The 56,497-nt window shown below is 63.5% G+C and carries 53 protein-coding genes and 2 tRNA genes (2 of these 55 only partly in view); 26 read left to right on the top strand and 29 right to left on the bottom strand.

Annotation, left to right across the window (positions count from 1 at the left end; translation table 11 throughout):
• A protein-coding gene (gene ettA / locus FLO80_RS10005; RefSeq protein WP_111367928.1) for an energy-dependent translational throttle protein EttA crosses the window boundary here: on the bottom strand, positions 1 to 899 show its 5' portion. The gene continues 757 nt to the left of window position 1, outside the view; only the first 899 of its 1,656 coding nucleotides appear in the window; it begins with the start codon at positions 897 to 899; the stop codon falls past the left edge of the window.
• Positions 900 to 1,095: 196 nt separating this feature from the next.
• Here ettA and FLO80_RS10010 point away from each other — a divergent pair, with 196 nt between their 5' ends.
• Entirely contained in the window at positions 1,096 to 1,716 is a 621-nt protein-coding gene (locus FLO80_RS10010; RefSeq protein WP_111367930.1) for a nicotinate-nucleotide adenylyltransferase, read from the top strand.
• A 109-nt stretch (positions 1,717 to 1,825) separates the two neighbouring features.
• The gene (gene dacB / locus FLO80_RS10015) at positions 1,826 to 3,334 is read left to right on the top strand and encodes a D-alanyl-D-alanine carboxypeptidase/D-alanyl-D-alanine endopeptidase (RefSeq protein WP_111367932.1); all 1,509 of its coding nucleotides are present in this window, start codon (positions 1,826 to 1,828) and stop codon (positions 3,332 to 3,334) included.
• Positions 3,335 to 3,366: 32 nt separating this feature from the next.
• On the opposite strand, the gene FLO80_RS10020 is transcribed toward dacB, so the two are convergent.
• Positions 3,367 to 3,792 (bottom strand): tellurite resistance TerB family protein, encoded by a 426-nt coding sequence (locus tag FLO80_RS10020; protein ID WP_111368196.1) that lies wholly within the window; start codon positions 3,790 to 3,792, stop codon positions 3,367 to 3,369.
• Positions 3,793 to 3,989: 197 nt separating this feature from the next.
• Between FLO80_RS10020 and FLO80_RS10025 the strand changes: the two genes are divergently transcribed.
• The 3 genes from FLO80_RS10025 to FLO80_RS10035 are packed head-to-tail and all read left to right on the top strand — an operon-like array spanning position 3,990 to position 6,870.
• Positions 3,990 to 5,633, top strand: coding sequence for a lysine--tRNA ligase (locus FLO80_RS10025; RefSeq protein ID WP_111367934.1), 1,644 nt, complete (start codon positions 3,990 to 3,992; stop codon positions 5,631 to 5,633).
• Between the two features lie 33 nt (positions 5,634 to 5,666).
• Positions 5,667 to 6,407: a DUF4336 domain-containing protein gene (locus tag FLO80_RS10030; RefSeq protein WP_111367941.1), complete on the top strand. Its 741-nt coding sequence runs from the start codon at positions 5,667 to 5,669 to the stop codon at positions 6,405 to 6,407.
• 49 nt (positions 6,408 to 6,456) lie between these two features.
• Entirely contained in the window at positions 6,457 to 6,870 is a 414-nt protein-coding gene (locus FLO80_RS10035; RefSeq protein WP_111367943.1) for a DUF4864 domain-containing protein, read from the top strand.
• 28 nt (positions 6,871 to 6,898) lie between these two features.
• Here the strand turns inward: FLO80_RS10035 and FLO80_RS10040 are convergent, their stop codons facing one another.
• The 6 genes from FLO80_RS10040 to FLO80_RS10065 form a co-directional block, all read right to left on the bottom strand.
• Entirely contained in the window at positions 6,899 to 7,393 is a 495-nt protein-coding gene (locus FLO80_RS10040; RefSeq protein WP_111367945.1) for a DUF2244 domain-containing protein, read from the bottom strand.
• A 103-nt stretch (positions 7,394 to 7,496) separates the two neighbouring features.
• A complete protein-coding gene (locus FLO80_RS10045) occupies positions 7,497 to 9,167 on the bottom strand; it encodes a cytochrome c oxidase subunit I (RefSeq protein ID WP_111367947.1) in 1,671 nt (556 codons plus the stop codon).
• A 268-nt stretch (positions 9,168 to 9,435) separates the two neighbouring features.
• A complete protein-coding gene (locus FLO80_RS10050) occupies positions 9,436 to 9,852 on the bottom strand; it encodes a c-type cytochrome (protein ID WP_111367949.1) in 417 nt (138 codons plus the stop codon).
• Between the two features lie 122 nt (positions 9,853 to 9,974).
• A complete protein-coding gene (gene lipB / locus FLO80_RS10055) occupies positions 9,975 to 10,637 on the bottom strand; it encodes a lipoyl(octanoyl) transferase LipB (RefSeq protein ID WP_111368198.1) in 663 nt (220 codons plus the stop codon).
• Positions 10,638 to 10,700: 63 nt separating this feature from the next.
• The gene (locus FLO80_RS10060) at positions 10,701 to 11,351 is read right to left on the bottom strand and encodes a DsbA family oxidoreductase (RefSeq protein WP_111367951.1); all 651 of its coding nucleotides are present in this window, start codon (positions 11,349 to 11,351) and stop codon (positions 10,701 to 10,703) included.
• A complete protein-coding gene (locus FLO80_RS10065) occupies positions 11,348 to 12,139 on the bottom strand; it encodes a LytTR family DNA-binding domain-containing protein (RefSeq protein ID WP_111367953.1) in 792 nt (263 codons plus the stop codon). The genes FLO80_RS10060 and FLO80_RS10065 overlap by 4 nt, the downstream gene beginning before the upstream one ends.
• 102 nt (positions 12,140 to 12,241) lie before the next feature.
• Here FLO80_RS10065 and FLO80_RS10070 point away from each other — a divergent pair, with 102 nt between their 5' ends.
• Positions 12,242 to 12,745 carry a DUF2306 domain-containing protein gene (locus tag FLO80_RS10070; protein WP_111367955.1) on the top strand — a complete coding sequence of 168 codons (504 nt, stop codon included), beginning with the start codon at positions 12,242 to 12,244 and terminating at the stop codon, positions 12,743 to 12,745.
• A gap of 146 nt (positions 12,746 to 12,891) precedes the next feature.
• Positions 12,892 to 12,978 (top strand) — tRNA-Leu (locus FLO80_RS10075).
• Between the two features lie 170 nt (positions 12,979 to 13,148).
• Here the strand turns inward: FLO80_RS10075 and aspS are convergent.
• Positions 13,149 to 14,924 carry an aspartate--tRNA ligase gene (aspS, locus tag FLO80_RS10080; protein ID WP_111367957.1) on the bottom strand — a complete coding sequence of 592 codons (1,776 nt, stop codon included), beginning with the start codon at positions 14,922 to 14,924 and terminating at the stop codon, positions 13,149 to 13,151.
• Between the two features lie 260 nt (positions 14,925 to 15,184).
• On the opposite strand from aspS, the gene FLO80_RS10085 reads away from it, so the two are divergent.
• The 3 genes from FLO80_RS10085 (at position 15,185) to carB (ending at position 20,783) form a co-directional block, all read left to right on the top strand.
• Entirely contained in the window at positions 15,185 to 16,417 is a 1,233-nt protein-coding gene (locus FLO80_RS10085) for an SAM-dependent methyltransferase (RefSeq protein WP_111367959.1), read from the top strand.
• A gap of 124 nt (positions 16,418 to 16,541) precedes the next feature.
• Positions 16,542 to 17,273 (top strand): hypothetical protein, encoded by a 732-nt coding sequence (locus FLO80_RS10090; protein WP_111367961.1) that lies wholly within the window; start codon positions 16,542 to 16,544, stop codon positions 17,271 to 17,273.
• A gap of 141 nt (positions 17,274 to 17,414) precedes the next feature.
• Complete coding sequence (gene carB, locus FLO80_RS10095; RefSeq protein ID WP_111367963.1) at positions 17,415 to 20,783, top strand: carbamoyl-phosphate synthase large subunit; 3,369 nt, start codon at positions 17,415 to 17,417, stop codon at positions 20,781 to 20,783.
• Positions 20,784 to 20,896: 113 nt separating this feature from the next.
• Here the strand turns inward: carB and FLO80_RS10100 are convergent, their stop codons facing one another.
• The 3 genes from FLO80_RS10100 to FLO80_RS10110 all read right to left on the bottom strand — a co-directional run bounded on the left by FLO80_RS10100 (position 20,897) and on the right by FLO80_RS10110 (position 25,485).
• On the bottom strand, positions 20,897 to 22,741 hold the full coding sequence (locus FLO80_RS10100) for a hypothetical protein (RefSeq protein ID WP_188078261.1): 1,845 nt from the start codon (positions 22,739 to 22,741) through the stop codon (positions 20,897 to 20,899).
• Between the two features lie 186 nt (positions 22,742 to 22,927).
• On the bottom strand, positions 22,928 to 24,931 hold the full coding sequence (locus FLO80_RS10105) for a bifunctional metallophosphatase/5'-nucleotidase (RefSeq protein ID WP_111368200.1): 2,004 nt from the start codon (positions 24,929 to 24,931) through the stop codon (positions 22,928 to 22,930).
• Positions 24,932 to 25,236: 305 nt separating this feature from the next.
• A complete protein-coding gene (locus tag FLO80_RS10110; RefSeq protein ID WP_111367967.1) occupies positions 25,237 to 25,485 on the bottom strand; it encodes an accessory factor UbiK family protein in 249 nt (82 codons plus the stop codon).
• Between the two features lie 106 nt (positions 25,486 to 25,591).
• On the opposite strand from FLO80_RS10110, the gene lgt reads away from it, so the two are divergent.
• The 5 genes from lgt (at position 25,592) to FLO80_RS10130 (ending at position 29,818) form a co-directional block, all read left to right on the top strand.
• The gene (gene lgt / locus FLO80_RS10115; RefSeq protein WP_111367969.1) at positions 25,592 to 26,482 is read left to right on the top strand and encodes a prolipoprotein diacylglyceryl transferase; all 891 of its coding nucleotides are present in this window, start codon (positions 25,592 to 25,594) and stop codon (positions 26,480 to 26,482) included.
• Positions 26,479 to 27,540, top strand: a complete 1,062-nt coding sequence (locus tag FLO80_RS10120; protein WP_111367971.1) for a class I SAM-dependent methyltransferase — start codon at positions 26,479 to 26,481, stop codon at positions 27,538 to 27,540. Before lgt ends, FLO80_RS10120 begins: the two co-directional genes overlap by 4 nt.
• Complete coding sequence (gene pgeF / locus FLO80_RS10125; protein WP_111367973.1) at positions 27,537 to 28,292, top strand: peptidoglycan editing factor PgeF; 756 nt, start codon at positions 27,537 to 27,539, stop codon at positions 28,290 to 28,292. Before FLO80_RS10120 ends, pgeF begins: the two co-directional genes overlap by 4 nt.
• Positions 28,293 to 28,547: 255 nt before the next feature.
• Positions 28,548 to 28,691, top strand: a complete 144-nt coding sequence (locus tag FLO80_RS22855; RefSeq protein ID WP_188078262.1) for a hypothetical protein — start codon at positions 28,548 to 28,550, stop codon at positions 28,689 to 28,691.
• Between the two features lie 443 nt (positions 28,692 to 29,134).
• Positions 29,135 to 29,818: a Hint domain-containing protein gene (locus FLO80_RS10130; protein WP_111367975.1), complete on the top strand. Its 684-nt coding sequence runs from the start codon at positions 29,135 to 29,137 to the stop codon at positions 29,816 to 29,818.
• A gap of 96 nt (positions 29,819 to 29,914) precedes the next feature.
• On the opposite strand, the gene FLO80_RS10135 is transcribed toward FLO80_RS10130, so the two are convergent.
• The 16 genes from FLO80_RS10135 to FLO80_RS10210 form a co-directional block, all read right to left on the bottom strand.
• Positions 29,915 to 30,844, bottom strand: coding sequence for an AEC family transporter (locus FLO80_RS10135; protein WP_111367977.1), 930 nt, complete (start codon positions 30,842 to 30,844; stop codon positions 29,915 to 29,917).
• 65 nt (positions 30,845 to 30,909) lie between these two features.
• Positions 30,910 to 31,707: an MBL fold metallo-hydrolase gene (locus FLO80_RS10140; RefSeq protein ID WP_111367980.1), complete on the bottom strand. Its 798-nt coding sequence runs from the start codon at positions 31,705 to 31,707 to the stop codon at positions 30,910 to 30,912.
• Complete coding sequence (locus FLO80_RS10145) at positions 31,707 to 32,513, bottom strand: TatD family hydrolase (RefSeq protein ID WP_111367982.1); 807 nt, start codon at positions 32,511 to 32,513, stop codon at positions 31,707 to 31,709. The genes FLO80_RS10140 and FLO80_RS10145 overlap by 1 nt, the downstream gene beginning before the upstream one ends.
• Before the next feature lie 18 nt (positions 32,514 to 32,531).
• Entirely contained in the window at positions 32,532 to 33,689 is a 1,158-nt protein-coding gene (locus FLO80_RS10150; RefSeq protein ID WP_111367984.1) for a DNA polymerase III subunit delta', read from the bottom strand.
• Complete coding sequence (gene tmk / locus FLO80_RS10155; protein WP_111367986.1) at positions 33,686 to 34,312, bottom strand: dTMP kinase; 627 nt, start codon at positions 34,310 to 34,312, stop codon at positions 33,686 to 33,688. Before tmk ends, FLO80_RS10150 begins: the two co-directional genes overlap by 4 nt.
• A complete protein-coding gene (locus FLO80_RS10160) occupies positions 34,309 to 35,478 on the bottom strand; it encodes a D-alanyl-D-alanine carboxypeptidase family protein (RefSeq protein ID WP_111367988.1) in 1,170 nt (389 codons plus the stop codon). Before FLO80_RS10160 ends, tmk begins: the two co-directional genes overlap by 4 nt.
• Before the next feature lie 12 nt (positions 35,479 to 35,490).
• Positions 35,491 to 36,357 carry an SPOR domain-containing protein gene (locus FLO80_RS10165; protein ID WP_246156645.1) on the bottom strand — a complete coding sequence of 289 codons (867 nt, stop codon included), beginning with the start codon at positions 36,355 to 36,357 and terminating at the stop codon, positions 35,491 to 35,493.
• 172 nt (positions 36,358 to 36,529) lie between these two features.
• Positions 36,530 to 37,447 (bottom strand): helix-turn-helix transcriptional regulator, encoded by a 918-nt coding sequence (locus FLO80_RS10170; protein ID WP_111367990.1) that lies wholly within the window; start codon positions 37,445 to 37,447, stop codon positions 36,530 to 36,532.
• A 90-nt stretch (positions 37,448 to 37,537) separates the two neighbouring features.
• On the bottom strand, positions 37,538 to 37,984 hold the full coding sequence (locus FLO80_RS10175; protein ID WP_111367993.1) for an acyl-CoA thioesterase: 447 nt from the start codon (positions 37,982 to 37,984) through the stop codon (positions 37,538 to 37,540).
• Between the two features lie 2 nt (positions 37,985 to 37,986).
• Positions 37,987 to 39,174 (bottom strand): benzoyl-CoA 2,3-epoxidase subunit BoxA, encoded by a 1,188-nt coding sequence (gene boxA / locus FLO80_RS10180; RefSeq protein WP_111367995.1) that lies wholly within the window; start codon positions 39,172 to 39,174, stop codon positions 37,987 to 37,989.
• The gene (locus FLO80_RS10185; RefSeq protein ID WP_111367997.1) at positions 39,171 to 39,353 is read right to left on the bottom strand and encodes a hypothetical protein; all 183 of its coding nucleotides are present in this window, start codon (positions 39,351 to 39,353) and stop codon (positions 39,171 to 39,173) included. The genes boxA and FLO80_RS10185 overlap by 4 nt, the downstream gene beginning before the upstream one ends.
• 81 nt (positions 39,354 to 39,434) lie before the next feature.
• Positions 39,435 to 40,886, bottom strand: a complete 1,452-nt coding sequence (boxB, locus tag FLO80_RS10190) for a benzoyl-CoA 2,3-epoxidase subunit BoxB (RefSeq protein ID WP_111367999.1) — start codon at positions 40,884 to 40,886, stop codon at positions 39,435 to 39,437.
• Positions 40,887 to 40,976: 90 nt separating this feature from the next.
• On the bottom strand, positions 40,977 to 42,638 hold the full coding sequence (gene boxC / locus FLO80_RS10195; protein WP_111368002.1) for a 2,3-epoxybenzoyl-CoA dihydrolase: 1,662 nt from the start codon (positions 42,636 to 42,638) through the stop codon (positions 40,977 to 40,979).
• Positions 42,639 to 42,755: 117 nt separating this feature from the next.
• On the bottom strand, positions 42,756 to 43,241 hold the full coding sequence (locus FLO80_RS10200) for a DUF309 domain-containing protein (protein WP_146611058.1): 486 nt from the start codon (positions 43,239 to 43,241) through the stop codon (positions 42,756 to 42,758).
• An 8-nt stretch (positions 43,242 to 43,249) separates the two neighbouring features.
• Positions 43,250 to 44,047 carry an alpha/beta fold hydrolase gene (locus FLO80_RS10205; RefSeq protein WP_111368006.1) on the bottom strand — a complete coding sequence of 266 codons (798 nt, stop codon included), beginning with the start codon at positions 44,045 to 44,047 and terminating at the stop codon, positions 43,250 to 43,252.
• Positions 44,047 to 45,588 carry a benzoate-CoA ligase family protein gene (locus FLO80_RS10210; RefSeq protein ID WP_111368009.1) on the bottom strand — a complete coding sequence of 514 codons (1,542 nt, stop codon included), beginning with the start codon at positions 45,586 to 45,588 and terminating at the stop codon, positions 44,047 to 44,049. The genes FLO80_RS10205 and FLO80_RS10210 overlap by 1 nt, the downstream gene beginning before the upstream one ends.
• A 245-nt stretch (positions 45,589 to 45,833) precedes the next feature.
• Here FLO80_RS10210 and FLO80_RS10215 point away from each other — a divergent pair.
• Positions 45,834 to 45,923: transfer RNA gene (locus FLO80_RS10215), tRNA-Ser, on the top strand.
• A gap of 279 nt (positions 45,924 to 46,202) precedes the next feature.
• On the opposite strand, the gene FLO80_RS10220 is transcribed toward FLO80_RS10215, so the two are convergent.
• Positions 46,203 to 47,117 carry a LysR family transcriptional regulator gene (locus FLO80_RS10220; RefSeq protein WP_111368012.1) on the bottom strand — a complete coding sequence of 305 codons (915 nt, stop codon included), beginning with the start codon at positions 47,115 to 47,117 and terminating at the stop codon, positions 46,203 to 46,205.
• 153 nt (positions 47,118 to 47,270) lie between these two features.
• Between FLO80_RS10220 and FLO80_RS10225 the strand changes: the two genes are divergently transcribed.
• The 10 genes from FLO80_RS10225 to FLO80_RS10270 all read left to right on the top strand — a co-directional run.
• Positions 47,271 to 48,035, top strand: coding sequence for an HAD-IIA family hydrolase (locus FLO80_RS10225; protein WP_111368014.1), 765 nt, complete (start codon positions 47,271 to 47,273; stop codon positions 48,033 to 48,035).
• Positions 48,035 to 48,970, top strand: a complete 936-nt coding sequence (locus FLO80_RS10230) for an ABC transporter permease (RefSeq protein WP_111368016.1) — start codon at positions 48,035 to 48,037, stop codon at positions 48,968 to 48,970. The genes FLO80_RS10225 and FLO80_RS10230 overlap by 1 nt, the downstream gene beginning before the upstream one ends.
• A 2-nt stretch (positions 48,971 to 48,972) precedes the next feature.
• On the top strand, positions 48,973 to 49,863 hold the full coding sequence (locus FLO80_RS10235; RefSeq protein WP_111368018.1) for an ABC transporter permease: 891 nt from the start codon (positions 48,973 to 48,975) through the stop codon (positions 49,861 to 49,863).
• Positions 49,864 to 49,946: 83 nt separating this feature from the next.
• Entirely contained in the window at positions 49,947 to 51,500 is a 1,554-nt protein-coding gene (locus FLO80_RS10240) for an ABC transporter substrate-binding protein (RefSeq protein ID WP_111368021.1), read from the top strand.
• Between the two features lie 70 nt (positions 51,501 to 51,570).
• The gene (locus FLO80_RS10245) at positions 51,571 to 52,443 is read left to right on the top strand and encodes a metallophosphoesterase family protein (RefSeq protein WP_111368023.1); all 873 of its coding nucleotides are present in this window, start codon (positions 51,571 to 51,573) and stop codon (positions 52,441 to 52,443) included.
• A gap of 3 nt (positions 52,444 to 52,446) precedes the next feature.
• Positions 52,447 to 54,291 carry an ABC transporter ATP-binding protein gene (locus FLO80_RS10250; protein ID WP_111368029.1) on the top strand — a complete coding sequence of 615 codons (1,845 nt, stop codon included), beginning with the start codon at positions 52,447 to 52,449 and terminating at the stop codon, positions 54,289 to 54,291.
• Positions 54,292 to 54,643: 352 nt separating this feature from the next.
• Positions 54,644 to 54,850, top strand: a complete 207-nt coding sequence (locus FLO80_RS10255) for a cold-shock protein (protein WP_111368031.1) — start codon at positions 54,644 to 54,646, stop codon at positions 54,848 to 54,850.
• Between the two features lie 317 nt (positions 54,851 to 55,167).
• The gene (locus FLO80_RS10260; RefSeq protein ID WP_111368033.1) at positions 55,168 to 55,728 is read left to right on the top strand and encodes a L,D-transpeptidase; all 561 of its coding nucleotides are present in this window, start codon (positions 55,168 to 55,170) and stop codon (positions 55,726 to 55,728) included.
• A 16-nt stretch (positions 55,729 to 55,744) separates the two neighbouring features.
• Positions 55,745 to 56,131 carry a DUF302 domain-containing protein gene (locus tag FLO80_RS10265; RefSeq protein ID WP_111368035.1) on the top strand — a complete coding sequence of 129 codons (387 nt, stop codon included), beginning with the start codon at positions 55,745 to 55,747 and terminating at the stop codon, positions 56,129 to 56,131.
• A gap of 232 nt (positions 56,132 to 56,363) precedes the next feature.
• Positions 56,364 to 56,497, top strand: partial view of a hypothetical protein gene (locus tag FLO80_RS10270; protein WP_111368037.1) — the 5' portion only. Its footprint extends 100 nt past the window's final position; only the first 134 of its 234 coding nucleotides appear in the window; its start codon is at positions 56,364 to 56,366; its stop codon lies beyond the right edge, outside the window.

The raw sequence follows: 56,497 nt of genomic DNA on the forward strand, positions 1-56,497 counted from the left end.
TCGCGCTCGGACTGGTTGGCCAGATCGTTATAGGCGTTGATCCGCGCCTTCTGCTTGGCCTGCCGTGCCCTTGGCGACTGGCGCATCCATTCCAGTTCGCGTTCGAGCGTCTTCTGCTTCGACTTGTCCTCGCGCGCCTCCTGTTCGAGCCGCTTGGCCTTCTGTTCGAGCCATGCCGAGTAATTGCCCTCGTAAGGGATGCCGCGACCACGGTCCAACTCCAGAATCCAGCCGGTGATGTCATCGAGGAAATAGCGATCGTGGGTGACGATCAGGATCGTGCCCTTGTAGTCGATGAGGTGCTGTTGCAGCCATGCGATGGTCTCGGCATCGAGGTGGTTGGTCGGCTCATCCAGAAGCAGCATGTCGGGCTGCTCCAGCAGAAGCTTGCACAACGCCACGCGGCGCTTTTCGCCGCCCGAAAGGGTGCTCACGTCGGCATCGTCCGGCGGACAGCGCAGCGCCTCCATCGACACGTCGATCTGGGCGTCGAGATCCCACAGGTTCTGGCTGTCGATCTCGTCCTGAAGCTGGGCCATCTCGTCGGCGGTCTCGTCCGAGTAGTTCATCGCCAACTCGTTGAACCGGTCGAGCTTGGCCTTCTTCTCGGCCACGCCCAGCATCACGTTGCCGCGCACATCAAGACCGGGGTCAAGCTCGGGTTCCTGCGGCAGGTAGCCCACCCGCGCACCCTGCGCGGCCCAAGCCTCGCCCGAGAAATCCGTGTCGAGCCCGGCCATGATCTTGAGCAGGGTCGACTTCCCCGCCCCGTTGACACCGACGACACCGATTTTCACCCCGGGCAGAAAGTTGAGATGGATGTTCTCGAAACATTTCTTCCCGCCGGGATAGGTCTTGGAGACGTCCTGCATGTGGTAGACGTATTGATAGGCTGCCATTCTCGTCGTCCTTGCGCCGTTTGGGTCTGTTGCCGGCCTAGATAGTCGGTTGCGCCAACAGGAGCAATGCGGCGATGCCACGGCAATGCGTAAAGGGCCGAGTCCCCGGGGATTTTCCGGCCAGATGAAGGGAAACAATGCCCGCCGATGGCGTTGCGCGTTGACAGGGACAGGGGCCGGGGCCACAAACACGCGGATGAACGAGGGATTGCCATACATGCGCCCCGGGCGGGTTGTGGGGTTGCTGGGCGGATCGTTCGATCCGGCCCATGAGGGCCATGCCCATATCAGCCGCGAGGCGCTCAAGCGGTTTGCGCTCGATGAATTGTGGTGGCTGGTCAGCCCGGGCAACCCGCTCAAGTCGCGCGGGCCGGCGCCGTTGGATCAACGGATGGCACGGGCACGCGCGGTAATGGATCACCCGCGCGTCAGGATCAGCGATTTCGAGGCCCGAGCGGGCACGCGATACACCGCCGAGACCTTGCAGGCACTGATCCGCACCTCTCCGGGGGTGCGGTTCGTCTGGCTCATGGGGGCCGACAATCTGGCGCAGCTCGATCAATGGCAGGACTGGCGCTGGATCATGGAGCATGTGCCGGTCGGCGTGCTGGCGCGACCGGGGCAGAGGATCGCGGCGCGCAATGCCAAGGCAGCCGATATCTATCGCCAGGCGCGGCTGCACGGCTATGCAAGCCGGTTGCTGGCCCGTGGCTCCGCGCCACGCTGGTGTTTCGTGAACGTGCCGATGGTCGATATCTCGTCGAGCGAGATCCGGGCGAGGGGGCTATGGACGACGCGGGGCGGTGTGGGGGCTTGACCCGTGAGGGGCGGCCATGGTCGGATCAAGGCATGTATTGAAGACGGGCAACGGCAATGCCGCGAATTGTGAGTTGTGCGGCGCCCTGACCTGAGGTTAATTCGTGATCATGGTGGCACGGTTTTCCAGACGGGCATTTCTGAGCGGGGCACTGGCCGGGTTGACGGCGGGGTCGGCGCTTGCCGATGCACCGGGGCAATCGCTGCGACCTGTGCTACGGCCCGGCGGGATCGCGGCCACCGCCAAGGTGGCCAGCAAATCCTCGGTGCCCCCTGCGGCGGTCCTGATCGAGGCGGCACAACTCGGCGGTCGCGTGAGCTTTGCCGTGGTCGACACCCGCACGGGCCAGATGCTCGAAGGGCATGACGCCGGACTGTCACACCCCCCCGCAAGCGTGAGCAAGGCCGTGACCGCGCTTTACGCGCTCGACGTCCTGGGGCCAAAGCATCGCTTTCTGACCCGGCTTGTCGCAACCGGACCAATTCACAACGGGGTTCTCAAGGGCGACCTGGTGCTTGCGGGCGGGGGTGATCCGACTCTCGACACCAACGCACTGGCCGATATGGCGGCACAGCTCAAGGCGGCGGGCGTGCGCGAAATCACCGGCGGGTTCCATGTCTGGGGCGGTGCCTTGCCCCTGGTCCGCGCGATCGACCGGACACAACCCGATCATGCCGGATACAATCCGGCGATTTCGGGGCTGAGCCTCAACTACAACCGCGTGTATTTCGAGTGGAAGCGCGGCAGCAATGGCTGGCAAGTGAGCATGGATGCACGCAGCGACCGCTATCGCCCCGAGGTGCGCGTGGCCCGGATGCAGATCGTGAACCGCAGCACGCCGGTCTATACCTACGCCGAAAAGAACGGCATCGATCATTGGACCGTGGCGGACGGCGCGCTGGGCAATGGCGGCGCGCGCTGGCTGCCCGTGCGCCAACCCGAGATGTACGCCGGCGAGGTGCTGCGCGGTTTCGCGCGCAGCCATGGCATCGTGTTGCCCGAACCGCGCAAGCGCGGCAACCTGCCCGGCGGAACGATGGTCGCGCGCCATGTCAGCCCGGAACTGGCGATCATCCTGCGCGACATGCTGAAATATTCCAACAACCTGACCGCCGAAATGGTCGGAATGACGGCAACGGCCAAGCGCAAGGGGCACGTCGGCGGACTCGGCGACAGCGCCGGGGAAATGAGCCGCTGGGCCAAGGAGACGCTGGGCATGACGCGCACGGCACTGGTCGATCATTCCGGCCTCAGCGACAAATCGCAAATGACGGCACAGGATATGGCGCTCGCCCTGGCACGCGCGCATCGCAGCGCGGCACTCAAACCGATGCTCAAACCTTTCGCCATGCGCGACGAAAATGGACGCGTAAACAAGGCCCACCCGATCAAGGTGCAGGCCAAGACGGGCACCTTGTATTTCGTGAGTGGCCTGGCCGGCTATGCCTCGCCCCCGGGGCGCGGGGATCTGGCCTTTGCGATCCTCGCGGCGGATGTCGGGCGGCGTGGCCGCTCCAACTCGGACGCAAGACCGCCCGGCGCACGCGGCTGGAACGCACGGGCCAAGACATTGCAGCAAAAGCTGATCGAACGCTGGGCCACGCTTTACGGCACCTGACAGCACCGGCCGCAAGGCCAAGCCGCATCGGCTCAGGTCGTCATGTGGCGCGCCCGGGCTCCGCGTTCGATGGCCGCGGCATAAAGCCGGTCGATATCGAGCTCATAGCGGATCTCTTCCAGCAGGCGCAACTCCTCGTCACCCAGCGTGCCATCGGCAGCGGCGACATCGCAGGCCAGCGCATAGGCCGTCTCATTGAGCCGCGCAGGCAGGTTGTCGCGAATGAGACCGAACAGCGCGTCAAGCCCGTCTTCCTGCTCGAAAAGGTCAAACACGGTCTGGGCCATGGTGTTCATCCGGTCGATATCGTAATCGGCAAAGATCGGCAGGTGGTTGACCGTCGACTGGATCTTGACCAGTTCGGATGTGCGGATGTTCTCGTCCGAAGCGGACACCGCGATCATCACCGCGACAAGACAGTCCTGCGGCGAAAGCGGGTGGGGAATGTTATCGTTCATCGGGCTGTCCTTGACGGCTAGGTTCGCGCCTGTGGTGATATTGCTCCCGCGCCGCGCTTGCAACAAGCGGTTTCCACCGGCCAGGTGGCCAATCGCCGCCGGCGAGAGCGCAAACTCGCTCTTCCGCTGACCCGCGAAAGACATTAGGAAGCCCCGAGTTTCCGCGCATGGGGCGCGGGGGCATCTGGAGAGAAGACATGTCCGATCTGCGTGACGCCGCGATGAACAGCAAAGCCTGGCCCTTCGAAGAGGCCCGCCGCCTGCTCAAACGCTACGAGGCGGCGCCGCCCGAAAAGGGGCATGTTCTCTTCGAGACCGGCTACGGCCCCTCCGGCCTGCCGCATATCGGCACCTTCGGCGAGGTGCTGCGCACCACGATGATCCGCCGCGCCTTCGAGTCGATCAGCGACATCCCGACACGGCTCATCTGTTTTTCGGATGACCTTGACGGGATGCGCAAGGTGCCGGGCAACGTGCCCAACCGCGAGATGCTGGCCGAGCACCTGCAAAAACCGCTCACATCCGTGCCCGACCCGTTCGGCACGCATGACAGTTTCGGTGACCACAACAACGCCATGCTGCGCCGGTTTCTCGACACGTTCGGGTTTGACTACGAATTCTATTCGGCCACCGAGTTCTACCGCTCGGGGCAGTTCGACACGGTGCTCCTGCGCGCGGCTGAACGCTACGACGCCCTGATGAAAGTCATGCTGAAATCCCTGCGCGAAGAACGCCAGCAGACCTATTCGATCTTCCTGCCCATTCACCCCGAGACGGGCCGCGTGCTCTACGTGCCGATGAAGCATGTCGATGCGGCCAAGGGCGAGATCACCTTCGACGACGAGCAGGGCCGCGAATGGACGCTGCCGGTGACCGGCGGCAACGTGAAGCTGCAATGGAAACCCGATTTCGGCGCCCGCTGGGCGGCGCTGGGCGTGGATTTCGAGATGTATGGCAAGGACCATTCCACCAACACGCCGATCTACGATGCGATCTGCAAGATCCTCGGCGAACGCGCGCCCGAGCATTTCACCTACGAGCTGTTTCTCGATGACAAGGGGCAGAAGATCTCCAAATCCTCCGGCAACGGCATCTCGATCGACGAATGGCTGTCCTATGCCAGCACCGAGAGCCTGTCCTACTTCATGTATCAAAAGCCCAAGACGGCCAAACGGCTCTATTTCGACGTGATCCCGCGGGCGATGGACGAATATCACCAGCAGTTGCGCGCCTATCCCGGGCAGGACTGGACCCAGAAGGTGAACAATCCCGTGCATCACATTCATCATGGCGAGGTGCCTGCCTCCGACATGGTGGTGCCGTTCTCGATGCTCTTGAACCTCGCCAGCGCGTCGAGCGCCGAGGACAAGGGTGTTCTGTGGGGTTTCATCGCGAAATACGCCCCCGATGCCACCCCCGAAACCCATCCCGGCCTCGATGCGGCGGCGGGCTACGCGGTGCGCTATTTCAACGATTTCGTGAAGCCGCAAAAAACCTACCGCGCGCCGGATGACAAGGAACGCGCAGCACTCGCCGCGCTGGTTGCGGCGCTGGGCGATGCCGACGTGGCACTGGACGAGATTGCCCGCAAGAATGCCGCCATGGGCAATGACGCCCCCCTGCCCGAGGTCGATTTCGGGGACGAGGAATTCCTGCAATCCATCGTCTTTGCCGTCGGCAAGAACCACGGGTTCGAACCGCTGCGCGACTGGTTCAAGGCGATCTACGAGGTCTGCCTCGGCGCCAGCCAGGGCCCGCGCTTCGGCGGGTTCATCGCGCTTTACGGCGTGGACGAGACACGGTCGCTGATCGAAAAGGCGCTGGCCGGGGAATTCATTTGACGCGTGATGGGCAGATTGCCCACCTTACGGGGCATGGCCACGGGGTATGAACCGCTCGACACGCTGAAGCCGGTGGCGCCGGATATCTGGATCGTGGATGGCCCTTTGATCCGGTTCTATGGCATGCCGTTCTCGACCCGGGCCACGGTGGTGCGGCTGGCGAGCGGTGACATCTGGGTGCATTCCCCGACGCGGCTGACCGATGGGTTGCGCGATGAGGTCGCGACGCTGGGTCCGGTGGCGCATCTCATCGCACCCAACTGGATTCACTATGCCTATGTCGCGGAATGGCAAGCGGCGTTTCCCGATGCCCTAGCCTGGGCCGCACCGGGCGTCGCGGATCGGGCCGCGAAAAAAGGCATGGCGCTGCACTTTGATCACGATCTCGGGCCGGTGGCCGACCCGCCTTGGGCCGGGCAGATCGAGCAGATGATCGTCGAAGGCAGCCGGGCGCATCGCGAGGTGGTGTTTTTCCACCGGGCGTCGAAAACCCTGATCCTGACCGACCTGATCGAGAATTTCGAGGCGCGCAACCTGCCATGGTGGATGCGGATCGCAGCTCGCGTCGGCGGCATTCTCGACCCGGACGGAAAGATGCCGCGCGACATTCGGGCCAGTTTCATGGCCCAACGCGACAGGCTGCGTGATGCGGTCGAAACCATGATCGACTGGGGCCCCGAACGTGTAATCCTGGCGCATGGGCGATGGTATGACAGGAATGGCGCCGATGAGTTGCGCCGCGCCTTTCGGTTTCTGTGGCCGGACGGCAAATGATCCATTTCCCCTTCCCTTGCGTAAGCAAGGCATAGAGGAGGAATGAAAGATGAAACAGATCGTTCTTGCAATCCTGATCGTCATCGGCATGTCGGCGCACGGCGCCGGGGCCGAAGAGACCCGCATCCCGGCGATCGAAACCGTCATCACCCGGCAGATCGAGGCGTTCCGCGCCGATGACATCGAACGGGCCTTCGACTTTGCCAGCCCGACAATCCAGCGCATTTTCCGCACCCCGCAACTGTTCGGAAGTATGGTCCAACGCGGCTATCCCATGGTGTGGCGGGCCGGCGAGGTCGAATTTCTCGAACTGCGGATGATAGACGGTCAACTCTGGCAAAAGGTGCGCATCCGCGACGCGGGCGGCGACTTGCACCTGCTTGATTACCAGATGATCGAACAGGGCGACGCCTGGAAGATCAACGGCGTTGAACTTCTGAAGGCGCCCGGCATGGCCGTGTAATCAGGCCCGTCTAATCACGCCCGTTTAATCACGCCTGTCCGCCCGCATTGGCCAACGCCTCGTTGATCTCGCCGATCAGGGCTTTGCGTTCCTTTTCCGTCAGGAAGCGGCCGATTTCCACTTCGCGCCCACTCCCGGTGAGCGTGAGATAGGATTCGACCGGCCCGCCGGTCGGATGGATATGGGCGCGGGTCCAGTAGGTGTTGCACTCCCATGTCAGGATCTCGCCCCTGGGCGGCTGATGAACAAGCCGGGTGAGATCGGGCGTGATGGTCAGCGTCTCGCGCATCTCGGCGGTCTTGTAGGTATGCTCCAGCGCCCACCACAGCCCCGCCACCACCAAGAGCATGAACGGCAAAAGGCCCCACAGCACCACGGTCCCCAAAAGCCCGTAAAGCGGCACGGTGGCCAGCAGGAATGCCATCAGGATGATCGCGGCAAAGCCCCGACGCGGCAACGACCGGTGCGGCCACAGAACGACCTCGTGCTGCCCGGCAGGGCCATGGGTCCAGCGATGCGGCATTCCTGATCCTGTTCTGGCGGCCCGCACGGTGCGGGTGAAAAGGGGCGGAATGGAAAAGGGCCCCGGATGATCCCGAGGCCCCGTTCACGTGTGTCACAAGCCGCTAGTGGGCGTGGCTCTTGTCCCAGTCTTCACGCTTGGGAAGCTGCTCGAACGTGTGCTCCGGCGGCGGCGAAGGCAGAGTCCATTCGAGCGTGTCGGCATACTCGTTCCAATAGTTGTTCTCGGTCACCTTGGCCCCACGGAAAAGCGTGTAGAACACGATGCCGAAGAACAGGATGAAGGATGCAAAGCTCAGCAGCGCGCCCCAGCTCGAGAACAGGTTCCAGTAGGCGAACGCCTCGGGATAGTCGATATAGCGGCGCGGCATGCCCTGACGCCCGAGGAAGTGCTGCGGGAAGAAGGTCAGGTTGACCCCGATGAAGAAGGTCCAGAAATGCACCTTGCCCCAGAACTCGGGATACTGGCGCCCGCTCATCTTGCCCAGGTAGAAGTATATCCCGGCAAAGATGGTAAAGGCCGCCCCCATCGACATGGTATAGTGGAAATGCGCCACGACGTAGTAAGTGTCGTGATAGGCGCGATCCACGCCAGCCTGCGCCAGCACGATGCCCGTGACACCCCCGATGGTAAACAGGATCAGGAAGCCCAGCGAGAAAAGCATTGGCGTCTTGAATTCAAGGCTCCCGCCCCACATCGTTGCGATCCACGAGAAGATCTTGATGCCGGTGGGCACCGCGATGACCATCGTGGCCAGCATGAAATAGCTCTGCTGGGTCAGCGACATGCCAACGGTATACATGTGGTGCGCCCAGACCACGAAGCCCAGCGCGCCAATCGCGATCAGCGCCCAGACCATCGGCAGATACCCAAAGATCGGCTTGCGCGAGAAGGTGGCGAAGATGTGGCTGACAAGGCCAAAGCCCGGCAGGACAACGATATACACCTCGGGATGGCCAAAGAACCACAGGATGTGTTGGTAAAGGATCGGGTCGCCACCGCCAGCGGGATCAAAGAAGGTCGTTCCGAAATTGCGGTCGGTCAGAAGCATGGTGATGGCACCGGCCAGAACCGGCAGCGCCAGCAGGATCAGCCACGCGGTGACAAAGATCGACCACGAAAACAGCGGCACCTTGAACAAGGTCATGCCCGGCGCGCGCATGTTGAGGAAGGTGGTGATCATGTTGATCGCACCGAGGATCGAGCTTGCCCCCGAGACGTGGACGGCAAAGATCGCGAGGTCCATCGACATGCCGCCTTCGAGCGTGGAGAGCGGCGGATAAAGCACCCAGCCCACGCCTGAACCAAGTTGCCCGTTGCCCCCCGGCGAAAACATCGAGGCCACACCAAGCGAGACACCCGCGACATACATCCAGAACGACAGGTTGTTCATCCGCGGGAATGCCATGTCGGGCGCACCGATCTGAAGCGGCATGAAATAGTTGCCAAAGCCGCCGAACAGCGCCGGAATCACCACGAAGAACATCATCAACACGCCGTGATAGGTGATCAGCACGTTCCATAGATGCCCGTTCGGGGTGCAGGTCTCCGGCGTCGTGAACAGGTGCAACCCTTCGAGGCACATGTATTGCACGCCCGGGTACATCAGCTCGAGCCGCATGAACACGGTGAAAATGACGGCGATCAGGCCCACGAGGGCCGAGACGATCAGGTAGAGAACCCCGATGTCCTTGTGGTTGGTCGACATGAACCAGCGGGTAAAGAAGCCGCGGTTGTCTTCATGTTCGTGCCCGTGGATGGCTGCGTCTGCCATGCTGCGGTGCCTCCTGTTGAATGTCTCGGACGTGCGAAGCGTGGATTCCGCACCCTGGTATCATTCCGGTTTTAAAATGCGAGGCCGGGCGGGGCAACGGGTCAAATTGATCCAGATCAAATAATTTTGTCGCACCCCTCGTGTTTCGCGACCAAATACCGCGAATCCGGGACGTTTAACAACTATCTGTAATACAACAAAAAACGAGGGGCAAAGGCCCCCCGTTCACTGATTCTGCATTTCGCCCCCGAAACGAGGTCGGGAAATCCTACTCCGAAGCTTCGGAAAGGCTGGCAAGATAGGCCGCCACGTCCTCTTGACCCTTGCGCAGCTTGAAGGTCATTTTCGACTGGTTCGGGAATCCCTGATCATCGAGCCATTTGCGCGGGTCTTCCACATATTCGGCGATCGCTTCTTCGGTCCAGACGAACTCGGCTTCGGCCGCGGCTTCAAGCCCCTTGCCATAGCGGAACTCCTCGACCGTTCCGGCCACGCGCCCGACGATACCAAAGAGGTTCGGGCCGGTCCGGCCACCGCGCACGACGGTTTCGCCGTCATCGGTCTCGATCATGTGGCAGGATTTGCACTTGTTGAATTCCTTTTCACCCTTCGCAGCGTCGCCTTCGGCGAAAGCAGGCGCAGCAAGAGCCAGAAAGGCGGCGGTCGCGGTCAGAAGCGTTTTCATGTTTACCTCGTTTCGTTGCGAAATGGGTGGCTTTCATGCATGGATATAACCATGCGCCAGTGTCTGACAAGCATGGCAAAGCGGGTCATTTGTCGCAGATACAGCTTTCCAAGGCAATGGCCTTAGCCCGGCCCGGTGGCATCGAACACCTGTGGAAACGTGCGTTCAAGCGCGCTGTCGAGATCCTCCATCGTGACCGGCAGGCCAAGATCGACAAGGCTGGTCACACCATGGCCGGTGATGCCGCAGGGCACGATGCCCGAGAAATGCCCGAGATCGGGATCGACATTGATCGAAATGCCATGAAAGCTGACCCATTTGCGCAACCGGATGCCAATGGCGGCGATCTTGTCCTCGCGCGGGGTGCCGTCGGGCAAGGCCGGTTTTTCGGGCCGCGAAACCCAGACACCGACTCGGCCGGGGCGAATCTCGCCGCGGATGTTGAACTGATCGAGCGTCGCGATCACCCATTCCTCGAGCTGGCCCACGAACCGGCGCACATCATGGCCGCGCCTGCCCACGTCGAGCATCACGTAAACCACCCGCTGGCCGGGGCCGTGATAGGTATATTGCCCGCCACGCCGCGCCTCGAACACCGGGAACCGGTCAGGATCGGTCAGATCCTCGCGCCGCGCCGAGGTGCCCGCGGTGTAAAGCGGCGGATGCTCGAGCAGCCAGATACACTCCTCCGCCTCGCCCGATGCGATATCGGCAACCCGCGCCTCCATGAAACGCAGCGCCGTCTCGTAATCGGTCAACCCGTCGGTGATTTTCCATTCGACCATGCGCATGGGATAGCACGGGTTCGCGCAAGGGCAAGAGGCGGCGACAGGTGACGCCGCCCCGTTTCAGCCACGTCGCGCCGCATCGAGACGGGTCAGCAGCCCGGCATAGGTCGCAACACCCTGCGCCCCGGTCACCAGGTGTTCCAGGTCGAACACCATGGCCGGCACGCCGCGAATGCCCTTCTCGGTCCAGAACCTCTGAATCGTGCGCACCTCCGAAGCGAAACGCGCGGTTTCCAGCACGTCGCGCGCCTCGGCCGGGTCAAGCCCGATCTCGCCCGCGATCTCGGTCAGCGTGCCGATGTCCGACACATCCCGCGCATCGGTGAAATGCGCCCGGAACAGCGCCAGCTTCATGTCGGTCTGGCGCCCCTGCGCCGCGGCCCATTCGATCAGTTGATGGGCCCGAAAGGTGTTCACCATGCGGCTTTGATCCGAGAAGTTGAAGGTGAACCCCAGACCGGCCCCCAGCTGCGTGAGCTTGGCGCGCGCCTGGACGCTATCCTCGGCGCTGCTGCCGTATTTCTCGGCCAGATGCTCGCGCAGATTCTGCCCCTCGGGCACCATGTCGGGGTTGAGTTCGAACGGATGCCACAGGATCGTGACCGCAATCCCGGTGTCCTCGATGGCCCGGTTCAACTGTCGATAGCCGATGATGCACCACGGGCAAACCACGTCCGAAACGATGTCGATGCGCAGCGGTTCCCTGGTCATGTGCTCTCCTTCCCGCGTGGCAAAAGGCCCGCATCGCGGATCGCGGGCAGGAATGTGCGGCTGACCGGGATCTCGTGGCCGCCGGTCATGGTCAGGATCGCGCGTTCGCCCTCTCGCCTTGCGGCCTGCACCTGGTCCGTCGCGATCCAGTGCGAGCGATGCACCCGAAGGCCTGCACCCTCACCCGCCTCGCGCATCGCATCGGTCAGACGCATCAACACCAGCGCACGCCCCCGTGTCGTGACCACCTCGACATAGTGATCCTGCACCGAAATTGACACAAGCGCCCCGCGCTTGTCGAGCGGCAACCGGTCAAGCAGCGGCGGTGGCACGGTCATCGGCCCGGGCTGGCCCGTCTCGGCGGACCCGCCCGCCGCCATGGCATAAAGCCCCGTCGCCACCACCAGCGCGACGAACAGGATCTGCACGATCAAAAGCCAGCGCGACGCCATCTCGAGGGGCGAGCGACCGAAAACAACGGCATTGAGCGCCAGCACGATCAACGTGACCAGCGCACCGGTGATCAGGATGGACAGGACAGAGCGCAGCCGCGACGTCTCGATCCATTGCTCGCACAGCCGATCGGCCAACACCCCGGCCGAAAAGGTCAGCGCCACAACCACCGCCCAATACCCCCCCCGCGCCAGCGGGCCGAGGCTGTCACTGGTGCCGAATGGCCCCGAGACGGACAGAATCAACGTCACCGCAACCAGCCCGATCAGCACCCGCCCCCGGGCCAGGTAGGCCCGCGTTTCGCGAAGCGCGAGTTGCGTTGCCCCGGTTTTCACGAACTCCCTCCGTCTTTCGGCATACCGGCAATTGCCCGGCGCCCCTGTCGCGACGATGACCGCCCCGTCACCCCAGATATAGCAAACCGAAAGGACAATGACATGACCCTGACGCCGTTTTTCGAAACCTCGCTCGTGGTGCAATTGCACATCCTCGCCGCGCTCGCGGCGCTGGTTCTCGGGCCGGTGGCGTTGATGCGGCGGCGGCGCGACCGGCTGCACCGCACGTTGGGCTATATCTGGGTGACGATGATGGCGGCAACGGCGCTCAGTTCCTTTTTCATCTACACGATCAGGCTCATCGGCCCGTTCAGCCCGATTCACGCCCTCTCGGTCTCCACGCTGGTTCTGCTTTGGGTCGGCATCGGCCACATTCGCGCGGGGCGGATCACCGATCACCGCCGCACGATGCTGTCGCTCTACGTGTTCGGCATGGGCATCCCCGGCCTCTTCACCCTGCTGCCCGGGCGGATCATGAACGCGATTCTCTTTGCCGCCACCCCGGTGGGCGGCTTCGCAACGGCCCTTGCGATGACCGGCCTGATTGCGCTGGCCTGGGGTCTGCGGCGACCCGATCACATCCGCCTGCTGCTTGGGCGCGCCTGATCACGGATCGCCGGTTGGATCGCCCAGTGAACGCCCCGGTGAACGACACGGTGAATTACCCGGCGGAAAAACCATCGAAGGGCCGTTTTGGCCCTTCACATCCCGTTTCGGTTTCGCTAAGACGCGCGTCACCAAGTCAGGACAGTGCGGTCGTGGCGGAATTGGTAGACGCGCAGCGTTGAGGTCGCTGTGGGGTAACACCCGTGGAAGTTCGAGTCTTCTCGACCGCACCAACATCCCATCCCCGGTATTCATCCAAAGTGCATGAGCAGGTCTGAACCCTGCCCGGGTCAGGGTCGGTTGCGCGCAACGAATGCAAGATCCACAGGCCGCATCGCACCACGCATGCGGCGGCCGGAAGCGGGATGTCGCACAAGGCAACACCCCGCTCCCCGGAACATCCTTATTCGCGTTCGATCACCCGCAGGCTCAGTTCCATCAACTGTTCCGGGCTCGCCTCGCCGGGGGCGTTCATCATCAGGTCTTCGGCGCGCTGGTTCATCGGGAACATGATGACCTCGCGAATGTTGGGCTCATCGGCCAGAAGCATCACCATCCGGTCGATGCCCGCAGCACAGCCGCCATGCGGCGGGGCACCGAATTTGAACGCGTTGACCATCCCGCCAAAGCGTTTCTCGACTTCGTCCTTGCCATATCCAGCCAGTTCAAAGGCGCGATACATGATGTCGAGCTGGTGGTTCCGGATCGCCCCCGACACCAGCTCATACCCGTTGCAGGCAAGGTCATACTGGTATCCCAGCACATCGAGCGGATCGCCCTCCAGCGCCGCCATGCCGCCTTGCGGCATCGAGAACGGGTTGTGCGAGAAATCGATCACGCCGCTCTCGTCGTCCTTTTCATACATCGGGAAATCGACGATCCAGCAAAACGCGAAACGGTTCTTCTCGGTAAGGTTCAATTCCTCGCCGATCACATTGCGCGCGCGTCCCGCCACGGCCTCGAAACTCGCTGGCTTGCCACCAAGGAAGAACGCCGCGTCGCCCTTGCCGAGGCCAAGCTGCTGGCGGATCGCCTCGGTGCGTTCGGGGCCGATATTCTTGGCCAGCGGCCCGGCGGCCTCCATGCCATCCTCGCCGTCCCGCCAGAAGATATACCCCATCCCCGGCAGGCCCTCTTTCTGGGCATAGGCGTTCATCCGGTCACAGAACTTGCGCGACCCGCCACCCGGCGCGGGAATGGCGCGCACTTCGGTGCCGTCCTGCTCCAGCAATTTCGCGAAGATCGCGAAACCCGACCCCCGGAAATGCTCGCTCACTTCCTGCATCTTTACGGGATTGCGAAGGTCGGGCTTGTCGGTGCCATACCATTTCATCGCATCGGCATAGCGAATCCGTGGCCACAGCTTGTCAACCTTGTGACCGCCGCCGAATTCCTCGAACACGCCCTCGATCACCGGCTGGATGGTCGCGAACACGTCCTCCTGCTCGACGAAAGACATCTCCATGTCGAGCTGGTAGAAATCCGTCGGCGAGCGGTCGGCGCGCGGGTCTTCATCGCGAAAGCACGGTGCGATCTGGAAATAGCGGTCAAAGCCCGACACCATGATCAACTGCTTGAACAGCTGCGGCGCCTGCGGCAACGCATAGAACCGCCCCGGATGCAGCCGGCTCGGCACCAGGAAATCGCGCGCGCCCTCGGGGCTGGACGCGGTGATGATCGGCGTCTGGTATTCGCGAAACCCCCCGTCCCACATCCGGCGGCGGATGCTCGCCACCATGTCGCTGCGCAGCTTCATGTGGCTTTGCATCTTCTCGCGCCGCAGATCGAGATAACGATAGCGCAGGCGCGTTTCCTCGGGGTATTCCTGATCGCCGAACACCATCAGCGGCAATTCGCCCGCCGCGCCCAGAACCTCGACATCGCGGACATAGACCTCGATCTCGCCGGTCGGAATCCGCGGGTTGATCAGCGACGCATCGCGCGCCTTCACGGTGCCGTCGATGCGCACGCACCATTCCGAGCGCAGTTTCTCGACCTTGGCAAACGCCGGGCTGTCGGGATCGCACAACACCTGCGTCATGCCGTAATGGTCGCGCAGGTCGACGAACAGAACGCCGCCGTGATCGCGCACGCGATGCACCCACCCCGACAGGCGGACGCTCTCGCCCACGTTTTCCTTTGTCAGTGCGGCGCAGGTATGGCTGCGATAGGCGTGCATGTTTCGTCCCTTCCAAGGCTTGCAGGGGTGGTTGAACCGGTCGCGCCGATACACCTCGCATGACCGGCAAAGTCAAGGCCCCGGGGCCTGAACCCGCCCATCCCTGCGGCAGGGGCTTTGCGAAATCGTCAAAATCCATTAAATTGACGCTCGGGCAGAGAAAATGGGGCCGGATTTCGCGCCCCGATCACAACACAGAGGCAAGGATCACGGGTTTTTCCGCGCGCAGGGTTCAGCACGCAGCAAAATGGGAGAGAAACATGTGGGCCCGAATACTCGATCGTTTTCTGACGCATCTTATTCGTGACGGCGATTTCTCGGTCACGTTGCCCGACGGGCAGACCCGGCATTACGGCAACGGTGAGGGCGCGCGCGTCGCGGTCACGCTGCATGACCCGGCCCTGCCCCGCCGCTTGGTGCTCAACCCCGAAATGGCGGTGGGCGAGGGCTACATGGACGGCACGCTCACCATCGAGGATGACGACCTTTACGGATTTCTCACCCTTGCCATCCGCAACGTGGCGCGCCACGGCCAGCCATGGTTCCGCCGCCCGCTCGAAACCCTGCGCCGCGCCGGGCGTCGCTTGCAGCAATTCAACCCGGTGCCGCGCGCGCGGGCCAATGTCGCGCATCACTATGACCTCTCGGGCGAGCTTTACGACCTCTTCCTCGACGCCGACCGGCAATACTCCTGCGCCTATTTCGCGCGCCCCGACATGACGCTGGACGAAGCGCAGGAGGCCAAGAAACGCCACATCGCCGAGAAACTGCAGATCGAAAAGGGCATGCGCGTGCTCGATATCGGCTGCGGCTGGGGCGGCATGGGGCTGACGCTGGCGCGCGATTACGGCGCCGACGTCACCGGGGTCACGCTCTCGACCGAACAGCACGCGATGGCCAACGCGCGCGCCGAAAAGGCCGGACTTGCCGACCGCGCCCGCTTCCTGCTCAAGGATTACCGCGACGTGACCGGCAAATTCGACCGGATCGTCTCGGTCGGCATGTTCGAACATGTCGGCGTGCCGCATTACGGCACCTATTTCGAGAAAATCGAGGATCTGCTGACCGACACCGGCATCGCGCTCGTCCACACCATCGGCCGCTCCCATCCACCGGCGGCCACCAGCCCCTGGATCGCGAAATACATCTTTCCCGGCGGCTATGTCCCCGCCCTGTCCGAGGTGATGGCCGCGGTCGAACCGCGCCGCCTCGTCGCCACCGATATCGAGGTCTGGCGCCTGCATTATGCCGAAACCCTCAAACACTGGCATGACCGCTTCGTCGCCAATATCGACAAGGCCCGCGCGCTTTACGACGAACGGTTCTGCCGGATGTGGCGCTATTACCTCATCGCCAGCGAACTCACCTTCCGCCACAATGCGCAGGTCGTGTTCCAGGTTCAGCTTTCGCCCGATCAGGCCGCGGTGCCGCTCACCCGCGATTACCTCTACCGCGACCCGTCGAGGGCCGATTACGCCCGCGCGGCGGAATGACCAACCGGGCCGCGCAGCGCCCCAAATAGCCCTATCATCGCCACATTCCTGCCCTCCTGCCCTTGCTAGAAAGTCGCAATCAAGACTGACAGGACAGATCAGGGACAGGACAGTGCCGCCGATTATGGGATCTATCACCTCTTTCATTCCCCGCCTTTCTGCGGGCGTCGCCACCATGCGCGCCCGGATCGGGCAACGCCTGCACAACCGCTCCGCCCACGACCTGCCGCGCCCCGTGCGCCTTTATCGCCCGGACGCCATGGGCATGGCCTATCTCTGGCTCGACGCCGCCGACGGCATGATCACGCTCAAGGTCGGCAATCTCGGCCACCCGGCCGAATCCGCGCATTACGATGCCGCGCACTGGCCGCGCATCCGCGACCATCTCGAGCATCTGCGCGATATGGGCTTTGCCGAGATCCCCGCCAGCGAAATGGCATACCTGCAAATCACCTGTCCCGTCACCGGCGAGAGAAGCGACGCCAACGATCTCGCCCGCCGCGACGCGCTGCTCGACCATGTCGCGGGTTTCCTCGCCGAGACCGGTCAGGGCGGCTGGGCCGATTCGACAACCGGCGAGGGGAGGATGGAAATCGGCTTTCACGTCGTCGATTTCGACATTGCCCACGCCACGCTGACCGATCTGCTTGATGCGGGCACCTTCGGCGACGATCTTTCGATCCTGCGCCATGGCGAACCGGCGTTCGACAACGATCCCGGCGATGTCGAACCGCCGTTCGACAACCACGCCGCCGATCCCGAGGCGGAACTCCATGATTCCGCCGCACAACCGGCCCGCGTCCGGCCCCGGCGCGTCACGCAGGATCGCTTCGGCGACCTCGCCCCGGCGTCCTGATCCCCCTTCAGGGCAACCGCCCTCGCACCGCCGGCGCGCATCGCGCACATCTCCCGTCCGCCGCCGATCCGCCCTTGCACGTGGGGCCGCGTTGTCTATAACCCACGACAATTTGCGCCACATGATGCCCGGGGATGCGACATGCCGAAAAGAACCGATATCAAGTCGATCATGATCATCGGGGCGGGGCCGATCATCATCGGCCAGGCCTGCGAATTCGACTATTCCGGCGCCCAGGCCTGCAAGGCCCTGCGCGAAGAGGGTTACCGCGTCATCCTCGTCAACTCCAACCCCGCCACGATCATGACCGACCCGGGGCTGGCCGACGCCACCTATATCGAACCGATCACCCCCGAAGTCGTCGCCAAGATCATCGAAAAGGAACGCCCCGACGCGCTCCTGCCCACCATGGGCGGTCAGACCGGCCTCAACACCTCGCTCAGGCTCGAGGAAATGGGCGTGCTGGAGAAATTCGGCGTCGAGATGATCGGCGCCAAGCGCGAGGCCATCGAAATGGCCGAGGACCGCAAGCTGTTTCGCGAGGCGATGGACCGGCTCGGCATCGAGAACCCCCGCGCCACCATCGTCACCGCCCCCAAGGATGACACCGGCCGTTTCGACCTCGACGCGGGCGTGCAGATCGCGCTCGACGCGCTCGAAGATATCGGCCTGCCCGCGATCATACGCCCGGCCTATACGCTTGGTGGCACCGGCGGCGGCGTCGCCTATAACCGCGATGATTACATCCATTACTGCCGCTCGGGCATGGACGCCTCGCCCGTCGGGCAGATCCTCGTCGATGAATCGCTCTTGGGCTGGAAAGAATTCGAGATGGAGGTCGTCCGCGACAAGGCCGACAACGCGATCATCGTCTGCTCGATCGAGAACGTCGACCCGATGGGCGTGCATACCGGCGATTCGATCACCGTCGCACCGGCGCTCACGCTCACCGACAAGGAATACCAGATCATGCGCAACGGCTCCATCGCCGTGCTGCGCGAGATCGGGGTCGAGACCGGCGGCTCCAACGTGCAATGGGCGATCAACCCCGAAGACGGCCGCATGGTGGTGATCGAGATGAACCCCCGTGTCTCGCGCTCCTCGGCGCTGGCGTCCAAGGCCACCGGCTTCCCGATTGCCAAGATCGCGGCGAAACTTGCCGTGGGCTACACGCTCGACGAGCTTGACAACGACATCACCAAGGTCACACCGGCCAGTTTCGAGCCGACCATCGACTATGTCGTCACCAAGATTCCCAAATTCGCCTTCGAGAAATTCCCCGGCTCCGAACCCCACCTCACCACCGCGATGAAATCCGTGGGCGAGGCCATGGCCATCGGCCGCACCATCCACGAAAGCCTGCAAAAGGCGCTCGCCTCGATGGAATCCGGCCTCACCGGCTTTGACGAGGTCACGATCCCCGGCGTCGGCGTCGATCACTGGTCGACCGCCCCCGAAAAGGCCGCGGTGATCAAGGCGATCAGCCAGCAAACCCCCGACCGCATGCGCACCATCGCACAGGCCATGCGCCACGGGCTTTCCAATGACGAGATCCACGCCGTCACCATGTTCGACCCGTGGTTCCTCGCCCGCATCCGCGAAATCGTCGAGACCGAGAAAGAGGTGCGCGCCGCCGGGCTGCCGACCGACGAATCCGGCCTGCGCAGGCTCAAGATGATGGGCTTTACCGACGCGCGGCTGGCCAACCTCACCGGGTTCACCGAATCCGACGTGCGCCGCGCCCGCGTGACCCATGGTGTCACCGCCGTGTTCAAACGCATCGACACCTGCGCCGCCGAGTTCGAGGCCCAGACCCCTTACATGTATTCCACCTATGAATCCCCCGTGATGGGCGACGTGGAATGCGAGGCCCGGCCATCCGACCGCAAGAAGGTGGTGATCCTCGGCGGTGGTCCCAACCGCATCGGCCAGGGGATCGAGTTCGATTATTGCTGCTGTCACGCCTGTTTCGCGCTCACCGACGCGGGTTACGAGACGATCATGATCAACTGCAACCCCGAGACGGTCAGCACCGATTACGACACCTCCGACCGGCTCTATTTCGAACCGCTCACCTTCGAGCACGTGATGGAAATCCTGCGCGTCGAACAGGACAACGGCACGCTGCATGGCGTCATCGTGCAGTTCGGCGGCCAGACCCCGCTCAAGCTCGCCAACGCGCTCGACGCCGAGGGCATCCCGATCCTCGGCACCACGCCCGACGCCATCGACCTTGCCGAAGACCGTGAACGGTTCCAGGCCCTCGTGAACCAGCTTGGCCTCAAGCAGCCGAAAAACGGCATCGCCTCGAGTGACGCACAGGCGCTGGCCATCGCCGAGGACATCGGCTTCCCGCTGGTCATCCGCCCCTCCTACGTGCTGGGCGGGCGCGCGATGGAGATCGTGCGCGACATGGACCACCTCACCCGCTACATCTCCGAGGCCGTGGTGGTGTCGGGCGATAGCCCGGTGCTGCTCGACAGCTATCTTTCGGGCGCGGTCGAACTTGATGTCGATGCGCTCTGCGACGGCACATCGGTGCATGTCGCGGGCATCATGCAGCATATCGAAGAGGCCGGCGTGCATTCCGGCGACAGCGCCTGTTCACTGCCGCCCTACTCGCTCTCCCGCGCGATCATCGACGAGATCAAGCAACAGACCAAGGCGCTGGCACTGGCGCTCGATGTCGTGGGCCTGATGAACGTGCAATTCGCGATCAAGCCCAATGACGCGGGCGAAGACGAGATCTACCTGATCGAGGTCAACCCCCGCGCCTCGCGTACCGTGCCCTTCGTGGCCAAGGCCACGGATTCGGCCATCGCCTCCATCGCCGCGCGGCTCATGGCGGGCGAACCGATGGAAAACTTCCCGCTGCGCGCGCCCTATGCCGCCGACGCCAAGCCCGGCACGCTCAAATCCGCCGACCCGATGACGCTGGCCGATCCCGACATGCCGTGGTTCTCGGTGAAAGAGGCGGTGCTGCCCTTCGCCCGCTTCCCCGGCGTCGATACCATCCTCGGCCCCGAAATGCGCTCCACCGGCGAGGTGATGGGTTGGGACCGCTCCTTCCCGCTGGCCTTTCTCAAGGCGCAGATGGGCGCGGGCGTCGATCTGCCCGCCTCGGGCCGCGTGTTCTTTTCGATCAAGGATGCCGACAAGACCGCGCAACTGGTGGAAACCGCGCAAATCCTTGTTTCACAAGGATTTTCCATCACCGCCACCTCCGGCACCGCCGCCTTTCTCGAAAGCCACGGCATCGCCTGCGACATGGTGAAAAAGGTCTATGAAGGCCGCCCCAACGTGGTCGACCAACTCAAGAATGGCGATATCGCCCTTGTCATGAACACCACCGAAGGCGCCGCCGCCGTCGCCGACAGCCGCGAAATCCGCTCGGTCGCGCTCTATGACAAGATCCCCTATTTCACCACCGCCGCCGCCGCCCACGCCGCCGCCCAGGCGATCCGCGCCCGCAGCGAAGACGAACTTTCGGTGCTCTCGCTCCAGGGGTAAGGCGCGGGCGCTTTATCGGTTCATCTCGATGCCAACGCCAGGGCAGCGCCCGACCCGAGGTGGGTCGGGCGCTGCCCGGACTGCAACCAATCAAACCCGGGCACACCCTCGGGTCAGGGCCGCATCGCCGCCATCCCGAACAGCATCGGCATGTATTGCATGAAATCGGGATAGCGCAGCGTGATCCCGTTCACCTCGATCTCGCGCCGCGTCACGTCCGGGCGTCCGACCTCCCATTCATGCGCACCCGCCCCGCCATCCTCGGCAAGGTTGCGCAGCACGATCAGGGCGGATTTCGCCATCCCGATCGCCGTGGCCTCGTCCGACCCGGGCCGCACCTGCGTCAACGTATCGTCAAGATAACCCAACAACCCGGGCATCCCGCTCATGCGCACCCGCAGATCCCCCTCATAGGGCGCAAGGCCAAGCACCTCGGTCGGATAAAACCGATATTGGCCACTCTGCGAGATTCGAAACAGATCGGTCTCATAGGTATTCTCGCCGGTGGCCACGTCCGGCACCGTCGCCGCCACGTAAAGCATCAAGGGCAGGACCAGTTCGACCGGCTCGCGCAGGTCGCGAATCTCCACATCCGTGAACAGGCGTTTCAGGAACCCGTCATTCAGCGCCGAAACCCGCGTCTGCGCCTGCAACACGTTCGGAAACCACGCCGCGATATGCGGCAACGCCTCGTCGGGAATGGTCGCGCCCGGCACGAACCGCCCGCCGCGCAGATCGGTTGCGAAATGCACCTCGCCCGCGTTCCGGTCGAACCCGGCAAGGCCAAAACTCATGCCCCACCTGTCGAACGCCGTCTCGAACGCCTTTTCCGTGGTGCTCTGCCCATCCCGGAACCGCTGCTCATAGGTTTCGACCCACACCGATCGCCCCTCGGTCGCGATCTCAAGCTTGCCAAACCCCACAAGCCCGTCGAGCAGCGGCGACACCGCCACCGGCCGCCCGCGCGGCGGATTGGCCAGGGTCATGGCCGCGGCCATCATGTCCGCCACCGGCAGGTTTCCGCCGCTCAGCCGGATCATCGCCTCCTCGACCTTCATCACGACGTCGGGAATGGCCTCCCTCTGATCGAGACCCGCGAATCGCAGCGCAACCTCCGCTCCACCCCAGTTGCGCGGCGCGACATCGCTCAACGCGGCCCGCACCTCCACGGACTCGGCCCGGAAATAACTCTCATCCGGGCGCCGCACATCCACCGCGCTCAGATCACGCCCCGACAGTTCCAACCCGACGCTGCCATAGCGGTTGCCCAGCAGGCTCTGACCCAGCACCTGCAACTGCGCCCCGCCATTGCGCATCGTCGCGCTCATCAGGACTTCGCGGATCACCGAATAGAGATCAACCGGCTCCTCCCCGTTGGCGGTCAAAAGCGCGCGCACCTCTCCCAACGCCACGTTCTGCGGCCCCATCCCCGTCACCGCCACCGCGTTGGCGGCAATCTCGAACCGGCTTTCCGTGTCCGCGCCATCCGGCTCCTTGATCACGTCAAACCCCAGCCGCCCGAGCGACACCTGCCCGCGATCCCCCTCACCGGGGCGAAAGCGCAGATCATCGGTCACCCATTGCAGGCTGGAATAAGACCGCGACCGGCTCGACCAGACACCATCCAGCGTCATCCCCGCGAATTCCAGCACCCCCATCCCCGGGAAATCGAGCCGCTCGGGAAAGCGCAACTCGGTCACGCGATAGGTCTCGTCGTCCAGCGGGGTCAGATGCAACGACACATCGCCCAACGGAAACAACCCCATCAGCGACGTATCGCCCAGCACCGCGCGAAACCCGTCGCCCTCTTCCGTCACCGTGACATCACGGGTCAGAAGCGGCCCCACGATGGTGATCGGCAACGGCGTCGACAGCGCCGACAACACGTCCGATCGCACCTTGTCCACCGATTGCGCCGCGAGTGCGACGGGCAGGACAACGAAAAAACATGCGGACAAGACAAATGCTCTGACACTCGCGAAGGCCATGGTGAAAACTCCTTTGAAAATCGACAGCCCGGGGGCGGTAATACCGATCCGCCACCCTCCATCATGTCGATTCACCGCCCGCTTGCAAGCCGCACATGCAAAGGGCGCGGACCGTCGCCGCCCGCGCCCCAAAATGCACGTCTGTCCGCAACCCGTTCAGCCGACGCTCAACCGCCCGTCAAGCCGCGCCCCCGCCTCGGCGCTGATACCGCCCCGGTCACGGATAAAGGCGATGATCTCGTTGCGGTAAACCAGCCCGGTATCCTTGTAATCGAGCCCGCGCAGATCCATCCCCTTGATCTCGCCCGCCACGCCCGCGCCGATGGCCTGCCCGTTCCAGGCCTCGGAAAACCCGCCCAGCCGGATATAGGTGTTGATCGCCACGCGGAACTTGCGCTCCAGCATCTCCTCGATGGGCCGCCCCAAGAGGGTAATCTCCTCGGCCCGGGTCTCACCCGCGCTGGCCCCCGGCTCGATACGATACCGCAACCCTTCCGAGAAATGCAGGAACCCGCGCGACACGAACCCAGCAAGGTCAAGCTCGGCTTCTTCCTCGGCCCGCACGATGCGCTTGGCGTTCGATTGCACCATGTCGCGGATCTGCGCGCCGGTCATCTCGGCCACATGCACCTGGTCGGCATAGGGCATCACGTCATACCACTGACCGAACGACAGCGGCCCATCGGCCACCCCCGACAGGATCGCCGTGGCATTGAACAGCGCCAGATCGACCGTACCATTGGGGAACTCGCCCGACCGCGCCACAAGCGCATCATTCATGAAGTTCAGAAGCGCGTTTTCCCTTCCATAGCGGTCGGCCATCACCGTTTCGGTGCTCACCGCGTCACCCGCCGTCACCATGCCGATGCTCTCGGCCAGCTTGCCCTTGAGCGCCTCGCGCAGCGGGTCGATATGCGCCGCCTCGAACGCCGCATCGTAATCGCCCGCCTGCTCCAGCGCGCCGAATGTCGGATCGTCCTCGGCCACCCGCTGATCGCGCGGCTTCACCGGGTGCAGCCCGACATGGGTGAACCACGCCTTGCGCCCCTGATCGGCCCCCACCGACATGGCAATCTCGCCAAGGTATTTGCCGTTGGCCTCGGCCTGCGTCATCAACACGCCCTGGATCACGTTATCGGGGTTCAATCCCTCGCCATTCAGCCGGTCATGCGAATGCCCGCCAATCAGGACCACCGGCTTGTCGGTCAATTCGCCCGCCGCGGCGGCAATGTCGAAATCGCCCTCGCCGATCATGCGCACCGCGCCCGCCTTGCCGCTGCGGCTCTGCCCGGTGCCGTATCCGCAATGCGACAGGATCACCACCACGTCGCTCACCTCGGCCAGCGCGGGCATCACGTTGCGGATCGCCTGCACCGGGCTGGCCACGTTCATGCCCGGATCGTCCGGCTGGCCGACGCGCGTATCGACCTGCGTGGTCAGCCCGACAAACCCGATGCGCAGCCCCTTCACCTCGCCCACGGCGGCGGCCACGTAATCGCGATCCCGCCTGAGATGCGCCGAGCCATGCACATTCGCCGTCAGCACCGGAAACGCTGCATCCTTCTCGATCCCGATGCGCAGCATCTCGGCCCCGCGATCGAACTCGTGATTGCCCAGAACCGCCACATCCACCCCGGCGGCCGAATTGACGCGATACCCGGCATCGGCGACATATTCCTCCGGCGACCAGCCCAGCAATTCGTCGAACACCGACCCGGTGTGATCGTCACCCCCCGACAGCAGCAGCACGATTTCATCCTCGCCCGCCGCCGCGCGCGCCGCGCTCACCCGCTTTACGATCTGCGCCATGCGGTGGGTGTCGCCCTTCTTGCCGTGCATATCGGTGATGTGGTTGTGCATGTCGTTGAAATGCATCAGCCGCAGAACCCGCCGCGTGCCCGGCTCCAGAACCGGGGCAGGCACCGGGTTGCCCGCTTCGGTCACGATACGGGAAATCGGACCGGCCAAGGGATCGCCCTTGAGCACGAACAACCGCTCGAACCGCCCCGCCGGGTTCGGCTCTGCCGGCACCATCAAAAGCTCGCCCGCCCCCGCGCTGGCATTGACACGAAAGCTCAGCATCGAGGTAAAGGCGGCCACGCTGGCCGCACCCGCGGTCAGAAAGCCACGCCGGTTCAGGTTCGTTCGGGAAAAGCGCATCGAAAACCCCATCTGGTTTGTAAGTGATGGGTGCGCGCTAAGGGGCGGATACGACGCTCCGACAAATGATAGGTGAATTTTTCATGAAGGGCGCGCCCGCAAGCCATCACGCCCGCCCGATTTTTCGCAGAAAAATCGTCTTTCGATCCACAAGGCACGGCTGAACCGCGCGCCCCGTTAATCTTAACCTTATCTCAACACTTCGCCGTCACCCGGCAGCCGGATGTCAGCCGGGCAGCAGCCGGGAGTCACCCCCCCACGAAATCGCCGGATCGAAATCCTTGACGCGCGGGGATCGGCCGACCTCACTTGGCCAGCTTTTCCTCCAGCGCGGCAATGCGCGTCTTCAACGCCTCGTTCTCCTCGCGGGCCTTCTGGGCCATCGCGCGGACCGCGTCGAACTCTTCGCGGGTGACGAAATCGCGATCGGCCAACCACCTGTCGACAAAGGATTTCATCGCCGTTTCGGCCTCGTCCTTGGCGCCCTGCGCCACGCCCATCGCGTTGGTCATGAGCTGGCTCATGTCGTCGAGAATCTTGTTGCGGGTCTGCATCGGAACCCCCTTGGGAAAATGTTTTGACGTTGCGTTCCTATATGGGGGCGTCCCCCCCGAACCGCAAGCTTGACTTGCCCCCCGTTCCAGCCCCAAAACGGAGCCCATGAGCGCCCTGATCCCCTTCCCCGACATCTCGCCCGAGATCTTCACGATCACGGCATTCGGCATAGATTTTGCGTTACGCTGGTATGCCCTCGCCTATATATTGGGGATCATCATCGCGTGGCGATTGACCCTGCGCGCCCTGCGCCGCGCCGCGCTCTGGCCCGGCGACACCCCGCCGATGCGCCCCGAACAGCTCGACGACCTGCTCACATGGATCATCCTGGGGGTGATTCTCGGTGGGCGACTGGGCTACGTGATCTTCTACAACCCGGGTTACTTCATTGAAAACCCTGCACAAATCCTGATGGTCTGGCAGGGCGGCATGTCCTTTCACGGCGGTTTCCTGGGCGTCGCCCTCGCCGTCTGGCTCTTCACCCTGCGCCACCACCTCCCCAAGCTCTCCACCGCCGACGCCATCGCCCTCGGCGTGCCTTGGGGTCTGATGCTCGGGCGCATCGCCAACTTCATCAATGCCGAGCTTTGGGGAAGGCCCACCACCCTGCCATGGGGGGTCGCGTTCCCCGGCCATGCAGCACAGGATTGCCCTGATATTACAGGGATTTGTGCCCGCCACCCGTCGCAGCTTTATGAGGCAGCGCTCGAAGGTCTGGTGCTTGGATTGCTGCTCTTGTGGCTGGTCTGGCGGCGCGGTGCGTTCAAATCCCCGGGCCTCATTTCCGGCACGTTCTTCGCCGGATACGGCGCCGCGCGCTTTGTCGTCGAGTTCTTCCGCCAGCCCGATGCGCAGTTCGTCACGTTCGACAATCCCATGGGCCACGTGCTCCAGATCGGCGCGTCCGGCCTCACCATGGGACAGCTTCTTTCCCTGCCCATGCTGGCCCTTGGCCTTGGTTTGATTGCATTTTCCCGACGCTCGCGCGTGACATGAAGGAATTGGAAACCATTTTGCGCGACCGTGTTCTTGCGCAAGGGCCGATCCCTGTCGCGGATTTCATGGCGGAATGCCTGCTCAACCCGCGATTCGGTTACTACACCACGCGCGATCCGCTGGGCGCCGCTGGTGATTTCACCACCGCGCCCGAAATATCCCAGATGTTCGGTGAACTTCTGGGGCTGAGCCTGGCGCAAGCCTGGCTCGATCAGGGCGCGCCCACGCCCTTCACCCTGGCCGAGCTTGGACCGGGGCGCGGAACCCTCATGTCCGATATACTGCGTGCCACCCGCACCATCCCCGGCTTTCACGACGCCGCGCGAATCTGGCTGGTCGAGGCGTCGAGCACCCTGCGCGAAGCCCAGAAAACCACCCTCGCCACCCACGCGATCGAATGGACAGACCGCGCCGAATCCCTGCCCGATCACCCTCTTTTCCTTGTCGCGAACGAATTTTTCGACGCCCTCCCGATCCGCCAATTCATCCGCCAGGGCGACGGCTGGGCCGAGCGGTGCATCGGGCTCGACAACGGCCAGTTCGCCTTTGTCACAGCCCCGCCCACACCCGAATCCACGCTCTCCCATCGACTCCCCGACACGCGCAACGGCGACCTGGTCGAGGTCTCGCCCGACGCCCCCACCATCGCCCGAACCATCGGCGAAAAGATCGAGGTCCATGGCGGCGCCGCCCTCATCATCGACTATGGTGACTGGCGCAGCCTTGGCGACACGCTCCAGGCGCTGCACCGGCACGAAACGTCCAACCCTTTGGAAAAACTGGGGGAATCCGACCTCACCGCGCATGTCGATTTCGAGGTTCTGGCCATGGCCAGCCCGTCTGCGCACACGCGTCTCACGCCCCAGGGGGTCTTTCTCGAACGGCTCGGCATCGCCCAACGCGCCGAGGCACTGGCCGCCCATCTGGACGGGGAAAGCCTGCAATCCCACATCGCCGCGCATCGCCGGTTGACGCACCCCGCGGAAATGGGGACGCTCTTCAAGGTGCTGGGGCTTTATCCGAAATCCGCAACGCCTCCGCCGGGATTGGAACCATGACGCTGGAAGCCATCACATCGCCCCTGCTCCGCCCCGTGCGCCACGGGTTTTTCACCCGCAAGGGCGGCAGTTCCTCGGGCGTGTTCGCCGGGCTCAACTGCGGCCCCGGCTCCTCGGATCAGGCCGAGGCGGTGTCGATGAACCGTGCCCGCGTTGCGCATGAAATCAATGTCTTGCCCGAGAACCTCGTGACGCTGCACCAGGTTCATTCCGCCGATGTGATCACGCTGAGCGAACCACCCAAGACCCGCCCGCAAGCCGACGCGCTTGTCACGTCGACGCCCGGCCTCGCACTTGGCGTTCTGACCGCCGATTGCCAGCCGGTTCTCCTTGCCGATGCCGGGGCGGGGGTTGTCGGCGCGGCCCATGCCGGGTGGAAAGGCGCGCTTTCCGGCCTGTTGGAGGCGACCCTCGACGCCATGGAAGCCCTTGGCGCGACACGCGAAAACATCCATGCGGTGATCGGCCCAACGATCAGCCAGTCGGCCTATGAAGTCGGTCCCGAGTTTCTTGATCGCTTCCTTGCCGACGATCCCGGGAACAGTCGCTTCTTCGCCAACGGCACTGACGATCGTTATCATTTCGACCTGCCCGGTTACGGGCTGCACCGTCTGCGTGCGGCTGGCGTCGGGGATGCCGAATGGACCCGGCATTGCACCTATGCCGACCCCGTCCGCTTCTACAGCTACCGCCGCACGACACATGCGGGCGAGGCCGATTACGGACGCCTCATCTCGGTGATCCGCCTCTGACCGCCCGCCCCTGCCACAGCTTCGCCCCATTCCCGTCGGAAACAATCTCCTCATACTGGCCTGATTGGTCATGAAACCGGTGCATTTCCTGATGTTTCACCGCAATCCACCCGATCCCGCCCTGCGGCCCGAATGGCGTATCTTGGCTTGGCCAAACCCGCAAACTGCCCTTCCGGGGCCAAATCTTTGTCCGAATCCACAGGCAAAAAGAAGCCAACGAAAGCGCCGCAAAACGGCCAAGGCAGGAGATACGGCATGAAAAAGCAACCCAGTTGGATCAAATCGGTCATCGAAACCGCACAGCGTGAAACCACGGCCATGCCCTGGCAACGTGGAACCCGCCGCCAGGCCATGATCGCCAAGCGCCGCAACAGCACGCTCAAGACCCAGACCGCCTGACCCCATCAGGACCGGCAGCAGTCCTTGCCGGTCGCCCACGCTCACATGTAGGAACCGGGCCGCTTTTCAAAGCGGCCCGGTTTGTTTTCACGAATCGGATTGTGGCAAAATCTGCCACGGTAGGGAAACAATCCCGTGGTGTTCTGGAGAATTGATATGGGCTCATTCACCGATGTCCCGCATTCTTTGACAGTCCCGCAAAAACCCGGGCATTCTGAACTCGTAATTTAACAAGTCCTTCTGTCGTTGTCGGTGGGGGCCGACGCGGATGTGACCACCGCCGACAGGTGATACACATGACGACCCCTTCCAAGGCCGGATTTTCACCGGCCAGAGTGACGCATTCTCTCTCAACGGCGCGGGCTCTCTCACCCCGTCCCTCCCCCGCGCCGCGTCCCTCCTGCTCAACTCGACCCGAACAGTCTCAGCGCAACAAATCCCTCATGCGCAGGGTCGAGATCGCCGCATTGTCGCCCGATGGGTCCATCCGCCAATCCCAGCATATCGCCCCGGCTACAGCCGCGTTCGAAGGTGCGTTTTCCGCCTTTGCCCGCGGCACGATGATACAAACCACCGAGGGGCCATGCGCGATCGAGGATCTCAGCCCAGGCGACATGTTGGAGGTGGTGGATGAAAAGCCACAACCCGTAGTCTGGATCGGTTCCATGTCGCTCGTCCCCACCGCGCCGGTCGAGCGCCCCGAACTGACCCGCCTGACACGGATCATGGCCGACACGCTTGGGCTGTCGCGCCCGATGCACGACCTCGTGCTCGGCCCCGGGGCGCGGCTCTTGCGCAACCCTGTTGCGTTGCGCGACCTGACGACACAGACCCGGCTGCTGACACCGGCGCGGGTCTTTGCCGACGGGCTCAGCATTTTCGAGATCACGCCGCCGACGCCGGTCAAGCTCTATCACCTGTGCCTGCCGCGTCACGCGATCATCCTTGCCGGGGGTCTCGAAGTCGAAAGCTACCATCCCGGCAAATCGCTGCTGCGTGACATGGGTAACAACATGCGGGCGCTGTTCCTGTCGCTTTTCCCGCATATTTCCCAGCCTGACGATTTTGGCGCCCTGGCCTGTCCTCGGGCCGATCAGGCACCGCTCGGGCACCTCACGCCCGCCTGAGATGCCCCGCAATCGCCTCGATCAACTGCCCTTCGCCTTCGGCCAGACCGCCGGCAATCGCCGCGCCCGTCCTTGCGCCGGACCAGATCACCCTGTTCAGGGCAGCGCCCCCAGCCACAGCCAGACCGTCAGGATCGACAACGCCGTGCCGACAAGGACGCTCGACGCCGCCACCCTCTGCGCCCGCCCGTAAAGCGAAGCAAAGACATAGATGTTGATCCCCGGCGCCATCGACGCCGTCAGCACCGCCGAGCGGAATCCCTCCTGCCCAAGGTCGAACCATCTGCCCATCACCCAGACCACCGCAGGATGCAGTGCCAGCGCCGACAGGCAGACATAGAGAATGACCTTCATATCGCCTTGCGGGCGGTAGCGTACCAGCACCCCCCCCATCCCGAACAGCGCCACCGGAAGCGCCGCCCGCGTCAAAAGCTCGATCGCATCCATCGCGGCCACAGGCACCGGCACCGCCAACAGGTTGACAATAAAGCCCAGCCCGATCCCGATCACCAGAGCATTGCGGAACATCGCCCGCAGCACCGTTCCCGGCAGCCGGATCAACGATTGCCCGCGCGCCCGCGCGATCTCCATCGCGGTGATCCCAAGCCCGTAACAGAACGGCGAATGCACCGCGACAATGGCATAGTTCGGCCCCAGGGAATCCGCGCCAAAAGCGCGCTCGGTGATCGGCAGGCCCAACATCAACGAATTGGCAAACAGGCCGGCAAAACCGATGGCAACCGAATCCTCCCATTCCCGCCGGAACAGGAACCGCGCGCCCAGAAGACAGAACAGGAAACTTGCCGTCGATCCGGTATAGAAACTTACCAGAAGGCCGGTGTCGAACGTCTCGCCCAGATCGAGCCGGGCAATTGCCTGAAACAACAACGCCGGAAACACGAAATTCTGCGAGAACCGCATCAGCCCGTCGATATCCGCCGCGCTCAGGAACCCCCGCCAAACGGCGGCATAGCCAAATCCGATGACAAGAAAGACCGGCAGGATGACATCCAGAAGCGCCTGCATCGCTCAGCCCCCCGCCCCGCCCGTGACCGGCACGCAAGAGCCGGGCAAGGGCTGCGTCCTCGCTCTCATGCCGGAAAGCTCAGAACCATCCCGTCATAGGCCGGGGTGATATGCCCGGGCGTTTCCGCCTCAAGCGTCGCGTAATCGAGATCAATGTGCATGTTGGTCAGAACCGCACGTTTCGGTGCCGCCCGTTCGATCCAGCCCAGCGATTGCTCAAGATGCGAATGGGTCGGGTGCGGTGTGCGCCGCAACGCGTCGAGAATCCAGCAATCCAGCCCCTCGACCGCCTCCCAGGCGTTCTCGGTCATCTCTGCCACGTCCGGCAGATAGGCCAACCCGCCAATCCGGAAACCCAGCGCGTCGATCGCCCCGTGCCCCACCTTGAACGGGCTGAGCGTCACCGCCCCGCCCGCGCCTTCGATCACCACATCGCCCTTGATCGTGTGCATGTCGAGGATCGGAGGATAGGGGCTGTCCTCGGGCTGCACAAAGGCATAGCCAAAGCGCGAGAACAGATCGTTCTGCGTGTCACCATCGGCCCAGACCGGCAGGCGACGGCGCATGTTGAAGACGATCATCCGCAGATCGTCCAACCCATGCACGTGATCGGCATGGCTATGGGTCCAGATCACGCCGTCAAGCTCCCCCACCCCCGCGTCCAGCAACTGCTGGCGCAGATCGGGCGACGTGTCGATCAGAATGCGGGTGATCGCGTCGCCCTCGACCCGCTCGACCAGCATGGAACAGCGGCGGCGTTGGTTCCTGGGATTGGTCGGGTCGCACTCGCCCCAATGCCCGCCCAGCCGCGGTACTCCGCCCGACGATCCGCATCCCAGGATGGTAAATCGCATTTCGGCCATTACCGGGCGACCTCCTGCTGCACGGCCTTGGCGAACAACCGCTCGAAATTGGCCTCGGTCTGCGCCGCGAAGGCAGCATAATCCATCCCGAACACTTCGGCCCCCACCCGCGCCGTATGGGCGGTATAGGCAGGTTCGTTGCGCTTGCCGCGATGCGGCGGCGGCGCCAGATAGGGTGCGTCGGTCTCGACCAATATGCGCTCGACCGGCGCCGCGGCGAAAATCTCGCGTAATTCACGACTCTTGGGAAAGGCCGTGATGCCGGACATCGACAGGTAAAACCCCAGGTCGAGCGCGGCGCGGGCCAATTCGGCCCCGGACGAAAAACAGTGCATCACACAGGAATAGGCACCGTTGGCATATTCCTCGCGCAGGATGCGCGCCATGTCATCGTCGGCCGCGCGCGCATGGATGATCAGCGGCAGGCCGGTCTCGCGCGCCGCGGCAATGTGGATCCGCAGGCTCTCTTGCTGTACATCCGCGCTTTCGGAGGTGTAGTGATAATCCAGCCCGCTCTCGCCGATCCCCACGAATTTCGGATGCCCCGCCAGCGCGACCAATTCATCGACCGTCACCATCGGTTCTTCGGCCGCACTCATCGGATGCGTACCGGCCGCATAGAAGACCGGCGCATGCGCCTCGGCGATGGCACGGACCGCGGGTTCGTTGCGCAGCCGTGTGCAGATCGTCACCATCCGGTGCACCCCTGCCTGTGCAGCGCGCGCCACGACCTCGTCCAACTCCCCCTCGAAATCCGGGAAATCAAGGTGGCAATGGCTGTCGGTGATGTGCGCTTGCTCGGTCATGGCCTGTCTTTTCGGGGTCTAGCGCCCGGCGGTGTGCTGAATCCTGAAGACCGTATCAAGGATCAATGCAGCAGGGTCAAGATTGACGGCCCGTCCATGCCGCAACCGCGCGCCCAACGCATCGGCCAGATCCGCCCATTCCCGCGCCTTTCGCACATCCGGCGCAAGCCGCCCGAGCAGCTCCGCTTCGCCGCCCGCCGCCTCGGGCATCGGTGGCCGACCCGCCGCACCGGTTTTCGCAACGCGGGCGAGAAAGAGTTCGATCAGCCCGATCAGAAGATCGAGTTTCGTCTCGCCCCCCCGGGCCGCTGCCTCCTCGGCAAGGCGCAGCGCGTGTGCCCGGTTGATGCGCGGCAATTCCACGAACAGGTCGACCAGGGCCGCATAGCTGCCCACCCCTCCAAGATTGGCAAGCCGCACAGCCTCGCCAACCGATCCTGCCGAAAGCGCAACAAGCGCATCGCTCATTTCCGCGTCATCACCCAACACCAGCCCCAACGCCTCTTGCATGTCCTCGCTGCCCAGTGGCGAAAGCCGCAATTCGCGGCATCGCGACCGGATCGTCGGCAAAAGCCGCGAAGGCTGGTGCGAGATCAGGAAAAACATGGTGCGCGCGGGCGGTTCTTCCAGCAGCTTCAAAAGCCCGTTCGCGGCCTGCGTGTTCATCTCGTCGGCGGCATCCACGATCACCACGCGCCGCCCACCCTCGGTTGCGCTCAGTTGTGCGAAACGTGACAGCTCGCGGATCTCGTGTATCCGGATATCCTGGGAAAACCGTCCTTCAAGCCATGCCTTTTCGCGGTCCCGCTCGTTCGCCCCCGCGCCCCCGCGTCGGATGAGTTTGAGCCCCGGCTCCGAACCGGCCATGATCCTGCGCACCACCGGGTGATCGGGGTCTATGTCGATCCGGTCGGGCGCGGGCGCGGGATCGCCGAAAAGACCGGGTCCGTCATCCTCGGGCGTGGCCAGAAGAAACTTGGCCAGCGCCCATGCCAACGTCGCCTTGCCAACACCGCGCGGCCCGATCAACAACCATGCATGGTGCAACCGCCCGGAGCGATAGGCATCAAGAAACCCCGAAACCGCCGCATCCTGCCCGATGATCCGCGCCGCTTCGCGCGGGTGAGGTGCGCCCTCGATCCGGTCCGGCTCGACGAACTGGGCACTCTCCGTCATCGCAGATGCTCCAGAACGACCCGGGCAACATCCCCGGCCACCGTTTCGATGCCCCGACCCGCGTCAAGCACGCGGAAACGGTCGGGGAACTCGCGCGCAAGGTCGAGAAACCCCTGCCGCATCCGCGCCTGCAAATCCGCACCGAAATCTTCAAAGCGTTCCTCGGCGGTATTCCGCGCCTTGGCACGCGCGTGGCCAAGGCCCGGCTCCATGTCGAACAACAGCGTGAGATCGGCCTCGATCCCGATCATCAGCTTGTGCAACGCATCGACCTGCGCGCGCAGATCGCCACGGCTCAAGCCCTGATACATCCGTGTGCTGTCGACGAAGCGGTCGCAGATCACCACCTTGCCCGCGTCCAGTGCGGGCCGGATCGTTCGTTCAAGATGATCACGCCGCGCCGCCGTGAACAGCAGGATCTCGGTTTCCGCCGACCACCTGTCAGGATCACCTTCAAGGACCAGCGCACGAATTTCCTCGGCCCCGGGCGATCCGCCCGGCTCGCGCGTCAATACAACGTCGAAACCCTCCGCGCGCAGCCGGTCGGCCAGGTGACGCGCCTGCGTCGACTTGCCCGACCCGTCAATCCCTTCCAATGTTATAAATCTGCCGGAGTCACTCAAGACGCGCCCTCGGGCCCCTTGGTCAACCGATTGAGCAGAATTCCGGAAACCGTTTTCATACGAACCATGAAGCCACCCCGCGACACATCGCGATCGGCCACCAGCGGCACCCGCGTTTCTTCGAGCCCTTCAGGGCGAATAATCAACTGGGCCAGTTCCTGCCCCTTCTCGATCGGTGCGCGAAAAGGGCCGTCGTAGACGATCTCGGCCGGAACCGTTTCCCCGATCAGGACGGGCAAAAGCGTGGAGAAATCGTCTCGGGCAACCAGCCCGATCCGGGGCGCATCCCCCATCCAGACATCGGCCTCTGCCAGCACCTCGCCGGCCTTGAGAACCTGTCTTTCGGCGAATTGCCGAAACGCCCAATTGACGATGGCTTCGGCCTCTTCGGCACGGGCGCGGGCGGTTTCCAGCCCGGAAATCACGAAAATCACCCGCCGGTTGCCCTGCGCCGCCGATCCCGTAAGGCCATAACCCGCCTCCTGCGTGTGCCCGGTCTTGAGCCCGTCAACCCCGATTCCCAATCCCAAAAGAGGGTTGCGGTTCTGCACATTCTGCGGCGCGCGGTTATCGAAGGCGAATTCGCGTTCCGCGAACATCTTATAGAATTCGGGAAAATCGGTGATGATCCGGCCCGAGATCAGCGCAAGATCGCGCATGCTCATCCGGTGCCCGTCGGCGGGCCAGCCATTCGAATTCTTGAACGTTGAATTCGTCATCCCGAGTTGCTGCGCACGCTGGGTCATGTAACGCGCAAACCCGGCCTCGGTGCCATCCGGGCTCAGGGCCTCGGCGATGACCGCACAGGCATCGTTGCCGGACAAGACGATGATCCCGCGCAACAGATCCTCGACGCTCACCCGATCGGTCGTGTCGAGAAACATCGTCGAACCGCCATAACTCATCGCGTGGCGCGATACCGGCAGGCGCTCTTCGAGCGACAAGCGCCCGTCGCGGATCGCCTCGAAGGCAACGTAAAGCGTCATCAGCTTGCTCATCGACGCGGGTGGAAGCGGCTCATCCGCATTCTTTGAGAACAATACCGTGCCGGTCGTCTGGTCAATCACGAACGCAGACTTGGCCCGCGTTTCGAACGCGACGGCGGACGATGCGAAAATAGCGGCTGCAAAGAACCAGACGAGAAGACTGAAAAGAGAACGTGACATTGGCACCTCGGATCAGTTGTTCACGAAATATGCATCGGAAAAGCCCGCCGACTTGATCTTTTTCAAAAGCGCCGCACGTTCCGAGCTATTGGTCGCAGGGCCGACAAGGACCCGCCAGAAAGTCTTGCCCCTGAGTTCCTGCTTTTTCACAGTGGGCACCATGCCCGATTGACGCATCGCGACGGCGGTATTCTCGGCATTTTGCTCGACGCTGAAAATACCGATCTGGATGAAAGGTTTTTCCAGGCCCGAGGCCTTGGGCCGGGGTTTTGGTGAGGGCGCGGCAGGTTTGGCATCGTCCGTCTCGGCCGCAGCAGCCTCTCCCGCGACAGGGTCAAGCGTTTGCGTCTCGACAGTGTCGGGCGCATCGAGCGTTGCCTCGTCTTCCACATTCGCTTCTTGCGCCACTTCCTCACGACGCAGCGCCGTCACGTTAAGCTGCACAGGTTGACCGGCCAGCATCCCAAGCGCCTCGGCGGCATCCGACGACACTTGCAATCGCGGTCCCGGGTTCTCACGCTCGCGCCGGAACAGGGCACCAACGACGAACTTGTCGCTCGTGGTATTGCGGATGATCACCCGCTCTGGCTCCTTGACGTCGGGATGCGCCACCCAGACACCGCCCAGCGATGGCCGCCCATCCCAAAGCCCCGCTTCGGTGACCTGAAACGCCTCGGGCACTTCCACGTCGCGTTCGACGGTGCGCCCGCCCCCGCTGGCCGTGGCGGCAGATGCCGCCCCGTCCTGATCGGGCTTTTTCTGAAACAGATTGAATTGAACACCGTCCTCGCAGCCTGCAAGCGCAATCACCACGCCGAATGCAAATACGATGCGTCCGGCGCGACCCGGACCGATGCTCTTCATTTTCGCGAAACCCATGCCGATTCCTCTGCCCGCTCCGACCCCTTGCCCCGGTTCATCCGGTGTTTGGTCATGCCTGTCAAATCCCCCCGACGGCACCCCGCCCTGGAAAAGCGATTTCAGTGTAACCCGACAGCGCCGTCATGGAAAGTATGCGCCTTCCCTTGAGCGGGATTTCCCATCCCCGCGATCAGCGCAAGAAGCCATGGTGCTCGACAACCGCCACGAGGTCGGCAACCGACTGGTCAACCGTGCGCCCGGACGTATCCACCTGGGCCAATGCCTTCTCATAAAGCGGCTCACGACTCGACAGGATCGCTTCGAGCTGTTCCATGGCCTCGGCATTGCCCGCCATCGGGCGTTCGTCGCCCTGTTCACGCACCCGGCTCATATGTTCCTCGGGGGACGTTCGTATCCAGATCGTGTGGAAATGATTGAGCAGCAATCCGAATGTTTCGGGTTCGGCAACGATCCCCCCCGCCACGGCAAGGATCAGCGTATCGTGTTTCTCGATCACGCGGCGCACCGCCTGTGCCTCGAGATTGCGGTAACCGTCCTGCCCGTAGAATGCCATCACCTCTTCGATGGGCATACCGCTGTGATCCTCGATGTCGCGGTTCAACTCAACGAACGGGATGCCCAGGGCCTCGCCGCCCAACCGCCCAAGGGTCGACTTCCCTGCGCCCCGCAATCCGATCAGGCAGATCCGCTGGGCGCGGCTGGTCACGCTTTCGGTCGCATTCAGCTTTTCGAGAACCGCCTGCTGGACGTCGGAATTCGCGACCCGGAACAAACGCGCCACCCGTAGCGCATCCGAGGTCCACGGGTCTTCCTCTCCCACCAGCCATTCGATCCGATGACCGAGCGCGGTTGCGACCCGCTGCAACAACCCGATCGAAATGTTGCCCGCTCCTGCCTCGAGCTGCGCAAGATAGCGCGGCGAGACCCCCGATCTTTCCGACAGCACCCGGCGCGGAATGCCCTTGCGCTCGCGTGCCTTGCGCACACGCTCTCCCACACGCCTGAGCAACGCGTCAGCCGCACAGTCAGGAAGGGTGCCAGTGTCGGGTTGTGCCACCTCACCCCTGAAATTGGTGATCTCGGTCATTCACCACCCACAGGAAAAATAATGCACAAACGTTAGCCGCTCAACGGGTTCAAATCAATTGACACCGTCCGTTTCAGGCGTAGCTCTGCACTATTTTTCCGGCCACTCGACAATCAGGGGTTCGACCATCTCGCGGATTTCGGGCGGTGCCGCGCGCGACGTGAAGTCCTGAGACACGATGAAAACGCAGACGAACCGGCCCTCGAAACACAGATTTCCGTCCTGGTAACCCTCGACCCGAAACTCGATCGACTTGGAGCCAAGCCGGGTCGGCGCGACCTTGCAGATCAGCCTGTGACGCGGCGTGATCACGTGCCGGAAATCGAGGCTCATATGCACGAAAGGCGTGCCATAACCACGGTCCAGTTCCATCTGGAACCAGCCGTCCCCGCCGAGGTGATGCTCCCACCAGGCATTGATCGCATCGAGCGCCCAGTTGGGAATTCGCCCGGTGTAAGCAATCCTGGCCGGGTCGCAGTCGCCCCACGCGACGCGGATTTCGTGTTCAAAGGGCGGCAGGCCCGATTTCGTCTTCATGTTCAGTATGTTTCCACGTGATAGCGCCCTTCGCTGCGCATCACGTCACGCAGGCTGGCCCAAGGTTGTCCAATGCTTTCGGCGATGTTGGTCAGCGCGTGTTCCACACCTTCTTCCATCCCTTTGAGGCCGCATATGTAGATATGCGTAGCCGGGTCCGTCAACATCTCGGCCACCGCTTCTTCGCGGGCCATCATCCGGTCCTGCACATATTCCTTGGGCTCGCCATCCACGCGCGAATAGACCAGTTCCTGCCTCAGCAGGGTTTCCGGCACCTTCTTGAGCGGCCCGAAATAAGGCAGGCTTTCGGGGTTTCGGGCACCAAAGAACATCAGCATCCCACCCGACTTGCCGCCCACCGCGCGTTGGCGGCGCATGGTAAAGGCCCGCATCGGCGCGCTTCCGGTGCCGGTGCAGATCATCAAGAGCCGCGCCTCGGCGTCGTCGGGCAAAAGGAACGTCGCCCCGAACGGCCCGGTCAGATGCAGCTCGGCCCCCTTTTCAAGGTCGCAAATGTAATTCGAACACAATCCACCCGGCTCGCGCTTCACGGTCAGCGAGATGTTGTTGTAATTCGCCCTCTCGCCGTCGCGCGGGCTCGACACGGAATAAAGCCGCGGCAGATGCGGCTGGCCGTTCTCATCCTCACCCGGCGGGATGACACCCACGCTCTGCCCTTCCAGCACCGGAAAGGGCAGCCCCCCCAGATCGAGGATGATGTGGCGCACATCGTGCTCCGGATCATCGGTCAGCCGGTAATTGCCCTGCACCTTCGCCACGGCCGGTTTGCCCAGTGTGTAAAGGTTGATCGCGGGCTTGGCCGCCGATTTCGGCGCCACCGCCTTGCCACCGGCCCCCGAATGCGCCTCGGCCAGAAGGGCCGCCATCGCCTCGTCAAGGGCCTCCATCCCGGTCTCGGCCTCGCCCGGGCCCAGATCCTCCTGCGGCGGCAGTTCGGACCAGCTGAACTGCTCTTCCAGTGAATAGGGCGTATTCACCACCCGCCATTCGTCGATCGAGCCGGTGGGGCAAACCGGGATACAATCCATGCAGAAATTGCACTTGTCCGCATCCACCACGACATTCATGTCGTCATGGGTGATCGCCTCGATCGGACAGGTCATTTCGCAGGTGTAACAGCGAATACAGATTTCCGGATCGATCAGATGCTGTTTGACAGGTGTATTCATGCCGACTCGCGCGTGTCCTTCAGGATCAGTTCGGGAAGGGTCATGAGCTCGATCAGTTCCCTGCACATCCCCCGGCAGTTCTTGCACCCCACACAGGGCGCGCCCAGCCGGGCCAGCCGCTGGGCCAGCGCCCTGCTGCGCTCGGTTTCGCCCTTGCTTCTCGTGATACTGATAGCCATGGCCCATCTCCCTTTCGTCGCTGCCGGGACGCGTGTGCCACGTCCCGGCCGATACCGCCTTGCGTCAGATCAAGCCGCGCCTCACGCCATGTGCAGTTTCACATACTCGAAATCGCCCGGTTTGTTGTCGATCCCGACCTTGGGCGGCGCGATCCAGCTGGCGTACTTGCCCGGCTCGTAAACCGGCTTCATCAGCGACTGGATGTAATCGCCATCGGCATGGCTGGGCAGCCATTCCTTCATGCCCTCATCATATTCGGCACCCGTGATGAACCGGCCCTCCGGGTCGATCAGCTTGTCGGCAAAGACGCCGATCTTGCGGTGGAACGCCTCGTGCGGCAGCTTCAGTTCGAAATCGATTCCGGCCTTCTCGATGATCTTGTTCCAGCGGCCCACGCCACCCGCCGCGTCGCGGGTATAGTCGTCGCGCAAGCGCATGTTGATCGCGGTCAGCGCCGGCACTTCTTTCTGCACCACCTTGCCATCGACGATATCCCACACCGTGTAGGTGTCGTTCTTCAACCTGTGATCGTCGGCCAGCCGGTTTTCCTGGTACCGCCCCTTGATGCCCGCGTTGAAGGCATTGGCGGCGTTGGTCGACACCTCCTGCCCGAAAAGATCGAGCGAGAGCGTGTAATGCAGGTTCAGCTTCTTCTGGATCAGCGGCAGGTCGATCACGCCCAGCGCACGGATGCGGTCGGTTTCATACGGGTCTTCAATGCCGTTTTCCTTCATCACCTCACAGGTGCGCTGGATCGTCCGACCAACGCCGGTTTCGCCCACGAACATATGGTGCGCCTCTTCGGTCAGCATGAATCGGCAGGTGCGCGACAGCGGGTCAAACCCCGATTGCGCAAGCGATTCAAGCTGCATCTTGCCGTCCCGGTCGGTGAAATAGGTGAACATGAAGAAAGACAGCCAGTCCGGCGTTTCCTCGTTGAACGCACCTAGCATCCGCGGCGCCTCTTCGCTGCCCGACTGGCGGCGCAACAGGTCATCGGCCTCTTCGCGCCCGTCCCGTCCGAAATACTTGTGCAGAAGATAGACCATCGCCCACAGGTGGCGGCCCTCCTCGACATTGACCTGGAACAGGTTACGCATGTCGTAAAGCGACGGCGCGGTCAGCGCCAGAAGCCGCTGTTGCTCGACCGATGCAGGCTCGGTATCGCCCTGGATCACGATCAGCCGTTTGAGCATGTTGCGATACTCGCCCGGCACCTCCTGCCAGGCCGGTTCGCCCGCGTGCTCGCCACAAGGTATGCGCCGGTCCTCGACCTGCGGCGCCAGCAGAACACCCCAGCGATATTCCGGCATCTTCACGTAATCGAACTTGGCCCAGCCCTTGGGATCGACCGAAACGGCGGTGCGCAGGTAAACCAGCGATTCCTGGAAATTCTGCGGGATGAGCTTGTTCCACCAGTCGATATAGCCCGGGTGCCATTTCTCCAGCGCCTTGAGTACCTTCTTGTCCGAGCTCAGCCCCACATTATTGGGGATCTGGGTGTCGTAACTCACATTGATCACGTCGAGCATGTCATTCCTCCTTGTCGCCGGGTTGGCGAGGTGAATACGCCCCACGCCCGGATTTGCTATGAACCAGGGCTCGGCCCGGCCCATCATTCATCACACACGTTCCATGTTGTAATCGCCGCGCACACCGCTGCCATACCGTTGCAAGGCTCCGTCCGGACCGACTGCGTTCGGACGGTTGAAGATCCAGTTCTGCCACGCGGTCAGACGGCCAAAGATGCGGGTCTCCATCGTCTCCGGCCCGGTAAAGCGCAGGTTCGCCTCCATGCCGGTCATCGCATCGGGGCTGAAACTCGCGCGCTCCTCCATGAAGATGCGGATCTCGTCCTCCCAGTCGATGTCATCGAGGATATAGGTCACGAGGCCAAGCTCATCGGCCTCTTCGGCCTCCAGCGCCTCGCCGATCTGCGCCCGCGCCGCCTCGACCGACGCCTCGTCACCGATGAACCGCGTCGCAAGGCGGCTCAGATCGTTCCCCATCGGGTATTGCCCGAAATTGCTCTGCGATAGCGTCACGCTCGCCATTGGGCGATTGTCGCCCTCGAACTCGTCTTCCATCATGTAGGATCGGTCCACCGCGAACAGAAGCTCGGCCAGAACCCCGGCGAAACACGACCCGTGCTCGACCAGCGCCACAAGGCTGCGCGAGGTCACATCGACCCGCTTCAACACCCGCTTCCACAGTTGCAGAACCTCGTTGGCCAGCCAGTGATCGCGATTGTCCAGCAACAGCGCCTCGTGCGCCATCACCTGTGCCGGGTCTCCTTCGGTGCGGATCGCCCACAGGCCCAGCTCCATCTCGTTGAGCCGCAGATGCAAAATCGCATCGTCCAATTCACGTGCCGCGCGCAGCATCCATGCCTCGGCGCCCTGCGCGACAAACGCATCCATATCCGCAGGCGCGTCACCCTCCGGCCCCTTCACCGTGATCGTCGCCTTGCGCCCCTTGCGGTCAAGCTCGACCTCGACCGTCGAATAGGTCACCGCGTCCGCCCCGATCTCGCGCTTGAGCGGGGTCAGCGAGATCCCCGTCACGTCATCCGGCCGGGGCGATGCGGCGGCGAATTCGCGCGCCCGCTCGGCCACCGTGTCGTCAAAGCGCGAATTCGGCACCACCTCGTCAACCAGCTTCCATTCCTTGGCGCGCTTGCCGCGAATGCCCTCTTCCATGGCACAGAACACATCGGCCCGGTCGCGCCGCATCTGTCGCTTGTCCGTCACCCGCGTCAGGCCGCCCGTGCCCGGCAGCACCGCCAGAAGCGGCACCTCGGGCAGCGCCACGTTCGACGTGCTGTCATCGGTCAACATGATGTAATTGCAGGCCAGCGCCAGTTCGTATCCACCCCCGGCGCACGATCCCTTGATGGCGGCGATGTATTTCTGCCCGCTATCGGCCTCGGCTGCCTCGTAAGTGTTGCGAGTCTCGTTGGTGAACTTGCAGAAATTCACCTTGTGGGAATGCGCCGCGCCGCCCAGCATGCGGATATTCGCCCCGGCGCAGAACACGTTGTCCTTGCCCGACCGCATCACCACCACCTTGACCTCGGGATGCTCGAACCGCATCCGCTGCACGATATCGCTCAACTCGATATCGACACCGAGATCATAGGAATTGAGCTTGAGTTGATAGCCCTCGAACAGCCCGCCATCCTCGTCCACATCCATGTAGAGATTGGCGACGGGGCCGTCATACTCCACCCGCCAATGGCGGTATTTCGACGGGTCGGTCTGAAAGTCGATCATCTTCTCGGTCATTCGCGCTCACCCCTTTCGGGGCCTCCCTGTCGTTGCATCATAATTCCTTAAGCCGGGGCTGTAAACTCATGCATGCAAGATAATGCCAATCTTAACTTGCTGATTTACAAGTATTTCCTATTTTTCCTCACAAAACCGGCAACAGATTATGCGCATTATAATGCACACCTCCGAATCGCTACCCTCCTGCCCGTTGCGCAGGGCCGCCGCCGCCGCGCGCATCTCCGCGCCGTGAACACCCATCACCGGCCCCGCGATTTCACCGCACAACGTCTCGACCTGACCGGCCAGCCGCGCCGCCGCACCCGGCCGCCCCATCCTGAGCTTCAAGGCCCCGTTGGCCAGTTGGATCACCGCCTGCGCCATCCGCCGCTCGGCCGAATTGGGCGGCAGCGCCATCCAGACCGGCTCGATCACCTCATGCGCCTCCCAGAAATATCCCTGCGTCAGGAACCAAAGCCCCCCGCGCCACGCCTCCGACCGGGCCAGCGCATCGGCGCTCATCCCCGGTCGCGCCGTCGCGCGCAGATGATCGAACGCCCCCTCGGGATGCCGCGCGCCCTGCCCCGGCACATAGGCCCGATCCGGCAGCGCGATATCCATCACGGCCTTCACCTTGCAACCCGCCGGGACAGGAAATCCCCGACCGCCGCCAGCACCGCCCCGGGTTGGTCGAACTGCGGCGCATGCCCGCAATCGGGCAGGATCAGCCGCTCCACCGGCACATTCGCCCGCGCCTCGATCTCCTCGATCTGGGCCAGCGTGCCATATTCATCCCCCTCACCCTGGATCGCCAGCACCGGAACCCCGATGCCGTCGATCGCAGCGGCCACGTTCCATTCCCGAAACCCCTCGGCCAGCCACGCATCGTTCCAGCCACGAAAGGCATTGTCCGGGTCACGGTGATATTTCGCCATCCGCTGGCGCAACCCACCCGCATCATACGCGCGCTTCGCCTCGGCAATCGCGGCAAGGCCCACCGGCTCGGTAAAGAAATGCGGCGCCATCAGGATCACCCCCCGCACCCGCGCATCCCGCACCTGCCCCGCGTGGATCGCCGCAATCGTCGCCCCGTCGCTATGCCCCATCAGAACGACCTGCTCGGCCCCCACCGCATTCAGTACGCCCGGCACCACCTCTCGCGCCTCGCGCGTCATGTAATCCAGCGGCCAGGGCAGCGGCCTGGAGTCCGATTGCCCATATCCCGCCCGCGAATAGGCAAAGACCCCCATGCCCGTGGCCGCCGCCAACCGCTCGGGAAAATCCCGCCACAACGCGACACAGCCCAGCCCCTCGTGCAACAACACGATCACTGGCCCATCACCCGGCGCGGGCCCCACCATCCGGTATTCCAGCCGCCGACCATCGACCTCGACGAACCCGGTGCCTTCTGCCCCGGCACGCGCCATCACGCCCCCTTGCGCAGCTTGAACCGCTGGATCTTGCCGGTCGGCGTTTTGGGCAATTCGTCCACCACCTCGACCCAGCGGGGATATTTCCACTTGCCGATCCGCTCTTTCACAAAATCCTTGAGGTCCGACAGAACCGCCTCGTCCGCCCCGCCCTTGAGCACGACAAACGCCTTGGGCTTTTCCAGTTCCTCCTCGTCGCGCCATGCCACCACCGCCGCCTCCAGAACACCGGGATGCGACATCAGCGCCTGCTCCACCTCGAACGGGCTGACCCAGATGCCCGAGACCTTGAACATGTCATCGGTGCGGCCACAGTAAATGAAACGCCCCGCCTCGGTGCGCTCGTACTTGTCACCGGTGCGGGTCCATTCGCCCTCGAAGGTCGCCCGGCTCTTGCCGCGCTGGTTCCAGTATCCTTCCGCCGCCGAGGCCCCCCGCACCAGAAGCTCGCCAACCTCGCCCGGGCCGACTTCCTCGCCGGTCTCATCGACCAGCCGCACATCGTAGCCCGGCACCGCCGTCCCCGAGGTGCCGTATTCGATATCCCCCGGCTTGTTCGACAGGAAGATATGCAGCATCTCGGTCGATCCCACACCATCCATGATGTCGGTCCCGCACAGTGCCTTCCACTTCCGCCCGATCTCGGACGGCAACGCCTCGCCTGCGGAAATCGAGGTCCGCAACGGCGCGTCGGGGCATGTCCCGTCCGACTCCCAATGATGCAACAACGCGGCATAGAGCGTCGGCACCCCGCAAAATACCGTGGGCCGTTCGTTTTTCAGGATATCGGAGACGGTTTCGGGCGTCGGTCGCCCATTGAACAGAATCGTCGTCGCGCCCACCGACATCGGGAATGTCATCGCATTGCCCAACCCGTAGGCGAAAAAGATCTTCGCCGCCGAGAACACCACATCGTCTTCGCGGATCTGCAAGACCTGCGCGCCATAGCTGTCCGATGTGGCCCTGAGCGCCCCATGCACGTGCTTGACCCCCTTGGGCCGCCCGGTCGATCCGCTGGAATAGAGCCAGAAAGCAATCTCGTCCTCGCTCGCCACCACCGGCGGCACCGGCTCCGCGCCCGCCATGAATGTTTCGAAGGATGTCGTGCCCGCGGGCGCATCGCCCCCCACCACGACCACATCGCGGATGAACGGGTTACGGGACAGGGCGGGCTTGATCGTCTCGTAAAGTTCGGCCGACACGAACAGCGCCGAGGCGCGACTGTCATGAAAGATCTCGTCATAGACCGAAGCCGCCAGCAACGTGTTGAGTGGGATCGGCACCACCCCCGCCCGGATCGCCCCCCAGAACGCCACGGGCAGATCATTGGTATCGAGCATCAGGAGCAGGATACGCTCCTCGCGCCGAATTTCCGCCCGGGCCAGCGCCCCGGCAAACCGCGCGCTCTGATCCGCAAGCTGACCATAGTTCATCTCGCGCCGCGCACCCGCCGCCTCGCGGAACGCGGGCTTCTCGGCCCGCCCCTCTGCAAGATGACGCTCAACGAAATAGATTGCCGCATTCTGGTTGTCAGACATCCGGTTTCCTCCCTGTCCTGCCGACCGCTCTTCCCGCCCCCTCCCGGGCGGCGTCGCGTCACCGCGACTCGCGCTTATGCTATATAATGCACACCACCCCGATGCATGCAAGATAATGCGCAAGCTAATTGGACGCCCACGCCACGCCCAATGGTCGACCTAACGCACGCTCACATGGAGATTTCGCCCAAACGCCAAAACAGGCTCTTCTAGAATCGCGATGACTTCATTAACCAAAGCGAACCGGAGGAGTGGCAGAGTGGTCGAATGCACCGGTCTTGAAAACCGGCGTGGGTTCACGCCCACCGTGGGTTCGAATCCCACCTCCTCCGCCACCTGCCATTGATTTTATTGGTAAAATTATATCAATACTCGCCATTCCCCACATAGGAAAAGCGATTGGGCAAGGATGGCAATGGGGGCTATTACCAAAGGTGTGCTAGTTGTTCACTCCCGACATCGCGCGGGAGCGAGATCTCGACCCTCTCCCCAGGGAAGCTGGAGCGCAGCCCATGGGGGCACCGCAGATCGGTGCGAACGCGGGTCAAGGTGACAGGCTGACGTAAAAGCGCCGCGACAGCGGGACACGATTGAAACGACAGTTCCCAAAGCGATCATACCTGCATCTTCACATCCGGGCGGAACTGCGCCGCGATGGTGAAAAAGAGATCGATCAACACATTGCGCTCATCGGCAAGCGCAAACACCACCTCGTCCACGCGCGAACGAAATTCCGGAACTTTGATCCGGTGCACGGTATCCGAACGATAGGTTCCAAAGCGCCACATGAACCCGACCCCGATTCCCAGCGCGACCGCCTCGTAGACCGCATCGCGCGTGTCCGCCGTCAGCCGTGGCTGTGGGGCGAACCCGGCCTGGCGGAACGCACGGTCGACGATCTTCTGAGTTGACGAGCCGGGAGAGCGGAACACCAGTTGGCTGGCGGCCAGACGCTCCAGAGTGACTTCGTGCTGGTCGGCCATCGGATTATCGGGCGACACGATCGCGACCACTTCCTGCGACAGGACGGGTGCGCGCCGAAACCGGGTGTCGGCGGGCAGGTCGGGCAGCACGGCGACATCGACCTCGCGTCGTGACACGGCGGCCATGATATCCTGATGCGAACCGCTTTCGACGGTGACGGTCAGGCTTGGATGCTGGGCCAGCACCTGTCCGACGATGGCAATGCCCGGCATCGAGTTTCCCAACCCCACCCGCAGCCTATGCTGACCCGTGGGCCCGCGCCGCGCCAGCACCCGGACGGCATCGCGTTCGGCCTCCTGCATGCGGTTGCCGATATCGCAAAGCTCGAGGCAGGTTGGCGTCGGGCGCATCACCCCGCGCACACGGTCGAAGAGGTGAATTTCATACACCCGCTCCAGATCGCGGATCTGCTGGGCGACGGCAGAGTGAGAGACGCCGATTCGACGCGCCGCAGCGGAATAGGACCCTTCCTCCGCAACCGCCGTAAGGGCGCGCAAACGGGAAAGTGAGAGGCCCGAGGCCGCTTCTGAAACCGATGCTTTCATACACTGCAACATACACTTCCAAACGTAACGGCACGGTTACAGTCGGGGCTCATATCCACCGCAACGCCCGGCACGCTGCCGGCCCCTGATACGCACATACCGGCGCCAAGGAGGGCGCTGCCGGGGCATTGCCCCGAACGGAGAGACCTTGGCATGACCGATCCCGTCCGCCTGCGACATTTTCTCGATGGACCCTGGCCGCGCCGGGCCGCCATCCTGGCCGATCTGGACGGCTGCCTGATTTCCGGCGACACGGTCCTGCCGGATGTGTCGGAGTTGTTCGATCGGTGCGCCGACCGGCTGTGGATCGTCTCGAACAATTCCACGGACACCGCGCAAACCCTGTCCGATCGCCTGACCCGATTGGGCCTGCACCTTTTGCCGGACCGCATCGTTCTGGCCGGAGAGATGACCCTGCGCTCGCTTCAGGCGGTGCGCCCCGGCGCCCGGCTTGCGCTCTACGCCGAGCCTCCCCTGCGGGCGCTGGCCGATGGCCTGGGCTTCGTGTGCGACCGCGCGCATCCTGAAATGGTGATCCTGGCGCGCGACCGGGCGCTTTGCTTTGCCGACATTGCCCGCATCGCCGCGCTGGCCCATGCCGGTGTGCCCGTGACCCTGACCAATCCCGACCCCAGCCATCCGGGGGCCGACGGCACGCCGCAGCCCGAGACCGGCGCGCTTTGGGCCGCGGTGGCCGCCATCCTGCCCCGGGCAAAACCCCTGAGTCTCGGCAAGCCCGCGCCCGACCTGCTGCGCGAGGCCCTGCGGCGTGCCAACGCCACACCGGGGGCCGCCGTGTTCATCGGCGACACGCCCGAGACCGACGGTGTAGCGGCGGCCGCCGCGGGGGTGGAATTCGTGCAACTGGCCCGCCCGGGCGACGCTTGCGTCCTGTCCTTGAAAACCGGAGCCTGCTGATGCTGAGCTATGCCCTGCGCACCCTGACACGGATGGCGATCACCTTTTTCGTGATCGTCACCGTGGTGTTCTTCGCAACCCGCCTGTCGGGCAATGCGGTGGATTTCGTGGTCGGCGACGGGATAACCAGCGAAGACCGAGAATTGCTGATTTCCTACTACGAACTCGATCGGCCGCTCTTCACCCAGTATCTGGCCTTCCTGAAGTCCTTCACCGACGGGCAGTTCGGCCTGTCCTTCATCGAACGTCGCCCGGTCTCGGACATCGTGCTGGAGCGCATCTGGCCCTCCGCCCAACTCTTGCTTGCGGCGATGACGCTGACCCTTCTGGTATCGATCCCGCTGGGCATCGTCGCCGCGATCTGGCGCGACAGCTGGATTGGCAGCGCGGTGATGATGGTGGCCTTTCTCGGCTACGCGGTGCCGAATTTCGTGCTGGCCGTCCTGATGATGCTGATCTTCTCCTACTGGCTGAACTGGCTTCCCGTGGTGGGCAACGGCACGGCGCTGCATTTCATCATGCCGACCATTGCCATGGCGGGTGTCCTGATTGCCGCGCTCACCCGGTTTACCCGCAACGCCATGCTCGATGTCCTGGGACAGGATTTCATGCGCACCGCGCGGGCCAAGGGCCTGTCGGAAGGCCACGTCATCATCAAGCACGGATTGCGGAACGCCGGTATCACCATCCTGTCGGTGATCGGGTTGCAGGTCGCCGGGATAGCGGCCGCCGGATCGGTGGTGATCGAGGCGATCTTCTCCTGGCCCGGCATCGGTGACCTGCTGGTCAGCGCGGCGGTGCGCAGAGACTACCCCGTGCTGCAATTCGGCGTTCTGACCGTAGCACTCGCCGTCATCGTGATCAACGCGCTCGTCGACCTTGCCTATGCCTGGGCCGATCCGCGGTTGCGCCACACAGTGAAAGGGGGAAACTGACAATGACCCATTCCATCGCTGTTCCCGCCACGTCGTTGCCTGCCACCGCCTATCGGCTCTGGCGCGGCGCCGATCCGATCCGCAAGGTCGCAATCCTGATCGGGGTGATGCTGGTCGTCCTGGCCATCTTCGCTCCGCTGATCGCGCCCTTCGATCCCAATGCGCAAAGCCTGATCTCGCGCCTGCGCCCACCGCTGGGATTTGAGCGCGCCAAGGAAGGCTATCTTCTGGGCACCGACGAGCTCGGCCGCGATGTCTTGTCTCGAAGCCTTCACGGTCTGCAACTGACGCTGATGCTGGCGGGGCTCGGCGCCACGCTGGGGCTCCTCTTCGGTGGCACGCTCGGCCTGCTCGCGGGGGTTGTGGGCGGGCGGACCGAGGCAACGGTCATGGCCGCCGTCGACACCCAGATCGCGGTGCCCTTCACCTTGGTCGCCCTGTTCCTGCTCGCCATCCTCGGCAGTTCCATCGAGGTTATCGTACTGGTGCTCGGCCTCGCCGGCTGGGAACAATATGCCCGCATCGTGCGCGGCGAGGTGCGGCGGCTCATGAACATGCCCTTCATCGAGGCCGCCCGCGCGGCCGGAGCCGGTCCACTGCGGATCGCACGGCATCATCTTTTGCCGAATATCGTCTCGCCGCTCGTGGTGCAGTTCACCCTGTCGCTCTCGAATATCGTTCTTCTGGAAAGCACGCTCTCCTTCCTCGGCCTGGGCGTGCAGCCCCCGACCGCAACCCTCGGTGCCATGGTCGGCATCGGGCGCGACTACATGCCCAGCGCGCCCTGGATCGTCGTGGCGCCGGCGATGATGATCCTCTTCATCACCTTCGCAGTGCAGATCCTCGGCGACTGGCTGCGCGACGGCGCTGACGTGAAGTTGCGCGCTCGATGACCCGATCCAGCGAAATACCAATAACAGAGGACCGGAAAGGTTCCGCCCTTCACCCGATCAATCCAGCACCACGGAGAAAACCAATGCTGAGACTGCTGCTATCAACCGCCCTTGCCGCCGGGCTTTCCACCGGCCTTGCCGCGCAGGAAATCACCGTCGGCGCCGCCAACGTGTCGGACTATCTCGACCCGGGCCGCGATCATTCCAATGTCGGTTCGCAATTCTACTACAACAGCTTCGACACCCTCATCGGCAAGAACCACGACAAGCTGGATGCCGAATGGCAGCCGGCGCTCGCCACCGAATGGACTCTGGTCGAGCCAAAGGTGATGGAGCTGAAACTGCGCGAGGGCGTCGTCTTTCACAATGGCGAACCGATGACCGCCGATGACGTCGTATTCTCGCTCAACCGCATGTATCAGGCCGATTTTCCGCCCTACGTGGTTCGCTCGCGCGACCGGTTGAGCAACTTCGTCAAGGCCGAAAAGGTCGATGATTTCACGGTGCGGATCAGCGTCGAGAAGGAAGAGCCGCTTTGGGAAACGCTGCTGAACCTGCAACAGGTCATGATCATCCCCGAGGAATATACCAAGGGCCTGACCGGTGATCCGCAGGTCGCCGAACATGACGATTTCGAAGCCTTCTCGCTGGCCCCCGTCGGCACCGGTCCCTACCGCGTCGCCGAATTCATCCCCGGCGAGCGCGTGGTCTATGAACGCTTCGACGACTTCTGGGGCGAAACGGCGCCGCTGGCCCGGGCCACCGTTCGGCAGGTCCCCGAGACCGCGTCGCGCGTGACCGCCCTGAAAACCGGCGAGGCCGACATCGTCACCAATATCGCCCCTGATCAACTGGCGATGATCGAGACCGACCCGAACCTGCGCACCGTGGGCAGCGCGACGCCGCTGTTCCACGTCATGATCATGAACGTGAACCACCCCGAACTGCGCGATCCGCGCATCCGTCAGGCGATGAGCCTTGCGATTGATCGCGACCTGCTGAACGAGGCGCTGTGGCTGGGCAAGGCGGTGGTTCCGTCGACCCACACGCTCGAGGAATTCGGCGAGCTCTACATGCCAGAGCTGACCACCTTCGAATACGACCCCGAGCGCGCCCGCGCGCTGTTGGAAGAGGCCGGGTATGACGGGGCGGAAATCGTCTATACCAGCTTCCCCACCTATTACACCAACGGCCTGCTGGCGGCTCAGGCCATCACCGAGATGTGGCAAGAGGTGGGCATCAACGCCAAGGTCGACGTGCAGGACAAATGGACCGGCGGCGACCCCGAGATGATGGCGCGCAACTGGTCGAACCCGATGTATTTCTCCGATCCGTTCGGTTCATTCGGGGTAATGTGGGCGCCCCATGGCCCGTCCGAGGGCGAAGGCCGCTTCAACACCGACGCCGAGTATGCGGACATCTGGGAGCGCTTCCGCTTTTCCTCGGACACAAAGGCCCGCAAGGTCGCCTATGCCGAGTTGATGGACCGCATCAAGCAGGACCCCCCGGTGCTGCCGCTCTACCGCCCCTATGAAAGCTGGGCGATGCGCAAGGACGTCAACTGGTCACCCAAGCCCGGCCACATCCCCTATGTACTCGACTTCCGCGCCGGTTCGATCTCCTTCGCATCGAACTGAGCAATCCCGGCCCGCCCCGCACATCCGGGGCGGGCCGACCCCCCGGACTTCTTTCAGGAAAGACCCCGCCATGACACTGCGCCTCGCCATCGTCGCCGATATTCACCACGGCCAGCCCTCCGCCACCAAGCGCGGCGATACCGCCCTGGGGTTGATGGAAGAATTCGCCCGCTATGTTCACGATGCCGCTGTGACCCATGTCCTCGACCTGGGTGACCGGATCTCGGACGCCGACCAAGACACGGATCTTCGCCTTCAGACCGAGGTGGCCGAAGCGTTCCGCGCGGTGGACAAACCGATCTGGCACCTCAACGGCAACCACGACCGCGATCATCTGAGCGTCGCGCAGAACGAGGAGATCCTCGGACAAGGCCTCGGCCATGAAACCCACGATATCGACGGCTGGCGCATCGCGCTGTGGCGCGCCGACAGCCGGATCTATCGCGGCGCCGACCATTCCGGTTTCGTCCTGCGCGAGGCCGACCTGCTGTGGCTGTCGCGCACCGCACAGGCCGCCGACCGCCCGCTTCTCGTGGTCAGTCACGTGCCGCTCTCGGGGCACTCGCAGATCGGGAACTACTACTTCCAGAACAATCCGGGTCACGCCACCTATCCGATGGCCGAGCGCGCCCGCGCCGCCCTTGCCCAGGCCCGGGTGCCGGTCGTCTGCCTGGCTGGTCATGTGCACTGGAACACGGTGAACACGGTGGACGGAATCCCGCACCTGACCCAGCAATCGCTGACCGAGAGCTTTACCAATGGCGGCGAGCCGGCCGGCGCCATGGGGGTGATCGAACTTGGCGACACCATCCATTGGCAGGTCGCCGGCGAAGACCCCTTCCGCGCCGAGCTTCACCCCACCGCCCAGCGCTGGACCCCCGCGCTGCCCGAATTTCACGCCCATCCCGAGCTGCGTGCCCGCCACTCGCAATCCAAAGGGTAAGCCATGACCCGTTCCCCGCTCCTGACGCTCGAAAACCTGAGCCTGAGTTTCGGCTCGCACAATGCGGTTCGTGATCTCTCCTTCGATATCGCAAGGGGGGAAACGCTGGCGCTGGTGGGCGAATCCGGGTCCGGCAAATCCGCCACCGCGCTGGCGATCCTGCGCCTGATCGAGCGCGAGGGCGGGCGCATCGACGGCGGGCGGATCGTATTGCACGGCACCCCCACACTGGAGCTTTCGACACTGAGCGACCGGCAGATGCAACAGGTGCGCGGAAACCGTGTTTCGATGATCTTTCAGGAACCGATGACCGCGCTCAACCCGGTGATGCCGCTGGGCGAACAGGTTGCCGAGGTCATGCGGCTGCATCAGGGGCTGGGCACCGACGCGGCCCGGCTTGCCGCGCGCGACGCGCTCGCCCGTGTGAAGATACCCGAGCCCGACCGCCGCCTCGACCAGTTCCCGCATGAGCTGTCGGGCGGCCTGCGCCAGCGGGTGATGATCGCGATGGCGCTGGCCTGTCGACCCGACCTGCTGATCGCCGATGAACCCACCACCGCGCTCGACGTCACCACCCAGGCCGAGATTCTGGCCCTGATGCGGCAGTTGCAGGACGAGATCGGAATGGCGGTTCTGTTCATCACCCATGACATGGGCGTGGTGGCCAGCCTCGCCGAGCGCGTCGTCGTGCTGAAGTCAGGCATGAAGGTCGAGGAAGGCGGCGTCGAGGACGTGTTTCTCCGCCCACGCGCAGCCTATACCCGGACGCTCATGGCGGCGACCCCGAAGCTGGGCAGCGGCGCGCCCAAGCCGCTGCGCAGCGCAAAGGCGCCGGTGCTCGCGGTCGAAAACCTCGCGGTGCGCTTTGCGGTGCGGCGCGGACTGCGGCGCGGCGCGGACCTTGACTATCATGCTGTCAACGACGTCTCGTTCTCCATCGCGCCGGGCGAGACACTGGGGCTGGTTGGCGAATCCGGTTGCGGTAAATCCACCCTGGCCCGCGCGGTGATGCGGCTCATCGCGCCAAGCGGTGGACGGATTCGGCTTGAAGGGCAGGACATCACGCATCTTGGCGGTGCCGAGATGCAATCCCTGCGCCAGCGTGTCCAGATGGTGTTCCAGGATCCGTTCGCCAGTCTCAACCCGCGCATGCCCGTCGTCGATCTGATCACCGAGCCGGCCCATATCCATGCCCGCCTGTCGCGCCGCGCCCGCCGGGCCCTTGCCGCAGAACTCCTGGAAAAAGTCGGTCTCGAACCCGACGCGGCCGATCGTTTCCCGCATCAGTTCTCCGGCGGGCAGCGTCAGCGGCTCTGTATCGCCCGTGCGCTCTCGGTGCGTCCCGCCCTCATCCTGGCCGATGAGGCTGTCTCGGCGCTCGACGTGTCGGTCGCGCGCCAGATCACCGACCTGATGGGCCGGTTGCAGGCCGAGGACGGGGTGTCCTTCCTGTTCATTTCCCACGACATCGCGGTGGTCGAGCGCGTCAGCCACCGGATCGCCGTCATGTGGGCCGGGCAGATCGTCGAGACGGGCCGCACCGAGGATGTGCTGCACAACCCGCAGCACCCCTATACGCAACGCCTTCTCTCGGCCATTCCCGTGCCGGACCCCTCCCGCCGCAAGGGTCTGCAACCCGAGCTCGCCGCCCCGACGCCCCCCGGATTGCTGTTGCCGACAGGACAGCAGCCGCCCGAGGCAGTCATGGTTCGGGTGGCCGAGGACCATTTCGTCGCGGCTCAGGACGGGATAGAATCCCTGTTGTTGGCAATACCGCCCCAATTGCCGCAAGCAAAGGAACACGACGACGTCAGCGCCCCGGCGGTTCGTGAAACTCAGCATTGTTGAAACTGATGATTCCGTGCGCGGGATGCCTCCGGGCGGGCGCGCCGGCCGATATGTCGGCGATTGCCTCTGACCGTAACGCGGAATATCCCTGATCTGGCTCCGGTCCCGGCGAGTTTCAGGCCCGCGACTGGCGGCGCCGCACCAACGGCATGGCGACGCGCCGCCACCATCATTCCCGGCGCCACCGATTTCTCTTGCTATATGCTTCGCTATCCCTCATAGGGGTCGTCGCAAATGTTATTCTTTTTCGACCCACTGTCTCCCTTCACACGGCGTTCAGTCACTCGATCCAGACCGACTACGCCGGGTTGCCGCAATAATGTGGGCAACAATATTTATGGAGACTACGGATATGGCCAATGGCACCGTAAAATGGTTCAACGCAACTAAAGGCTTCGGCTTCATCGCACCCGAAACGGGCGGCAAGGATGTTTTCATCCACATCAGCGCGCTTGAGCGTTCGGGCCTCACCAGCCTCGCAGACGATCAGAAAGTGACGTTTGACGTCGAAGCCGGCCGTGATGGCCGCGAATCGGCGACCAACATCTCGCTGGCCTGACGCCTTTCCCCGATCACTCGGGACGACATGATCGAACGCGGCCCCTCGTGGGCCGCGTTTTGCGTTTGGCATGCACGTGAGGGACCGCGCGCATCCTTCACGAAGGCTTTACCCCGCGCGCCGCGTTAACCACCTGTGGCCCCCCGATAGGCCGTTTCCCCCGGCAGCCGGGCAGCAGCCGGATGGTGCACGCAGGTCACCCCCCTGATTCGGCCATGGCCACGGGGCTTTAACGATTTCGTGCGATCGGGTAGGCATATATTGATATTTTCGCCCCGCATGGCAAAATCGGAAAAAACAAACCTTTGGGATCAACCATGTTCAACCGTCGTACCTTCCTTACCACCGCTGCCGCTTCGACTCTCGCCGCCCCCCACGTGGCCCGTGCCGCGTTCCAGCTCGACCCGGTCTTCGTTCCCCAAACCGTAAAGATTTCAGCAGCTTACGCCCCGGGGCAGCTCCTGGTTCTGCCCAAGGCGCACTTTCTCTACTTCATCACCGAACCCCGCAGCGCCCTGCGTTACGGCGTGGGCGTGGGCAAAGCCGGGCTGGAATTCACCGGCACCGCCACGATCGACGTGAAAAAGAAATGGCCCACATGGCGCCCCACCGATGAGATGATCGAGCGCGAGCCCAAGACCTACGCCAAGTTCAAGGACAACGACTACGTCCAACCCGGCGGCCCCGACAACCCGCTCGGCGCCCGCGCGCTCTATCTTTTCCAGAACGGGCGCGACACCTATTACCGTATCCACGGCACGACCCAACCCAGTTCGATCGGGCGCTCCGTGTCGAATGGCTGCATCCGCATGATCAACGACCACGCGATCGACCTCTATGAACGCGTGCCACTCGGCACGAAGGTTACAGTCCTCTGATTTTGCAGGAGTTTTCATGTCCTACACGCTCGACCGCACCATCGCCGATGCCGATTTCGAAGAGGTCGACGCCCGCACCCGCAAGGCCCTGATGGATGCCGGCTTCGGTGTGTTGACCGAGATCGACGTCAAGGCCACGATGAAGAAGAAGCTCGACAAGGACATCGACGATTACCGCATTCTCGGGGCCTGCAACCCCGGATTGGCGTGGGAGGCCATCGGCCAGGAGCCGAAGGTCGGCGCGATGTTGCCCTGCAACGTGATTCTGCGCAGCGTGCCGGGCGGGGTCGAGGTGTCGGCTGTCGATCCGCGGGCCTCGATGGCCGCCATCGACAATGACGAACTCAAGGCAGTCGCCGCAAAGGTGCGCGACATGCTCGACCAGATTGTCGCGCAGATCTGATGCAGGTCATCTCCCCCCTCACGGCTCACCCGATTCGCCGCCGGCTGATCTTTGCCACCACCCGGGCTTCCGTGTTTACCTCAGGTAAACTTCCGTGTTATAAACTCAGGGTTGCAACGGGCGGAATCAAATCCCGCCACTCCTCAACCCTAATCCCGCCCTATTTCCGGCACATTTACGGTCAAAAAATGGGAAAACGGGAGCAGGAAGACGGTGATAGAAAGGTTCGAACATGGCGCTTTTGGTGATGTTCCTCTCAGGTTTCTGCGGAATCGCCGCTTCGATCACTGCGCTTGTCGGCTATGACGCCTCCTGGCTTCAGGCCCTGATGATCTACCTCGTCACCTCCATCGTCCCGGCGGCGCT

It is taken from the genome of Aquicoccus porphyridii, assembly GCF_008369105.1.
GTDB lineage: Bacteria > Pseudomonadota > Alphaproteobacteria > Rhodobacterales > Rhodobacteraceae > Aquicoccus > Aquicoccus porphyridii.

Excerpts from the sequence above, each read along its gene's own strand:
- FLO80_RS10230 (WP_111368016.1), top strand. The coding sequence starts at position 48,035 with ATGCTGAGCTATGCCCTGCGCACCCTGACACGGATGGCGATCACCTTT.
- FLO80_RS22855 (WP_188078262.1), top strand. The coding sequence starts at position 28,548 with ATGAAAAAGCAACCCAGTTGGATCAAATCGGTCATCGAAACCGCACAG.
- FLO80_RS10210 (WP_111368009.1), bottom strand. The coding sequence starts at position 45,588 with ATGTCTGACAACCAGAATGCGGCAATCTATTTCGTTGAGCGTCATCTT.
- FLO80_RS10060 (WP_111367951.1), bottom strand. The coding sequence starts at position 11,351 with ATGACCAGGGAACCGCTGCGCATCGACATCGTTTCGGACGTGGTTTGC.
- FLO80_RS10050 (WP_111367949.1), bottom strand. The coding sequence starts at position 9,852 with ATGAAAACGCTTCTGACCGCGACCGCCGCCTTTCTGGCTCTTGCTGCG.
- FLO80_RS10200 (WP_146611058.1), bottom strand. The coding sequence starts at position 43,241 with ATGGATATCGCGCTGCCGGATCGGGCCTATGTGCCGGGGCAGGGCGCG.
- FLO80_RS10120 (WP_111367971.1), top strand. The coding sequence starts at position 26,479 with ATGAAGGAATTGGAAACCATTTTGCGCGACCGTGTTCTTGCGCAAGGG.
- FLO80_RS10140 (WP_111367980.1), bottom strand. The coding sequence starts at position 31,707 with ATGGCCGAAATGCGATTTACCATCCTGGGATGCGGATCGTCGGGCGGA.
- FLO80_RS10205 (WP_111368006.1), bottom strand. The coding sequence starts at position 44,047 with ATGGCGCGTGCCGGGGCAGAAGGCACCGGGTTCGTCGAGGTCGATGGT.
- FLO80_RS10150 (WP_111367984.1), bottom strand. The coding sequence starts at position 33,689 with ATGACGGAGAGTGCCCAGTTCGTCGAGCCGGACCGGATCGAGGGCGCA.
- FLO80_RS10105 (WP_111368200.1), bottom strand. The coding sequence starts at position 24,931 with ATGCGCTTTTCCCGAACGAACCTGAACCGGCGTGGCTTTCTGACCGCG.
- FLO80_RS10010 (WP_111367930.1), top strand. The coding sequence starts at position 1,096 with ATGAACGAGGGATTGCCATACATGCGCCCCGGGCGGGTTGTGGGGTTG.
- boxC (WP_111368002.1), bottom strand. The coding sequence starts at position 42,638 with ATGACCGAGAAGATGATCGACTTTCAGACCGACCCGTCGAAATACCGC.
- FLO80_RS10045 (WP_111367947.1), bottom strand. The coding sequence starts at position 9,167 with ATGGCAGACGCAGCCATCCACGGGCACGAACATGAAGACAACCGCGGC.
- dacB (WP_111367932.1), top strand. The coding sequence starts at position 1,826 with ATGGTGGCACGGTTTTCCAGACGGGCATTTCTGAGCGGGGCACTGGCC.
- FLO80_RS10110 (WP_111367967.1), bottom strand. The coding sequence starts at position 25,485 with ATGCAGACCCGCAACAAGATTCTCGACGACATGAGCCAGCTCATGACC.
- FLO80_RS10145 (WP_111367982.1), bottom strand. The coding sequence starts at position 32,513 with ATGACCGAGCAAGCGCACATCACCGACAGCCATTGCCACCTTGATTTC.
- aspS (WP_111367957.1), bottom strand. The coding sequence starts at position 14,924 with ATGCACGCCTATCGCAGCCATACCTGCGCCGCACTGACAAAGGAAAAC.
- FLO80_RS10135 (WP_111367977.1), bottom strand. The coding sequence starts at position 30,844 with ATGCAGGCGCTTCTGGATGTCATCCTGCCGGTCTTTCTTGTCATCGGA.
- FLO80_RS10165 (WP_246156645.1), bottom strand. The coding sequence starts at position 36,357 with ATGGGTTTCGCGAAAATGAAGAGCATCGGTCCGGGTCGCGCCGGACGC.
- boxB (WP_111367999.1), bottom strand. The coding sequence starts at position 40,886 with ATGCTCGACGTGATCAATGTGAGTTACGACACCCAGATCCCCAATAAT.
- FLO80_RS10245 (WP_111368023.1), top strand. The coding sequence starts at position 51,571 with ATGACACTGCGCCTCGCCATCGTCGCCGATATTCACCACGGCCAGCCC.
- FLO80_RS10170 (WP_111367990.1), bottom strand. The coding sequence starts at position 37,447 with ATGACCGAGATCACCAATTTCAGGGGTGAGGTGGCACAACCCGACACT.
- FLO80_RS10130 (WP_111367975.1), top strand. The coding sequence starts at position 29,135 with ATGCGCAGGGTCGAGATCGCCGCATTGTCGCCCGATGGGTCCATCCGC.
- FLO80_RS10175 (WP_111367993.1), bottom strand. The coding sequence starts at position 37,984 with ATGAAGACGAAATCGGGCCTGCCGCCCTTTGAACACGAAATCCGCGTC.
- lgt (WP_111367969.1), top strand. The coding sequence starts at position 25,592 with ATGAGCGCCCTGATCCCCTTCCCCGACATCTCGCCCGAGATCTTCACG.
- FLO80_RS10265 (WP_111368035.1), top strand. The coding sequence starts at position 55,745 with ATGTCCTACACGCTCGACCGCACCATCGCCGATGCCGATTTCGAAGAG.
- FLO80_RS10030 (WP_111367941.1), top strand. The coding sequence starts at position 5,667 with ATGGCCACGGGGTATGAACCGCTCGACACGCTGAAGCCGGTGGCGCCG.
- boxA (WP_111367995.1), bottom strand. The coding sequence starts at position 39,174 with ATGAATACACCTGTCAAACAGCATCTGATCGATCCGGAAATCTGTATT.
- FLO80_RS10025 (WP_111367934.1), top strand. The coding sequence starts at position 3,990 with ATGTCCGATCTGCGTGACGCCGCGATGAACAGCAAAGCCTGGCCCTTC.
- FLO80_RS10020 (WP_111368196.1), bottom strand. The coding sequence starts at position 3,792 with ATGAACGATAACATTCCCCACCCGCTTTCGCCGCAGGACTGTCTTGTC.
- FLO80_RS10090 (WP_111367961.1), top strand. The coding sequence starts at position 16,542 with ATGGGATCTATCACCTCTTTCATTCCCCGCCTTTCTGCGGGCGTCGCC.
- FLO80_RS10085 (WP_111367959.1), top strand. The coding sequence starts at position 15,185 with ATGTGGGCCCGAATACTCGATCGTTTTCTGACGCATCTTATTCGTGAC.
- FLO80_RS10160 (WP_111367988.1), bottom strand. The coding sequence starts at position 35,478 with ATGTCACGTTCTCTTTTCAGTCTTCTCGTCTGGTTCTTTGCAGCCGCT.
- FLO80_RS10185 (WP_111367997.1), bottom strand. The coding sequence starts at position 39,353 with ATGGCTATCAGTATCACGAGAAGCAAGGGCGAAACCGAGCGCAGCAGG.
- FLO80_RS10220 (WP_111368012.1), bottom strand. The coding sequence starts at position 47,117 with ATGAAAGCATCGGTTTCAGAAGCGGCCTCGGGCCTCTCACTTTCCCGT.
- lipB (WP_111368198.1), bottom strand. The coding sequence starts at position 10,637 with ATGGTCGAATGGAAAATCACCGACGGGTTGACCGATTACGAGACGGCG.
- FLO80_RS10260 (WP_111368033.1), top strand. The coding sequence starts at position 55,168 with ATGTTCAACCGTCGTACCTTCCTTACCACCGCTGCCGCTTCGACTCTC.
- FLO80_RS10250 (WP_111368029.1), top strand. The coding sequence starts at position 52,447 with ATGACCCGTTCCCCGCTCCTGACGCTCGAAAACCTGAGCCTGAGTTTC.
- FLO80_RS10040 (WP_111367945.1), bottom strand. The coding sequence starts at position 7,393 with ATGCCGCATCGCTGGACCCATGGCCCTGCCGGGCAGCACGAGGTCGTT.
- FLO80_RS10035 (WP_111367943.1), top strand. The coding sequence starts at position 6,457 with ATGAAACAGATCGTTCTTGCAATCCTGATCGTCATCGGCATGTCGGCG.
- FLO80_RS10070 (WP_111367955.1), top strand. The coding sequence starts at position 12,242 with ATGACCCTGACGCCGTTTTTCGAAACCTCGCTCGTGGTGCAATTGCAC.
- FLO80_RS10235 (WP_111368018.1), top strand. The coding sequence starts at position 48,973 with ATGACCCATTCCATCGCTGTTCCCGCCACGTCGTTGCCTGCCACCGCC.
- FLO80_RS10255 (WP_111368031.1), top strand. The coding sequence starts at position 54,644 with ATGGCCAATGGCACCGTAAAATGGTTCAACGCAACTAAAGGCTTCGGC.
- FLO80_RS10240 (WP_111368021.1), top strand. The coding sequence starts at position 49,947 with ATGCTGAGACTGCTGCTATCAACCGCCCTTGCCGCCGGGCTTTCCACC.
- carB (WP_111367963.1), top strand. The coding sequence starts at position 17,415 with ATGCCGAAAAGAACCGATATCAAGTCGATCATGATCATCGGGGCGGGG.
- pgeF (WP_111367973.1), top strand. The coding sequence starts at position 27,537 with ATGACGCTGGAAGCCATCACATCGCCCCTGCTCCGCCCCGTGCGCCAC.
- FLO80_RS10225 (WP_111368014.1), top strand. The coding sequence starts at position 47,271 with ATGACCGATCCCGTCCGCCTGCGACATTTTCTCGATGGACCCTGGCCG.